This window comes from Pseudomonas fluorescens (assembly GCF_902497855.1).
Taxonomy (GTDB): Bacteria; Pseudomonadota; Gammaproteobacteria; order Pseudomonadales; family Pseudomonadaceae; genus Aquipseudomonas; species Aquipseudomonas fluorescens_BI.
In genome coordinates, this window is sequence record NZ_CABVHU010000001.1 from 380,595 (window position 1) to 438,265 (window position 57,671).

At 61.9% G+C, this 57,671-nt stretch carries 47 protein-coding genes and 2 pseudogenes (1 of these 49 only partly in view); 37 read left to right on the forward strand and 12 right to left on the reverse strand.

The genetic code is table 11. The features are described from left to right. The 5 genes and pseudogenes from F8N96_RS01810 to F8N96_RS01830 form a co-directional block, all read left to right on the forward strand. The coding region (locus tag F8N96_RS01810) for an RHS repeat-associated core domain-containing protein (RefSeq protein WP_191635324.1) at window positions 1–3,024 on the forward strand (3,024 nt) is incomplete at its 5' end. Between the two features lie 19 nt (window positions 3,025–3,043). Beyond that, a complete protein-coding gene (locus F8N96_RS01815) occupies window positions 3,044–3,640 on the forward strand; it encodes a hypothetical protein (RefSeq protein ID WP_150796315.1) in 597 nt (198 codons plus the stop codon). 446 nt (window positions 3,641–4,086) lie between these two features. Continuing rightward, window positions 4,087–4,785 carry a bacteriophage T4 gp5 trimerisation domain-containing protein gene (locus F8N96_RS34985; protein WP_224794067.1) on the forward strand — a complete coding sequence of 233 codons (699 nt, stop codon included), beginning with the start codon at window positions 4,087–4,089 and terminating at the stop codon, window positions 4,783–4,785. A gap of 26 nt (window positions 4,786–4,811) precedes the next feature. Next, window positions 4,812–5,186: pseudogene (locus F8N96_RS01825) on the forward strand (DcrB-related protein); the annotation flags it as partial. 1 nt (window position 5,187) lies between these two features. Then, window positions 5,188–5,373: pseudogene (locus tag F8N96_RS01830) on the forward strand (RHS repeat protein); the annotation flags it as partial. A gap of 356 nt (window positions 5,374–5,729) precedes the next feature. Here the strand turns inward: F8N96_RS01830 and F8N96_RS01835 are convergent. Both F8N96_RS01835 and F8N96_RS01840 read right to left on the reverse strand, forming a co-directional pair. Then, window positions 5,730–6,362 (reverse strand): response regulator, encoded by a 633-nt coding sequence (locus F8N96_RS01835; protein WP_150796316.1) that lies wholly within the window; start codon window positions 6,360–6,362, stop codon window positions 5,730–5,732. 32 nt (window positions 6,363–6,394) lie between these two features. After that, complete coding sequence (locus tag F8N96_RS01840) at window positions 6,395–7,762, reverse strand: cache domain-containing protein (protein ID WP_150796317.1); 1,368 nt, start codon at window positions 7,760–7,762, stop codon at window positions 6,395–6,397. 514 nt (window positions 7,763–8,276) lie between these two features. Here F8N96_RS01840 and F8N96_RS01850 point away from each other — a divergent pair. From F8N96_RS01850 to F8N96_RS01860, 3 genes are all read left to right on the forward strand, one after another. Further along, window positions 8,277–10,334: a carbon starvation CstA family protein gene (locus F8N96_RS01850; protein WP_150796318.1), complete on the forward strand. Its 2,058-nt coding sequence runs from the start codon at window positions 8,277–8,279 to the stop codon at window positions 10,332–10,334. Between the two features lie 14 nt (window positions 10,335–10,348). After that, complete coding sequence (locus F8N96_RS01855) at window positions 10,349–10,546, forward strand: YbdD/YjiX family protein (protein ID WP_064677253.1); 198 nt, start codon at window positions 10,349–10,351, stop codon at window positions 10,544–10,546. 365 nt (window positions 10,547–10,911) lie between these two features. After that, window positions 10,912–11,568 carry a S1 family peptidase gene (locus tag F8N96_RS01860; protein ID WP_150796319.1) on the forward strand — a complete coding sequence of 219 codons (657 nt, stop codon included), beginning with the start codon at window positions 10,912–10,914 and terminating at the stop codon, window positions 11,566–11,568. Window positions 11,569–11,773: 205 nt separating this feature from the next. Here the strand turns inward: F8N96_RS01860 and F8N96_RS01865 are convergent, their stop codons facing one another. From F8N96_RS01865 to F8N96_RS01875, 3 genes are all read right to left on the reverse strand, one after another. Next, complete coding sequence (locus F8N96_RS01865; protein ID WP_150796320.1) at window positions 11,774–12,514, reverse strand: metallophosphoesterase; 741 nt, start codon at window positions 12,512–12,514, stop codon at window positions 11,774–11,776. A 144-nt stretch (window positions 12,515–12,658) separates the two neighbouring features. After that, the gene (locus tag F8N96_RS01870) at window positions 12,659–12,859 is read right to left on the reverse strand and encodes a hypothetical protein (protein ID WP_150764794.1); all 201 of its coding nucleotides are present in this window, start codon (window positions 12,857–12,859) and stop codon (window positions 12,659–12,661) included. Between the two features lie 196 nt (window positions 12,860–13,055). Further along, window positions 13,056–13,961, reverse strand: a complete 906-nt coding sequence (locus F8N96_RS01875) for a LysR substrate-binding domain-containing protein (RefSeq protein ID WP_150796321.1) — start codon at window positions 13,959–13,961, stop codon at window positions 13,056–13,058. Between the two features lie 168 nt (window positions 13,962–14,129). Between F8N96_RS01875 and F8N96_RS01880 the strand changes: the two genes are divergently transcribed. The 5 genes from F8N96_RS01880 to F8N96_RS01900 all read left to right on the forward strand — a co-directional run bounded on the left by F8N96_RS01880 (window position 14,130) and on the right by F8N96_RS01900 (window position 18,258). After that, complete coding sequence (locus F8N96_RS01880) at window positions 14,130–15,254, forward strand: NAD(P)/FAD-dependent oxidoreductase (RefSeq protein WP_150796322.1); 1,125 nt, start codon at window positions 14,130–14,132, stop codon at window positions 15,252–15,254. Beyond that, a complete protein-coding gene (locus tag F8N96_RS01885) occupies window positions 15,244–15,582 on the forward strand; it encodes a (2Fe-2S)-binding protein (protein ID WP_150796323.1) in 339 nt (112 codons plus the stop codon). Before F8N96_RS01880 ends, F8N96_RS01885 begins: the two co-directional genes overlap by 11 nt. Next, complete coding sequence (locus tag F8N96_RS01890; RefSeq protein ID WP_150796324.1) at window positions 15,575–16,975, forward strand: FAD/NAD(P)-binding oxidoreductase; 1,401 nt, start codon at window positions 15,575–15,577, stop codon at window positions 16,973–16,975. The genes F8N96_RS01885 and F8N96_RS01890 overlap by 8 nt, the downstream gene beginning before the upstream one ends. After that, window positions 16,972–17,325 carry a RidA family protein gene (locus F8N96_RS01895; RefSeq protein WP_150796325.1) on the forward strand — a complete coding sequence of 118 codons (354 nt, stop codon included), beginning with the start codon at window positions 16,972–16,974 and terminating at the stop codon, window positions 17,323–17,325. The genes F8N96_RS01890 and F8N96_RS01895 overlap by 4 nt, the downstream gene beginning before the upstream one ends. A 150-nt stretch (window positions 17,326–17,475) precedes the next feature. Continuing rightward, window positions 17,476–18,258, forward strand: a complete 783-nt coding sequence (locus F8N96_RS01900; protein ID WP_150796326.1) for an ABC transporter substrate-binding protein — start codon at window positions 17,476–17,478, stop codon at window positions 18,256–18,258. An 84-nt stretch (window positions 18,259–18,342) separates the two neighbouring features. On the opposite strand, the gene F8N96_RS01905 is transcribed toward F8N96_RS01900, so the two are convergent. The 4 genes from F8N96_RS01905 to F8N96_RS01920 all read right to left on the reverse strand — a co-directional run bounded on the left by F8N96_RS01905 (window position 18,343) and on the right by F8N96_RS01920 (window position 23,000). Continuing rightward, on the reverse strand, window positions 18,343–19,047 hold the full coding sequence (locus F8N96_RS01905; RefSeq protein WP_150796327.1) for an SOS response-associated peptidase family protein: 705 nt from the start codon (window positions 19,045–19,047) through the stop codon (window positions 18,343–18,345). 129 nt (window positions 19,048–19,176) lie between these two features. Continuing rightward, window positions 19,177–20,508 carry an MFS transporter gene (locus F8N96_RS01910; protein ID WP_150796328.1) on the reverse strand — a complete coding sequence of 444 codons (1,332 nt, stop codon included), beginning with the start codon at window positions 20,506–20,508 and terminating at the stop codon, window positions 19,177–19,179. 177 nt (window positions 20,509–20,685) lie between these two features. Next, entirely contained in the window at window positions 20,686–22,020 is a 1,335-nt protein-coding gene (locus tag F8N96_RS01915) for a spinster family MFS transporter (RefSeq protein WP_150796329.1), read from the reverse strand. After that, window positions 22,017–23,000, reverse strand: a complete 984-nt coding sequence (locus F8N96_RS01920) for a flavin reductase family protein (protein WP_150796330.1) — start codon at window positions 22,998–23,000, stop codon at window positions 22,017–22,019. Before F8N96_RS01920 ends, F8N96_RS01915 begins: the two co-directional genes overlap by 4 nt. Before the next feature lie 198 nt (window positions 23,001–23,198). Here F8N96_RS01920 and F8N96_RS01925 point away from each other — a divergent pair, with 198 nt between their 5' ends. The 6 genes from F8N96_RS01925 (at window position 23,199) to F8N96_RS01950 (ending at window position 31,545) form a co-directional block, all read left to right on the forward strand. Further along, the gene (locus F8N96_RS01925; protein ID WP_150796331.1) at window positions 23,199–24,632 is read left to right on the forward strand and encodes a coniferyl aldehyde dehydrogenase; all 1,434 of its coding nucleotides are present in this window, start codon (window positions 23,199–23,201) and stop codon (window positions 24,630–24,632) included. Between the two features lie 52 nt (window positions 24,633–24,684). Further along, window positions 24,685–26,256 (forward strand): amidase, encoded by a 1,572-nt coding sequence (locus F8N96_RS01930; protein WP_224789492.1) that lies wholly within the window; start codon window positions 24,685–24,687, stop codon window positions 26,254–26,256. A gap of 186 nt (window positions 26,257–26,442) precedes the next feature. Then, the gene (locus tag F8N96_RS01935; RefSeq protein WP_150796333.1) at window positions 26,443–28,152 is read left to right on the forward strand and encodes an FAD-binding protein; all 1,710 of its coding nucleotides are present in this window, start codon (window positions 26,443–26,445) and stop codon (window positions 28,150–28,152) included. Window positions 28,153–28,160: 8 nt separating this feature from the next. Continuing rightward, on the forward strand, window positions 28,161–29,858 hold the full coding sequence (locus F8N96_RS01940; protein WP_150796334.1) for an FAD-binding protein: 1,698 nt from the start codon (window positions 28,161–28,163) through the stop codon (window positions 29,856–29,858). Continuing rightward, entirely contained in the window at window positions 29,855–30,637 is a 783-nt protein-coding gene (locus F8N96_RS01945; RefSeq protein WP_150796335.1) for an SDR family oxidoreductase, read from the forward strand. The genes F8N96_RS01940 and F8N96_RS01945 overlap by 4 nt, the downstream gene beginning before the upstream one ends. Window positions 30,638–31,197: 560 nt before the next feature. Next, complete coding sequence (locus F8N96_RS01950; RefSeq protein WP_064677285.1) at window positions 31,198–31,545, forward strand: DUF6124 family protein; 348 nt, start codon at window positions 31,198–31,200, stop codon at window positions 31,543–31,545. 111 nt (window positions 31,546–31,656) lie between these two features. Here F8N96_RS01950 and F8N96_RS01955 read toward each other — a convergent pair whose 3' ends face one another. Then, entirely contained in the window at window positions 31,657–32,442 is a 786-nt protein-coding gene (locus F8N96_RS01955; RefSeq protein WP_128872442.1) for an enoyl-CoA hydratase, read from the reverse strand. A gap of 141 nt (window positions 32,443–32,583) precedes the next feature. Here F8N96_RS01955 and F8N96_RS01960 point away from each other — a divergent pair, with 141 nt between their 5' ends. The 11 genes from F8N96_RS01960 to F8N96_RS02015 all read left to right on the forward strand — a co-directional run bounded on the left by F8N96_RS01960 (window position 32,584) and on the right by F8N96_RS02015 (window position 45,312). Beyond that, the gene (locus F8N96_RS01960) at window positions 32,584–33,369 is read left to right on the forward strand and encodes an SDR family oxidoreductase (RefSeq protein ID WP_150796336.1); all 786 of its coding nucleotides are present in this window, start codon (window positions 32,584–32,586) and stop codon (window positions 33,367–33,369) included. 56 nt (window positions 33,370–33,425) lie between these two features. Further along, a complete protein-coding gene (locus F8N96_RS01965) occupies window positions 33,426–34,409 on the forward strand; it encodes a bifunctional MaoC family dehydratase N-terminal/OB-fold nucleic acid binding domain-containing protein (protein ID WP_150796337.1) in 984 nt (327 codons plus the stop codon). Between the two features lie 12 nt (window positions 34,410–34,421). Then, a complete protein-coding gene (locus F8N96_RS01970; protein ID WP_150796338.1) occupies window positions 34,422–35,555 on the forward strand; it encodes an acyl-CoA dehydrogenase family protein in 1,134 nt (377 codons plus the stop codon). Next, entirely contained in the window at window positions 35,527–35,946 is a 420-nt protein-coding gene (locus F8N96_RS01975) for a MaoC family dehydratase (RefSeq protein ID WP_064677290.1), read from the forward strand. Before F8N96_RS01970 ends, F8N96_RS01975 begins: the two co-directional genes overlap by 29 nt. Before the next feature lie 17 nt (window positions 35,947–35,963). After that, entirely contained in the window at window positions 35,964–37,142 is a 1,179-nt protein-coding gene (locus F8N96_RS01980; protein WP_150764588.1) for a lipid-transfer protein, read from the forward strand. Between the two features lie 10 nt (window positions 37,143–37,152). After that, window positions 37,153–38,322 (forward strand): acyl-CoA dehydrogenase family protein, encoded by a 1,170-nt coding sequence (locus F8N96_RS01985; RefSeq protein WP_150796339.1) that lies wholly within the window; start codon window positions 37,153–37,155, stop codon window positions 38,320–38,322. Window positions 38,323–38,387: 65 nt separating this feature from the next. Further along, window positions 38,388–39,593, forward strand: coding sequence for an acyl-CoA dehydrogenase family protein (locus F8N96_RS01990; protein WP_150796340.1), 1,206 nt, complete (start codon window positions 38,388–38,390; stop codon window positions 39,591–39,593). Next, window positions 39,590–40,732 carry an acyl-CoA dehydrogenase family protein gene (locus F8N96_RS01995; RefSeq protein WP_150796341.1) on the forward strand — a complete coding sequence of 381 codons (1,143 nt, stop codon included), beginning with the start codon at window positions 39,590–39,592 and terminating at the stop codon, window positions 40,730–40,732. The genes F8N96_RS01990 and F8N96_RS01995 overlap by 4 nt, the downstream gene beginning before the upstream one ends. Window positions 40,733–41,270: 538 nt before the next feature. Next, window positions 41,271–42,953, forward strand: a complete 1,683-nt coding sequence (locus F8N96_RS02000; RefSeq protein ID WP_150796342.1) for a class I adenylate-forming enzyme family protein — start codon at window positions 41,271–41,273, stop codon at window positions 42,951–42,953. A gap of 93 nt (window positions 42,954–43,046) precedes the next feature. Next, a complete protein-coding gene (locus tag F8N96_RS02005) occupies window positions 43,047–44,429 on the forward strand; it encodes a DUF1329 domain-containing protein (RefSeq protein ID WP_191630703.1) in 1,383 nt (460 codons plus the stop codon). A gap of 424 nt (window positions 44,430–44,853) precedes the next feature. Then, window positions 44,854–45,312: an REP-associated tyrosine transposase gene (locus tag F8N96_RS02015; protein ID WP_150796343.1), complete on the forward strand. Its 459-nt coding sequence runs from the start codon at window positions 44,854–44,856 to the stop codon at window positions 45,310–45,312. Window positions 45,313–45,829: 517 nt separating this feature from the next. On the opposite strand, the gene F8N96_RS02020 is transcribed toward F8N96_RS02015, so the two are convergent. Next, window positions 45,830–46,264: a nuclear transport factor 2 family protein gene (locus F8N96_RS02020; protein ID WP_150796344.1), complete on the reverse strand. Its 435-nt coding sequence runs from the start codon at window positions 46,262–46,264 to the stop codon at window positions 45,830–45,832. A 69-nt stretch (window positions 46,265–46,333) separates the two neighbouring features. Further along, on the reverse strand, window positions 46,334–47,659 hold the full coding sequence (locus tag F8N96_RS02025; protein WP_150796345.1) for a spinster family MFS transporter: 1,326 nt from the start codon (window positions 47,657–47,659) through the stop codon (window positions 46,334–46,336). Window positions 47,660–48,457: 798 nt separating this feature from the next. Here F8N96_RS02025 and F8N96_RS02035 point away from each other — a divergent pair. The 7 genes from F8N96_RS02035 to F8N96_RS02065 form a co-directional block, all read left to right on the forward strand. Continuing rightward, window positions 48,458–49,543 carry an alkene reductase gene (locus tag F8N96_RS02035; protein ID WP_150796346.1) on the forward strand — a complete coding sequence of 362 codons (1,086 nt, stop codon included), beginning with the start codon at window positions 48,458–48,460 and terminating at the stop codon, window positions 49,541–49,543. Next, complete coding sequence (locus F8N96_RS02040) at window positions 49,540–51,393, forward strand: long-chain-acyl-CoA synthetase (RefSeq protein ID WP_150796347.1); 1,854 nt, start codon at window positions 49,540–49,542, stop codon at window positions 51,391–51,393. The genes F8N96_RS02035 and F8N96_RS02040 overlap by 4 nt, the downstream gene beginning before the upstream one ends. Continuing rightward, window positions 51,386–52,471 (forward strand): MBL fold metallo-hydrolase, encoded by a 1,086-nt coding sequence (locus F8N96_RS02045; RefSeq protein ID WP_150796348.1) that lies wholly within the window; start codon window positions 51,386–51,388, stop codon window positions 52,469–52,471. The genes F8N96_RS02040 and F8N96_RS02045 overlap by 8 nt, the downstream gene beginning before the upstream one ends. A gap of 67 nt (window positions 52,472–52,538) precedes the next feature. Further along, entirely contained in the window at window positions 52,539–54,203 is a 1,665-nt protein-coding gene (locus tag F8N96_RS02050; protein ID WP_412071796.1) for a DUF1302 domain-containing protein, read from the forward strand. Between the two features lie 93 nt (window positions 54,204–54,296). Further along, window positions 54,297–55,508: a thiolase family protein gene (locus F8N96_RS02055; protein WP_150796349.1), complete on the forward strand. Its 1,212-nt coding sequence runs from the start codon at window positions 54,297–54,299 to the stop codon at window positions 55,506–55,508. A gap of 4 nt (window positions 55,509–55,512) precedes the next feature. Then, window positions 55,513–56,463: an OB-fold domain-containing protein gene (locus tag F8N96_RS02060; protein ID WP_150796350.1), complete on the forward strand. Its 951-nt coding sequence runs from the start codon at window positions 55,513–55,515 to the stop codon at window positions 56,461–56,463. 605 nt (window positions 56,464–57,068) lie between these two features. Continuing rightward, a protein-coding gene (locus tag F8N96_RS02065; protein WP_150796351.1) for a WD40/YVTN/BNR-like repeat-containing protein crosses the window boundary here: on the forward strand, window positions 57,069–57,671 show its 5' portion. It continues 384 nt past the right edge of the window; 603 of the gene's 987 nt are visible here — the first part of the coding sequence; the start codon lies at window positions 57,069–57,071; its stop codon lies beyond the right edge, outside the window.

The window sequence follows — 57,671 nt, forward strand, 5'->3', positions numbered from 1 at the left end:
CTGGTGCAGTACCGTTACGACGAAAATGGTCAACTGATCGAAGTGATCAATCGCAACAACGATTCCGTTCGACGTTTCAGCTACGCTGATGGCGTCATGGCCAGTCACAGTAACGCCCTCGGCCTGACCTGCAATTACCGCTGGCAGACCCTCGGCGATCAGCCTCGCGTGGTGGAGCACTGGACCAGCGATGGCGAACATTTTCACTACCGCTACGACTTCAACCAGCGCGTTTCCTGGGCTACTGACGTGCTGGGGCGTGAGTTGGAAATTCAGTACAACGAGGACCGTCGCGTGATTGCCAGTCGTGATTACGGCGGCGAATGCTACGGTATTGCCCTGGACGAAGCCGGCAACATGACGGGTTTGAATCTGCCCGATGGCAACAAGCTCGCGTTCAAATACGACGACTTTTCACGCCTGATCGAAGAGACCGATCCACTGGGTCGCAAAATCAAATACAAATATCACCTCAGTACCACGCTGGTCACTGAGACGACTTTCATGGACGGCAGCACCTGGAAAGCCCGCTACGACGCCAAGGGCAACCTCATCGCCGAAGTCGACGCGCTGGGCCACAAAACCGAATACCTGAACAGCGATGACGGCTTGCCGCACACCATCATCGACGCTACCCACAAGTCCAAATACCTGTGGTGGAACGCGTTGGCCCAGGTCGAGCGGTTTCAGGATTGCTCCGGCAAAAATACGTATTACCGCTATGACGAGCGTCAGCATTTGGTCGCCGTTACGGATGCGCTGAATCAGACGACAACCCTTGAGCGCAAACCCGACGGCGAAGTGCTGCGCATCCAGCACCCGGACGGCAGCGCCGAGTCCTTTACCTACAACGCCCTCGGCCAGGTCCTGACGCATACCGACGGTAAAGGCCAGACCACACGCTTGCTGCGCACCGCCCGCGGTCTGCCGAGCAGCCGTCAGGACGCCAAGGGCCAGCGCATCCGCTACGAATATGACCAGGCCATTCGCCTGACCGCGCTGGTCAACGAAAACAATGCGGCTTACCAGTTCGCCTATGATGCGTCCGACCGCCTGGTCGAAGAAAAACGCATCGACAACCTGACCCGCCAGTTCAGCTACAACCTCGGCGGGCATCTGACACGGGTCAACGAAATCGGCTACGGCGAACGCGCCGAACGACCACAACGACAGACCGAATTCGAACGCGATTCCATCGGCCGACTGCTGGCCAAACTCAATGCCGATGCCCGCCAGGATTATGCCTACGACGACGCCGATCGCTTGCTCTCCATCGCGCGTTTGCCTACCGCCAACGGTAAGAAACTCGGCGTCAGCGAAGAAACACTGGAATTCTCCTACGACTTGCTGGGTCGCCTGATCAAAGAGACCACACCACAAGGCGCCTTGTCCTACGACTACGATCCACTGAGCAACCTGACCACGCTGACCCTGCCCACGGGCCAACACCTGAACCACCTGTATTACGGCAGCGGCCACCTGCACCAACTCAACCTTGACGGCCAGCTCATCAGCGACATGGAGCGCGATGACCTGCACCGCGAGGTGCTGCGCACTCAAGGCAAACTCACCAGTTGTTTCGGCTACGACGCCATGGGCCGTAAGGCTTGGCAATTCGCCTCAACCCTGTCGGCTGAGAAACTCTCGCAAATCCACAATCCAGGTATTCAACCCGAGCTGTTGGTGGGGCACGCCTACAACCCGATTCACCGCCGTCACCAATACGACCCGGCCGGCGAACTCATTCGCACCCTCGACAAACTGCGCGGCGAGATCAAGTACGAGTACGAAGCCAACGGTCAACTGCACAGCCGTGATACCGGCAAGTTGGTGGACAGTGAAGAGTTCCGATACGACGCGGCGGCGAACCGGCTGAACTTCAACACCAGTCAGTTTGATCACGTCAAAGACAACCGGATCAAGCAGTGGCGGGATCAGGAATATACCTACGATGCCTGGGGCAACCTGATTGAAAAGCGTAGTGGGGTGAGCCGGCTGCAGACGTTCAGTTACGACTGTGAAAATCGGCTGGTCAGGGCTGAGACGTTGGTGGGCGGCAAGCTGGAAAGCACCGGGGCTTATCGCTACGACAGTCTCGGGCGCCGTGTGGCCAAGGTGTCGGAGGTCAACGGGGTCACTGAACAGAAGCATTTTCTGTGGCAAGGCTTGCGGATGTTGCGCGAGGAGACGCCGGGGCAGAGTAGCCTCTATATTTACGAGCCAGGAAGTTACGCGCCGTTGGCGCGGGTAGATCAGGAAGAGGGCGGGGAGCAGACGCTTTACTACTTCCATACCGACCAGATTGGTACGCCGCTGGAGATGACTGACCACAAGGGGCAGATTGTCTGGCAGGCGACGTACAAGGCGTGGGGGGCGGTGGAGCGTCTGGACGTCAGTGCAGTCGAACAGAATTTGCGGTTTCAGGGGCAGTATTTCGATGATGAGACGGGGCTGCACTATAATACTTTTCGGTATTACGATCCGGAGGTGGGGCGGTTTATTACGCAGGATCCGATTGGGCTAGTTGGTAGTTTCAACCTGTATGACTATGCTCCAAACTCTATTGGTTGGGTCGATCCAACCGGGCTAAGCTCAGAGGATCTAGTCAGGTATAAACCACGGGCTTCGGTAACTCCGCAACCTGGCTCCCGGGGAACAGCCATCAGCCGAGCCTGGGGTGAAGAGAGAGCGCTGGTTGGAAGAGGAGGAGGTTCTCGCGATTGGACGTCCGCAGAACGTCAGACGATCTTGAACACTCGAAATAATGCTCAGCTTTCGTCAGTTATGTCCGAAGCTGGGTATACAGGTCATCACATAAACAGCGTTGAAGGAAACGGTGGCCTTGGGCCTGCATGGAAAGGCGACCCGCGGAACATCGTATTCTTGCAGAACGCTAAGCACCCAAGTGGTATTGATGAACATCTGAACAGCCCGCAGGGTCATAGGGGCAACTATACAAATGCAGGAAAGGAGCGTTTGATCGATCGTAACAATAGTACTGTGAAATCGGGACCCTGCGGGTAATAAAATATTAGGAGGCGGTATGAATAAAATTGATGATGCAATGGCAGAGCTAACCAAGGCTCACATTAAATATAAACTGGGCGGAAGTTTTCAGCGGCTTAATCAGGTGGTTTCAAAATGGCCGTCAAGTCTTCGTCGTTCTGCGCAGCTAGATGATTTTTTCAATTGCTACGAACCGATCGGCGTTAAAATAGAGACAGGATTTACACCCTTGAAGTTTGTGAGCCTAGACGCGCTTGAAAAGGCGCAGATTGGATATAAATGGATAAATGGAGATGGCGGTAAAAAAATAAATCAAGACTGGAATGAGAACTATGTTGTTTTTATGGATGACTTAGGGGGAGGTAAACCTATAGTCGCGTTAACTGATATCGAGAATACGCCGATATTTGCGAGCTACGGTCCCGTTGCCCCATTCCAAATCGCAGATTCTTTAGCTGAGTTTCTCAGTGCGTTAGCCAAACTCATCGAGGTCGTCTATGGGGAGTTCAATATTTTTGATATCTCAGATGATGACGGAGTTAACCCTTCGTTTGTGGCGCGTCTTGATGTGGAAATCGCTCCAATATTAGGGGAGAGGAACTATCAGAATTTTTTCGACTATTTCTACGGTTGAGCAATGAGTCATTTGTATGCGGTTTAAGGGATTGTGTTAGCAGTAGATGGCAGTGCTCGGGTGTGTGTAATGATTGGGATTATACCTAGGTCTGAAAAATAAATCGCTTTAGTGAGGAGTTCCGATACGACGCGGCGGCAAACCGGCTGAACTTCAATACCAGTCAGTTTGATCACGTCAAAGACAATCGGATCAAGCAGTGGCGGGATCAGGAATATACCTACGATGCGTGGGGCAACCTGATTGAAAAACGCAGCGGGATGAGCCGGCTGCAGACGTTCAGTTACGACTGTGAAAATCGGTTGGTTAAAGCTGAGACCTTGGTGGGCGGCAAGCTGGAAAGTACCGGGGCTTATCGTTATGACAGCTTGGGACGACGTGTTGCCAAGGTGTCGGAGGTCAACGGGGTCACCGAGTAGAAGCATTTCCTGTGGCAGGGCTTGCGCATGTTGCGTGAGGAAACGCCGGGGCAGAGCAGCCTTTATGTGTATGAGCCGGGGAGTTATGCGCCACTTGCTCGGGTGGACCAGGAAGAGGGTGGGGAGCAGACGCTTTATTACTTCCATACCGACCAGATTGGTACGCCGCTGGAGATGACGGACCGTGAGGGGCGGATTGTCTGGCAGGCGACGTATAAGGTTTGGGGGACGGTGGTCTTCCTCGACGGCAACCCTGATCGTCCGCTGATCATGGGCAGTTTGTACAACAGCAAGAACACGCCGCCCTGGTCGTTGCCGGCGAACAAGACGCAGAGTGGATTTTTGACTCGGTCGATTAAAGGGAAGGGCAGCAATGCCAACTTCTTCCGCTTTGAAGACAAGACTGGTGCCGAGCAAATTAGCCTCCACGCCGAACGTAACCTCGACACCGAAATTGAGGCTGACGAAAGCCACATGGTCGGCGGCAATCGCGAAATCAAAGTCGACGGGAAACACACCGAAACGATCAAGCTAGAAACCAGTATCGCGGTTACGGAGGGGTCTTATTACGTCACCGTTGATAGTGGCGAAGTGAAGATCAATGCAGCGACATCGATCACGCTTGAAGTGGGTGCCAGCAAATTGGTCATGAAGGCGGACGGCACGATCACGCTATCTGGCGTGAACATCGACGTTATAGGCAGCACGAAAATCAACCTTAACTGACCAGCCAACGGACAAGGAATTCCCGTATGCGACGGAATATTTACGACCGCCTTTCTGAGCGGCGTATTCGAGAGCAAGAGCAGGCGCGTCTCGAGCAGGAGATTGCTGATGCGGTGCCACCACCGCCAGAGCGCTTTCATACCAATGAGCTGAGTTTTGTTCGACCGACCAACCTCAAAGACAAAACGTTTCACGTATTCACTCTGACGGACATAGGGCCGAGCCCTTTTTCTTTGGTGGTTGGGCGTTCACAAGTTGAATCAGGCTCCGATCTTGAAACCATGGCTCAACAATTACTGGGTGAACTGAAAAAGTCTTTATCGCATGTCGAATGGATCGAGCCGGTCACACCTGTCAAGGTCGCGGGCGTAGATGCGCGGCGTGTCGAATTTCGCTGGCGACCGCTTCGACGAGCGCCACCACCTGATCGCCGTCACCGACGCCCTGAACCAGACCACCACCCTGGAACGCAAACCCGACGGCGAAGTGCTGCGCATCCAGCACCCGGACGGCAGCGCGGAGTCCTTCACCTACAACGCCCTCGGTCAGGTGTTGACGCACACCGGGAATAAGAACCCGGCTAGTGAATGTACGGAGCGGGCTTGCTCGTGAAAGCAATTTTATAGTCAACATTGGTTTTGACTGGTGCACCGCCTTCGCGGGCAAGCCCACAGGGAGTTATGTCGATCACAACATAGTGGCCAGAGGCATTGCCCTGTAGGAGGCCACCCAGCCTGCGAAGTGGCTGCGCTTTCGCGCAGAGAACATGCCGCTAAATCGGCAAATAATTTATCTAAAAAATCAATGAGATAAACTTTGTTCCATAAGAGCCGGCTTGCTGGCGATGGCGGCCGAGAGATCATCGTTAGACTTCCCGCCGCCTTCGCGGGCAAGCCCGCTACTTAAAGTTTTGTGCGTCGAGCCGGATTTTGCGGCGAGATCTTCTAGCGCGAAATGATCCCGTGATCGATCGCGTACTTGACCAGCGCCGCCGGTTTATCGATGTTGAGTTTGCGCCGGATGCTCAGGCGATGGGTTTCCACGGTGCGCACACTGATATCCAGTTCCCGGGCCATTTCCTTGTTGTTCAGCCCTTGGACCATTTTGTACAACACCTGGCTCTCACGGGGCGTCAGTTCGTTGTCGGTGCTTTTGTCGGCAATCAGCCGCTGGGCGATTTCGGCGCTGTAGAAGGTGCCGCCGCTGGCGATGGCTTCGATCGCCGCAATGATTTCCCTGGACGGCGAGTTCTTCAGCACATAGCCGCTGGCCCCGGCGCGCAAGGACTCGCTCACGTATTCGTTGTTGTCGTACATGCTCAGTATCAGCATCTTGAGCGACGGGTACTGGCTGCGCAGCACCCGGGTCAGTTCCAGCCCGTTCATGTCCTGGAGGCTGATGTCGACCAGCAGCAGGTCCGGCTGGCAGCGGCCGACCATTTCTATGGCATCCGCGCCGTTCTCGGCTTCGCCCACCACTTCCAGGGGCGCCATCACTGCCAGCAGCGCCTTGATTCCGTCGCGGACCAGGGCGTGATCGTCGACCAGGGCGACGCGGATGGGGTAGGGCAGGTTCATTGCAGGCATTCACTCTTGTTGTTGGGGACGACTCAGCGTTGGGTGCCGGGCATTTTCATCGGCAGCAGTACATCCAGTTCACTTCTTCCCGGCATCGAGCTCAGGGCGAATTGGCCGCCGAAATGTTCGACGCGTTCGCGGATATTACGCAGGCCGATGCCGGCGTGGCGACGTTCGACCTGGGCGACGTTGAAGCCGATGCCGTCATCGACCACCGTCAGGTGTACGCCGTCTTCGGAGCCGTGCAGGGTAATGGAAACGTTGCGCGCCCGGGCGTGGCGTTCGATGTTGGTCAGGCCTTCCTGGACGATGCGAAACAGCGAGACCGCAGCACCGTCGACCAGGTCGCAGGCGAATTCGTTGTCGTCGTAGGTGACCACCAGGCCGCTGCGCTGCTCGAATTCGGCGGCTAGCTGGCCGATCGCGGCCGGCAGGCCCAGGGTGTCGAGCAAGGATGAGCGCAGGTCGTGGGACAGGCTGCGAACTTCGCCGATCGCATCTCCCAGGCGTTGCGTGGCTTCTCTGAGGATGCCCAGGCCCTTGTCTTGTCCCTGGCCGTTCTCGAGCACATGGCTGGCCAGTTCGAACTGGAACTTGATGGAGACCAGGACCTGGCTGATGCCGTCGTGCAGTTCACGGGACACCCGGGATCGCTCTTCCTCCTGCAGGCTGACGATGCGCTGGGTCAGGCGCTGCAATTTCTTGTCGGCCAGCCGGTGTTCGCTGACGTTGAGGGTCATGCCGCTGGCGAACACCAACAGCACCGCCACCAGGGCCACGGCGGCGATCGCCAGCATGGTCTTGCGGATGCCCATGGCCACTTCGTCGCGGGCCTGTTGGGTGGCGCGTTCGACGTCTTCCAGGTAGATGCCGGTGCCGAGCATCCAGCCCCAGCGATCCAGCATCACCACGTAGGCGAGCTTGTCGGTGACCTGGCCGGAGGAGGGTTTGTTCCAGGCGTAGCGCTGGAAACCTTCGCCGGATTGCGCCGTGGTGAGCAAGGCCTGGATCACCGGCAGACCGTGGGGGTCTTTCATGTCCCACAGGTCTTTGCCGACCAGATCGGACTGGCGCGCGTGCATCAGGCTGCGACCTTCGCGGTCGTAGACGAAGAAATAGCCGTTGACGCCGAAGCTGAGCTTGCGCAGTTCTTCCAGCACTTGTTGCTGGGCGCGCGCGTCACCGTGGCCGTCGTCGTACAGGGGCTCGATCAGGCTTTGCGCCATGTCGACGTAGTTTTTCAGTTCGGCGCGCTTGCTGGCCAGGATGCTGTCTTCGATCAGTTGCGCCTGTTGATCGCCCAGTTGGCGGTTCAGGGAGATGACCAGGGCGCAGATGACGGCGATCGCCAGGACCAGCGGCAGGATGCCGAGCGCGACGATTTTGTGTTTGAGCTGCATCTGGGCTCCTGACCGGGCCGAAGGCGGGCCATGACGCTAATACTGTAGGAGCGAGCTTGCTCGCGATGGTCGTCAACGAAAACGCGTGTTTACCGGGTATACGCGGTGTTCTGAAGTCCATCGCGAGCAAGCTCGCTCCTACAGTTCCTGGGCGGGCATCATATGCCAAGGAGTGGGGGTCCAGTAGCGGTGGTGGACGGAATGACCTGCTGCCGGGATCTGTCGGTTGAATGTAAAACCCCCCTGTAGGAGCTGGCTTGCCAGCGAAGGCGGCGGCACATTCAATATCAATGGCGACTGACACACCGCTTTCGCTGGCAAGCCAGCTCCTACAGGGGATTTGTGTTTCAACCGATAGGTTGGGGTTTCTACGTAGAACTACGTAGAAAGCGCGTACGTAGTAACGCGGATTTATTTGTGGACGGCATGCGCGGATATTGGGCCAGCTCCGCATCGCGGACACAATTATAAAAATTACCGCCGCAGTCCACTGGCTGTCGGCAGGAGACACGCTATGCCCCGTCTGGCTAAACACCTCGCCTGGTTTGCCGTGGCTGTCCTGGGAGCGTTCGCGCTGAGTGTCGTGGCCCTGCGCCGCGGCGAAGCCATCAACGCCCTCTGGATCGTAGTCGCTGCAGTCGCCATCTACCTCGTTGCATACCGCTACTACAGCCTGTTCATCGCCAATAAGGTGATGCAACTCGATCCCAATCGCGCTACGCCCGCCGTGCTCAACAATGACGGCCTGGACTTCGTGCCGACCAACAAACACGTACTTTTCGGTCACCACTTCGCGGCGATTGCCGGCGCGGGGCCCTTGGTCGGACCGGTCCTGGCGGCACAGATGGGCTATCTGCCCGGTACGCTGTGGCTGATTGCCGGGGTAGTGCTGGCGGGCGCGGTGCAGGACTTCATGGTCCTGTTCATGTCCACCCGCCGCAACGGCCGTTCCCTGGGCGACATGGTCCGTGAAGAAATGGGCCGCATCCCCGGCACCATCGCCTTGTTCGGCTGCTTCCTGATCATGATCATCATCCTCGCGGTGCTGGCGCTGATCGTGGTCAAGGCCCTGGCCGAAAGCCCGTGGGGCATGTTCACGGTGATGGCGACCATCCCGATCGCGATGTTCATGGGCATCTACATGCGCTACATCCGCCCGGGCCGCATCGGGGAAATCTCGGTGATCGGCGTGGCGCTGCTGCTCGGTTCGATCTGGCTCGGTGGGCAGATTGCCGCCGACCCGGTGTGGGCCAAGGCGTTCAGCTTCACCGGCGTGCAGATCACCTGGATGCTGATCGGCTACGGTTTCGTCGCGGCGGTGTTGCCGGTGTGGCTGATCCTGGCGCCGCGTGACTACCTGTCGACCTTCTTGAAAATCGGCACTATCGTCGCCCTGGCGATCGGCATCCTGGTCACCATGCCCGAGCTGAAAATGCCGGCATTGACCCAGTTCATCGACGGCACGGGGCCGGTGTGGAAGGGCGGTCTGTTCCCGTTCCTGTTCATCACCATTGCCTGTGGTGCGGTCTCGGGTTTCCATGCGCTGATCGCTTCGGGCACCACGCCCAAGTTGCTGGCCAGTGAAGGCCATGCCCGTTACATCGGGTACGGCGGCATGCTGATGGAGTCCTTCGTGGCGATCATGGCGATGGTGGCCGCTTCGGTGATCGAGCCGGGTGTGTACTTCGCCATGAACAGCCCGGCGGCGATTGTTGGCTCCGATGCTGTCACGGTGGCACAGACCGTCAGCAGCTGGGGTTTTGCGATTACTCCGGAAGCGCTGCAAGCGGTGGCCAAGGACATCGGTGAAACCACCATCCTGGCCCGTGCCGGCGGTGCGCCGACCCTGGCGGTCGGTATCGCGCAGATCCTGCACAGTCTCCTGCCGGGTGAAAACACCATGGCGTTCTGGTACCACTTTGCGATCCTGTTCGAAGCGCTGTTCATCCTCACCGCGGTAGACGCCGGTACCCGTGCCGGGCGCTTCATGCTCCAGGATTTGCTCGGCTCCTTTGTGCCGGCGCTGAAACGCACCGAATCCTGGACCGCCAACCTGATCGCCACCGCCGGTTGCGTGGTCATGTGGGGTTACCTGCTGTACCAGGGGGTGATCGATCCGCTGGGCGGCATCAACACCTTGTGGCCGCTGTTCGGTATCTCCAACCAGATGCTGGCGGGAATCGCGCTGATGCTGGCGACCGTGGTGCTGATCAAGATGAAGCGTCAACGCTACGTCTGGGTCACCATGCTGCCCGCGGTCTGGCTGCTGATCTGCACCACCACTGCCGGCTTCATCAAGCTGTTCGATGCCAACCCGGCGATCGGTTTCCTGGCGCTGGCGAAGAAATACAGCGATGCCCTGGCCAACGGTCAGGTGCTGGCACCGGCCAAGAGCATCGAGCAGATGCAGCACGTGATCTACAACGCCTACACCAACGCCACGCTGACGGCGCTGTTCCTGTTGGTGGTGTTCAGCATCCTGTTCTTTGCGTTGAAAGTCGGCATTGCCGCCTGGGGCACCAAGGAACGTACGGATAAAGAAGCACCGTTCCAGGCCCTGCCCGATGCTTGATCGAGGATTGCAGCATGTTCAATGACCTGAGTCGCCTGGGTAAATACCTCGGTCAGGCCGCACGCCTGATGGTTGGCATGCCCGACTACGACAACTACGTCGAGCATATGCAGAACAAACATCCGGACAAACCGGTGATGGACTACGAAATGTTTTTCCGTGAACGTCAGGAAGCCCGTTATGGCAGTAAGAGTGGGCCGAAGTGTTGTTGATTGTTTTCATTGTTCTTTATTGAACTTGTTTTAAATAGCAAAACCGAAAACGCCGCTCATTCGAGCGGCGTTTTCGTTTGCGTGCGATACAGCAAGTTCGGAACCAAACATATAGCCGCTCTATTTCTCTCCTCATAATCGGCAGCTTGTTGACGCCAGAAATTTGCACTGTCCGGTTGCATCTAAAAGCGATTGGCCTTAGTGCAAAACAGTTGAGCACGGCATTGAAGCGTCAGCCATAAATACAGCTAGATCAGGCAAATCAATCGCTAAGCGGCGCTGTGGGCCAGTGAACAAGAAAGCGACAGAAAACTGACAAAACAAAAAAACAGTCATTTCCTCCCCCCCAAAGTCGGTGATACATCATGATCAAGATCATGGCGTGCTTGCTAATGGGAGCTCTTACTGCAGGATGCAACGGTATCGTTAAACCCGATTTTTCGGGCGCTACCAACGATTCATACTTTCTGGTTTTCTCGGGTTTTCCTCTGGCGTATGTGTATATGGCCTCGGCGGTGCAATGGAACGAGGACTATGCCGTCACCACCCGCCACACTCCGTTGATCCCCAACGTGAAGTACAGCTGCAGCACAGGTTGCGATCTGGTTTTCTTCCAGCACAAGGCTAACGGCCGCTACCCGTCCTGGCGCGCGCCGCGTGTGGGCGAGCGCATCACGGCTGTGGGGGGCAGCCCTTATCTGATAACCACCACCGGCAAGGGCAAGGTGTATCCAACGCCTTTCATCAATACCGATGAACACAGCGGCGATCTGTACGCTATTCATGATGCCCCGTTGGTCAAGGGCATGTCGGGTGGGCCGGTCGTTGCCAGTGACGGCAGTGTGGTCGGTATCAATATCGGTTTCTATTCCACTACATTGAACGATGTAAGCGCCCACCCCGGCGTTAATACTGCAGAGAGGATGAGTATCTTTGTGCCTTACTCGATCATTCTGCGAGAGTGGGGGTTGTTGCAGGCGAAGCTTGATAATCCAAACGGCACGAAATATGTCACGAAGTAGGGGGTAATGCTGTTCATTGTAGGAGCGAGCTTGCTCCGGGCGGCGTTCCGACGATGGATTCCAAAACACCGCGTATTATCCAGCAAACACGCGTTATCGTTGGCGTCCATCGCGAGCAAGCTCGCTCCTGCAAGGGGGCATGCGGTATGTGAGCGCCAGCGGATGGGCGTCGCAAGACATTTGCCACACTTGCCGTCGGGATTTGTTACCAGTGTCGGTCGAGGCCTGGTCGTGTCGCGGGGATGAATTCGAGCGTTTGCAGGTTCAGCAGGGTGAAGTGACCGCGGTCCGGCAGCCAGCCGCCGGTATCGATGTGGTAGACATTGCCCAGGATGACCGGCGCAGGCAAAGGTGTATGACCGACCACCACAGCGCGCACACCCGACACGCCGACCGGGTTGCTGTCCGTGATGCGCTGGCGTGACCACTGCAGGGTCGTGGCTATCTGTTCGACTTCCATCGTTGCGCCGGATAGCGCTTCAGTCATGGCTTGCCAGCTGCCCCGTGGAACATCCGCGTGCACGATGCCGATCAGGCCTTGCGAAGTCTGGACCTCCATCACCAACGGCAAGTCAGCAAGGATGCCCGCATAATAGATCTGCTCGACGCCCGACAGGCTGTAGAACCAGGCGCCACCATTGGCAAAGTGCAGGCTGCGTTCAGCGCTGGTGCGGCCGGCGGCGTGGGAATCGATGGTCATCTGCTCATGGTTGCCCCGCACCGCATGGAACCAGGGCTTGCGTAGCAGCCATTCATCGACGTCCAGGGTTTGCGGCCCGCGGTCGACCAGATCGCCCACGCTGAACAGGCGGTCGATGGAAGGGTTGAATCCGGCAGCATCCAATGCAGCCTGCAGCCGGGCGAAGTGGCCGTGAATGTCGCCCACAGCCAGGTCGCGGCCGGCAGGGTTGGCGGCGAAGCGCTGCACTTCTCGGGTTTCGGCCATGGCAATGCCTTGCCCACCACACACCGGCGGGCTGGTAGTCCGTTGAGTTTAGGCCAGGAAGTGCTGATCCACAGGCAGGGTGTCGGTGCCGGTCTGGCTGGCGACCATCAGGTCATCACGTTACCCGACACCGATCGAGCGGAGTCAGTAGCCGGTAGCTTGTCCGAGATTGTTGTCCTGCGCGCCAGCGATGAGGTGCAGGGGAATGTGTGGCTGTTCATCAATGGATGAGACTTCAAAACCTCCCACCACCTGGGGCTGTCGCTCGCACACTTCGGTCGACTCTCCAGCCAGTATTTTAGCCATTCTTGCGTGATTCGCGGCGATTTCATTGAGAGTTGACATGGTACATCCCCCGGGTGACTGACCAAGCGTATCGCTGGAGTCCTTGAACATTGATTTGAATGCTGCCGCGTCAGAATTACGTCGATCTGGGGCTGCTACGACCGGCCTTTGCAATCCTTGAGCCAGAGAGGGTTGGGTAATTGACGCTACCCCTAGCATAGGCGACGAATGGTGGGTTTGCGTTGAAAAGCGCCTTCTAGAACCGATACTCGGCCGGAACCTGCCGGGCGATGAAGTGCTGCATGTGCTCGAAAAAGCTGATCTGCAATTTTGACGTTGGCCCCTGGACCGGCAACAGCAGGCTGAAATCCATTTCGATCGCCGGCTCGAACGCCCTGAACACCACGCCATTACCGCGGTACTCGACCGCGCTGATGGCGTCGACCAGCGCGACCCCAAGCCCCTGTTCGACGAAGGTGCACATGGGCAGCGACAGTTGGGTTTCCAGGCGCAGTTCGCGCTCAACCCCATACGCGGCAAATATCGAGTCAATGTGTTGGCGCGAGCCGATCGATTGCGGATAGGAGATGAATGCCTCGCCTTGCAGGTCCTCGGGATGGATCGTGGCCTTGCCCTGCAAGCGATGGTTCGCCGGCAGTGCGCACAGCATGCGGGTGGCCAGGAGTTTTTCGGCGCGCGGGCTGGGGTAGGTATTGGGCAGGACGATGAGGCCCAGGTCGCAGCGCTGGCCGACCACCAGGTCCACGACCTCGCGCGATGAATGCACCACCAGCGATATCTGCACGTGCTCATGATCGGCCATGAACGCGGCGATGGCGCGCGGCAGGAATGAAAGCCCCATGGCCGGGGCGCTGGCAATGTGCAGTGAACCTCGTTTCAGGCTGCGGATGTCCTGCGCCGTCCGGGCGATACGTTCGACCCCGAGCAACGAGCGTTGTACTTCCTGGTACAGCGTCATGGCTTCGGCGGTCGGTTGCAGGCGGCCCTTGATCCGGTCGAACAAACTGAAGCCGATGTCCTCCTCAAGGCTGGCAATCAGTCGCGTCGCTGCCGGCTGCGAGATGTGCAGCATCTCGGCGGCACGGGTAACGGTCTGGCCGAGGATGACCGCGCGAAAGGCCTCCAGCTGACGAAGATTCATGGCAGGTATCCTTGGGTAATAATCCATAACAAAAAGACATGACCTTGCCAAAATAAAGCATTTTTCAAGCCGCTGTCAGCTCTCTAGGATCTTTTGCATCAAGATCATTCAGGCGTAAAGCCTGCGCTGCAGGTGATTCGCAGCGTTGAAAGAGCGGCAGTGCAACTCATGCTAAAAACTGATGTGATGATCGTAGGGGGTGGGTTGGTGGGGCTGTCCATTGCCTATGGTCTGGCCCTGCTCGGTCGCCAGGTCAGCGTCCTCGACGAGGGCGATGACGCCTATCGGGCGGCGCGTGGCAACTTCGGCCTGCTGTGGGTACAGGGCAAGGGCTACGGAATGAGTCCCTATGCGCAATGGACTCGCGATTCAGTCGCGCTGTGGCCACGGTTCGCCGCCTCGTTGCAGGCCGACTGCGGCATCGATCTTTATCTGCGTCAGCCCGGCGGATTCCAGCTGTGTTTGAGCGAGCAGGAGATGGCCGAGGAAAGCCGTCGCCTGCTCTGGCTGCGCGACGCCATGCACGGTGATTATCCGTTCGAACTGCTGGATGCGGCGCAATTGCGCGCTCGCTTGCCGGGCGTGGGGCCGACGGTAGTGGGCGGCTGTTACTCGCCCATGGACGGTCAGGTCAATCCGTTGAAATTGTTGCGTTCGCTGTACGCCGCCTGCCAGGCGCGCGGGGTCAGGATCATCAATGGCCAGCGGGTCAGCGCCATCGGCCAGCGCGGCTCGGGCTTCGAACTGGATACCGGTGAGCAGCGCTGGTACGCCAGCCAGCTTGTGTTGGCCGCCGGACTCGGCAATCGGGAGCTGGGTGCGCAATTGGGCATGGAGGTGCCGGTGAGCCCCAATCGTGGGCAGATTCTGGTGACCGAGCGTCTCAAACCCTTCCTGCATTACCCCACCACCTATGTGCGCCAGACCGACGAAGGCACGGTTCAGCTGGGCGACTCCCATGAATCCACGGGGTTCGACGACGATACCAGCAGCGAAGTGATGGCCAGCATCGCCCGTCGCGCGGTGCAGTGCTTTCCCCGGTTGGGGCAGGTCCGTCTGGTTCGGGCCTGGGGCGCGCTGCGGGTGCTGAGCGCCGACGGCTTTCCCATCTACGAAGCTTCGCAGGCCTGCCCAGGGGCGGTGGTGGTCAGTTGCCACAGCGGCGTGACCCTGGCGGCGATCCATGCCTTGCGCCTGGCGCCGTGGATTGGCGGTGAATATGACGAGCCGGCCGTGGCGCCTTTCAGTCTGCAGCGCTTCAGTCGCAAACCCGAGGTGCGCCATGCCGGCTGACAGTTTGTTCCGGGCGTTGGGCCCGGGGGAAAAAACCGTGCAGATCGAATTCGAAGGCGCGTCGTTATCGGTGCCCGCAGGCATTTCCCTGGCCGCCGCCTTGCTGCTCGGCGGAGTCACTCACACCCGCGACAGTGCAGTCAGCGGCAGGCCCGGCGCGCCGTTCTGCATGATGGGCGTGTGCTTCGAGTGTCTGGTCGAGGTGGACGGGCAGGCCAATTGTCAGGCGTGCCTGCTGCCGGTTCGCGCGGGTATGCGTGTTCTGCGCCAGCGCGGGGCGCGGGATCTTCTGGAGAGTGGCCACGATGAGGAGGGCGCTGATGAATAAGCAAACAGTCGACCTGATTGTGCTCGGCGCCGGCCCCGCAGGCATGAGCGCGGCGCTTGAGGCCACGCGCCACGGCCTGTCGGTGGTGGTACTGGATGAGCAGGGCGGTCCCGGTGGGCAAATCTATCGCAACATCCAGCAGGCCGATGCGCACAGCCGCAGGGTTTTGGGCGATGACTATGGGGCGGGTGCGGAACTTGTCGCGAAATTCCTGCGGTGCGGGGCCCGCTACCTGGCCAACGCTGCCATCTGGCAGGTGACGCCACAGCGACAGGTGCATTACCTGATCGATGGCCGCGCCGAGATCCTGCAAGGGCATCATGTATTGATCGCCACCGGTGCGTTCGAACGGGCCATGCCCATTCCGGGCTGGACCTTGCCTGGCGTCATGACCGCCGGCGCCGGCCAGATCCTGCTCAAAAGCGCCGCCTTGGTGCCGCAAGGGCCGGTGATCCTGGCCGGCTGCGGCCCCTTGTTGTACCTGCTGGCGGTGCAATACCTGCGAGCCGGCATCGCCATCGAAGCGCTGGTGGACACCAGTGGCCGGGGCGATCTGCTGCGCGCCTGGCGCAAAGTCCCGGGCGCCTTGCGCGGCTGGCGAGACCTGCTCAAGGGCGTGCAATTGCTAATCGAATTGAAACGCGCCGGGGTCAGGCATTTCCGTGATGCCCGTGATTTGCGGATCGAAGGCCCGGCGCAGGCGAGCGCCCTGAGTTTCGACAGTGGCGGTCGGCGCCGGACCCTTCCGGCCTCGTTGATTCTGCTGCATCAAGGCGTGGTACCCAACACCCAGATCAGTTGGTCGCTGCGCCTCGAACACGACTGGAGCGAGCAGCAACTGTGCTGGATCGCGCGTCGCGACAGCCAGGGCGAGACCAGTCTGCCGGGCATTTTCATCGCCGGTGATGGTGGCGCTATCGGCGGTGCGCACGTGGCGCTGCTCGAAGGCCGCCTGGCCGGGCTGGCGATTGCCGCCCGCTCGAAAAAACTCGACGCACAACAGCTGCAGCAGCTCGCCGCGCCTTACCGAAAAGCCCTGCGTCGCCAGTGTGCTGCGCGGCCTCTGATCGATGTGATGTACCGCCCGCGACAGCAAAACCGCATTCCGGCCGACGAGGTCATTGTCTGTCGCTGTGAAGAAGTCAGCGCCGGCGCAATTCGCCAACACGTCGCCCTCGGTTGCCTGGGGCCCAATCAGGCCAAGGCGTTCGGTCGCTGCGGCATGGGGCCTTGCCAGGGTCGCCTGTGTGGCTTGAGCGTCACCGAAATCATTGCCGAACAGCGCAACGTCCCGGCCGCCGAGGTCGGGTACTACCGAATTAGATCGCCACTCAAACCCATCACCCTTGCCCAATTATCCACTGAGACACCTCTCACCCAGGAGCCTGTATGAGCCTTATTCAACGCATCGAAAGCAATCCACGCCTGACCCGCAGCGTCGTGCATAACGGCGTGGCCTGGCTCAGCGGCATCGTCGCCGCCGACTGCAGCCAGGACATCCGTGGCCAGACGCGCCAGGTGCTGCAACGGCTCGACGAACTGCTGGAAATTTCCGGCAGTGACAAAAGCCGACTGCTCAGCGTGCAGATCTGGATGAAAGACATGGGTGCCGATTTCGCCGGCATGAACGAAACCTGGAGCGCCTGGGTCGATGCCGGGCAAACGCCGGCACGGGCCACCGCGCAAGTGATGTTCGATGATCCGCAGATCCTGTTGGAGTTGATCGTCACCGCTGCCGTCTGAGGTACCCGTTGCGCCGGGTGGATGCCTGGCGCTACGACGGAGCAGGCGGCCGACAGAGCCGTCATCTCCTTGTTCACATTGCCGCTGCCATAACGGTCGCCTTCCTTTGCGGAGCGCCCGACATAAACAACATCGCATCTGGAGCCATGAATGAACGTAAAAAACTCGCTACTGAAGGTTGGCCTGATCTCGTTGCTGGCGTTCGGCGCCCACCTGCAGGCGGCGGAGCAACCGCTGCGCCTGGGCATCGAAGCGGCTTACCCGCCGTTCGCTTCGAAAACCCCGGATAACGCCATCGTCGGCTTCGACTACGACATCGGACAGGCACTGTGCGCCGAGATGAAAGTCCAGTGCGTGTGGCAGGAACAGGAGTTCGACGGGCTGATTCCCGCGCTCAAGGTGAAGAAAGTCGACGCGGTGATTTCGTCGATGTCCATGACCCCGGAGCGGATGAAGTCGGTCGATTTCAGCAATCGCTATTACCGCATTCCGGCGCGCCTGGTGTTCAAGAAAGGCAGCGGTATCAGCGAGATCCCGGCCCAGCTCAAAGGCAAGCGGATCGGGGTGCAGCGCGCCACCAACTTCGATCGCTACGTCACAGAGAAATTCGCCCCGGCCGGTGCCGAAGTGGTGCGCTACGGCTCGCAGAATGAAATCTTCCTCGACCTGCTTGGCGGACGCCTCGATGCCACCATGGCCAGTTCGGTGGTGATCGATGAAAGCCTGTTGAAGCGGCTGGAAGGGCAGGACTTCGAGTTCGTCGGCCCGAATTTCACCGAAGAGCAGTTCTTCGGTAGCGGCATCGGCATTGCCGTGCGCAAGAACGATCCCCTGGCGGGTCGCTTCAATCAGGCGCTGGTGACCATTCGGGCCAACGGCACCTACGACACCATTCGCCAGAAGTATTTCGATTTCGATATCTACGGCGAGTAAGCAGCGGGCGTCGTTACGGCACGCATGCTGGTGCATGCGCCGTTGTTTTAGTCGCGGGAAGTCGAACTGCATATCAGAGACGGGTCATGTGCAGCCATCACCATCGATCTCACCCATAGGGTCGATCAACTGGGCACCCTGGTTGCGAACGTTGCCGATCGCGCGGTCGACCTTGAACCACTCGAAGGCCTCGGTCGGTTCACCCTGAAACAGCGCCAGGTGCTCGGCGCGTTGCATGGGCGTGGTGGGCTCCAGCCACTCCCGGGCCAGTTCCGGCGATAAGGTCACTGGCCGCCGGTCATGGATGTCCACCATGCCACCGGCGCTGTCGGCGGTAATGATGACGAAGCCGTCATGTTCGCCCGGTCCGTGCTCGGCGCTGGGGTACTGGCCGATCGCGGCACAGAGGATCGGCGTTCGGTCACGGTGACGAATCAGGTAGGGCTGTTTCTTCGGTCCGCGATCGTCGACCCATTCAAACCAGTTGTCGATGGCAATGATTGCCCGGCGCGGCCAGATCGTCTTGAAGAACGGGCCATGGGCGACTTTTTCGACCCTGGCGTTGATCGGCGCGGCACGGTCCTTGGCCCAGAGCGGACGCCAGCCCCAGCGCACCAGGTCGGCGCGCAAAAACTGGCCCTCCTGGTGAAAGAGGGCGAGCTGAGTGGTCGGCGCGGCGTTGTAGCGCGCCAACGGCTGGTCGCCGGCATAGTTGATCAGGGCGTTTGGAATGGCGAGCGCCGCGACGAAATCGTGAATGCCCCGATACTGGGAAAGGCGTCCGCACATGGTGTGTTCTCCGGCTATGTCTTCAGCGTAGCCGAGGCGAGAGACTTCGAGGCGTGACGATCAGGCGAGGATGGGGCGACGGGCTGAAGATTCGGGAAATGAAGCTTCGCCCGCCTTGCGTTGAAACCCTCAGACCGCGGCGTCTGCCCCGACGCCATTCTCCCTCGTCGGCACATCATGCAGGGAAATCCTTGAAGTCTCCGGCAACGCCAATCCACCCGCCAGCGCGAGCAACGCAACCGCCATCAGATAAAACGCCGGCGACAGGTTGCTGCCGCTGGTGCTGATCAGCCATGTCGCCACCAGTGGCGCAGTACCGCCGAACAGGGTGTAGGCCATGTTGTAGGTGATCGCCGACGCGGTATAGCGGGTACGGGTGGGGAAAGTTTCCGAGAGCAGGGCCGCAGTGACCACGCCACACAACACCGCGCCGATCGCCAACAGCATGACGCCGACGATGGAGGCGGCGAACGATCCGGAACTGGCCATCAGGAACGAGGGATACACCGCCACGATCAACAGCGCGCAAGCGGTCATCACCGTGACCCGGCGCCCGACCCGGTCCGAATACAGCCCGGCCAGCGGGCAGATCGCCGCGGCGAAGATCAAGGCAATCAGCGACACCAGCAACGCCGTCGCGCGACTCAGGCCGCCCGCGACTTGCAGGTAGGTCGCGAAGTAGGTGGTGAACATATAGAACGACAGCGCCGTCAGCGACACGAAGGCACCCAGGCAGCAGATCGCCGCGCCATGGTTGCGCAAGGTCTCCTTGAGCGGGGAGTGTGCCACCGCATGCTCCTCGGTCACTGCCTGGAATGCCGGGGTTTCATCCAGCTTCCAGCGCAGGTAAAGCCCCACCAGTCCCAGTGGCGCGGCAATCAGGAACGGCAGGCGCCAGCCCCAGCTGCCCATGGCTTCGGCCGATAATGAGGCCTCGAGTGCGTAGGCGACCACGGCGGCCGCGGCGAAGGCGGAAAAGGTCGAGACCGGAATGAAGCTGCCATACCAGGCTCTTTTGTCGTTGGGTGCATGCTCCATCAGGTAGGCACAGGCACCGGCGTATTCACCCCCGGCGGAAAAGCCCTGGGCGCAACGGATGACGGTCAGCAGGATCGGCGCCATGACCCCGATGGCGGCATAAGTGGGCAACACCCCGATCAAGGTCGTCGCACCCGCCATCAGCAGGATGGTCATGGCCAGGGTTCTCTTGCGGCCGATCCTGTCACCGAGCATGCCGAAGAAAATCCCGCCCAGAGGCCGGAAGGCAAAGGCCACGGCGAACACCGCGAAGGTTTTCAGCAAGGCCACGCTGGCATCGCCGCTGGGGAAAAATTGCTGGGCGATGGTGGTCGCCAGAAAACCGTAGACGGCGAAGTCGAACCACTCGACGAAATTGCCGATGCCGGCAGCGACAATTACTTTTCTCAGTGTTTGCGGGCTGACCTGAGCTGCGCTTGTCATGCTGAACCCTCGACATTCCATTAGTAGGCTTTCGATTATCGGGGCACCGACTGGAACGGCTCACTTCAAAAGTGTCATCCGCATAGTCATGACCGACTCATGGCGATTGAGGTACGCATGATTCGTGCCGAATGGAGTCTCGATTGCGCGGTCGACTTCGTGTCCTCGCAGGGGCCGCTAGACGGTCGCGGCATGACGATAGGCCGTTCTGGACGCATGGTGCGCGGTGCGCACCAGCAGCAGCACAGCGCCAATCACCGGCAGGCTCACCAGCATCAGTGCGTAACGCAACGACTCCTGGCCAAACAGCGGCAGTAGCATGTCGCTGAACAACCCGGTTATCAGTGGCCCGATGCCGACCCCGAGCAGGGTACTGACGATGGTCTGCAGGGCCATGGCGGTGCCGCGCCGATTTGCCGGCACCAGTTGGGTGACGAGGTTGTAGGACGGGGCGATCCACCAAACGGCAAAGAAGGAATAGAGCGCGGCCCAGAGCATTGCGGTCGGAACAGGTACATCGCCCAGGCGCACCAGCAGGGCATCGGACCAGAGCAGATAAGGGGTCAGCGCGGCGAGGGCCGCCAGATGGCCCAACACCGGAATGGAAATCTGCCAGTGTGGGTGACGGCGGCACAGGCGGTCACTTAACCAACCGCTCAACAGGCCACCGATCCCGGCCGAGATACCGCAGATCACCCCGACCAACAGCCCGGCGTGTTGCAGTGACAGGCCGTGGGAGCGCACCAGGAAGCTGGTGTTCCACATGCCGATGGCGTAGGAGCTGAGCGTGACCAGGCCGCCCGCGAGGATCAGGCACCGGTAGGCCGGCAACGCCCACAGCTTGCGGGCTTCGGCACCCATACCCAGCAGTGGAGAGGGCGAGTGGGCGTGGGGCGCGAGATCCCAACGGCCACGCTGCGGTTCACGCACGAAAAAGGTCAGGACAGCGCAAAACACCAGGGCCGGCATGCCAATGGCGATAAACCCGCTGCGCCAGCCATAGTGTTCCACCACCCAGGCCCCGAGACTCAAACCGATGATCGAGGAAAACGTCGGTGCCGCGGTAAAACAACTGATTGCGAATGAGCGTCGTTGTGGGGGATACAGGTCAGCGATCAACGACAGCGAGGCCGAGGTCGTCGGCGATTCACTGACCGCCACCAGCATTCGTGCGATGGCCAGCGCAATGAAGCTGCCGGCCAGTCCGCAGGCCATTGTCGCCACGGCCCAGAGCAGGCACGACATGGCCAGCAGACGGGTGCGCGGCATGCGGTCCACCAGCCTTCCCGCCGGCAGGCCCAAGAGGGCGTACACCGCCGCGAACGCCAGGCCGGAGATCAACCCGATGGCGGTATCGCTGACCCCGAATTCGGCTTTGATCGGTTCGATCATCACCGCGAGTATCTGTCGTCCGACGAAGTTGTCGGCAAACACCATGGCCAGCAGCATCAGCAAACCGTGGCTCCCCCAACCAACCCTGGCGGGGGGCAGCATACCCGAGGCCACATTCATCGCGGTGCCCAGAGATCCGGCAAGCCGGGATCACTCACGACAATCAGGCGCTTGAGCAATACCTTCAAGGCTTGTGCATCGGCGGTGCCGAGCTTGGCCGAGAGGTCCTCTTCCACCGCCTTGGCCAGCGCCAGCTGATGCAACGAAACCTCGCGCCCCTGGGCGGTGAGGACGAAACGCAGTGACTCTGCCGAGCCCTCGAACGCCACCAGGCGCTGGTTTTCGAGAAAACGCATGCTGGCCAGCGTGACTTCACGACCGGTGTAGGTCACGAAGGTATTGATTTCCTCAAGGTTCAGGTTGTCGCGAATACACAAAATCGACAGGATAAAAAACGCCTGTTCGTCCAGGTGCTGATTACTCAGCATCTGTCGCAGGGCATTGAGGACCTGGTAGTGTCCACGCCCCAAAAGGTAACCGAGCAGATCCTCGGTGTAACTGCACTCGGGGGGCGGCGGCGTGGTGGCCAGGCGCAGTTCGCTGCGTGGCTTGCGGGTCGCCAATGCATATTGGCCACTCTGGAACGCCAGCGGCGCGCGGTCGCTGTGATCGAAGGCGAGGACTTCACCGACAAAAATCACGTGGTCGCCGCCTTCATACTGGAATGCGGTGCGGCATTGAAAACGTGCCGTGCAATCTTGCAGCAGCGGCGCCCCGCTGACGCCATTGTCCAGCTTGATTTCAGAAAACTTGTCCTCGCCCTGGGTGGCGAAACGTCCCGACAGTGCTTCCTGTTCGGTGGACAACACGTGGACGTTCCAGTGTTTTCCACTGGTGAAGACTGGCAAGCTGCGGGCCTGCTTGGACAGGCTCCAGAGCACCATCGGCGGATTGAGCGACACCGAGTTGAAACTGTTGGCCGTGATACCCACGGGTGAGCCGTCTTCGGTCTGGGTGGTGATGATGGTGACCCCGGTGGTAAAGGTGCCGAGTGCGGCACGAAAAGCCTGGGGATCGAAACTGACGTTTTGCATTGCCATGACTGGCCTCATGGGGTGGGATTTTCGTAGGGCCAGTATTGGTCGCATCACGCGGTTCAACATCGTCTCAACGGACTAACAGATTTGCTCGCTACTCGTCCGATCGGACGAGGCGTCGCGCGGGGTGTACGGCTAGGGTGGCGGCAAGCGCATCGGGCGCTTCCCGGCCATGGGGCCAGTTCCAGCAAGGGGACACGAATGAGTTCATTCACATCATCCGTCCAAGGGCTCACCAGTCTGTTATCCCGGCAAAAAAGCGCATTCGCCAGCGCCGGTTTGGTGAGCGCCGACACCCGCCGACGCCGACTCCAGCAAGTCATCGATCTGTTGGTCCGCCACCATGGCGCGTTGACCGAGGCGATCGACCTGGATTTCGGCGGTCGGCCTGCCGGTTTCTCGTTGATGAATGACGTGCTGGGCGCCCTGGCCTCGCTCAAATATGCGCGTGACCATCTGCAGGACTGGATGCAGGATGATCCGCGTGCGCCTTTTGCGCCTTACGATCAGCTCGGCGCCAAGGCGTGGGTGATGCACCAACCCAAGGGCACGGTGGGCATTCTCGGTACCTGGAACGCGCCTTTGTTTACCCTGTTCAGCCCCTTGGCCTCGGTGCTGGCCGCGGGCAACCGGGCCATCCTCAAACCGTCGGACGTGGTACCACGGACGGCCGAGTTGGTGGCGCGGCTGTTCGCTGAACACCTCGACCCGCTGGAGGTCGGCGTCGTCACCGGCGACGTGGAGCTGGCCGAAGCCTTCAGCGCCCAACCGTTTGACCACCTGGTGTACACCGGCAGTACCGCGACGGGGCGGCTGGTCATGCGCAACGCCGCACAGAACCTGGTACCGGTGACGCTGGAGCTGGGAGGCAAGTCGCCGGTCATCGTCTCCGGCAGCGCCGACCTCAAAAAAGCCGCTTTCAGCATCGCCGTGGGGAAAGCCTGCAATGGCGGGCAAATCTGCATCAATCCGGATCTGGTGTATGTGCCCAAGGCACTGCTTGAACCCTTCCTTGAAGCCCTGCGCGCCACCTACAGCGAACTCAATCCATCGGTGGCCGGCAACCCGGACGTGGTGGCGGTGGTCAACCAGCGGCACCTGGACCGGGTCGAAGGTTACGTGCTGGACGCCCAGGCCCGCGGCGCACGCGTCGAGTGCCTGCCCGAACCCCTGGCGCCGAATGCCGAGGACCGGCGCCGGCCCCTGCGCGTGGTGGTCGACCCGGCGCCGGACAGTGTGATCATGCGTGAAGAAATCTTCGGCCCCGCCATGGTCGTGCTCACCTATGAACACCTCGACCAGGTCATTGACGATATCAATGGTCGTCCACGCCCGCTGGCGCTGTATTACTTCGGCAAAGACCCCGAACAGCAGCGCTACGTGCTCGAGCGCACCGTGTCCGGCGGGGTGACCGTCAACGATGTGATGATGCACGCGGCGATGCACGATGCGCCGTTTGGCGGTGTCGGCGCCTCGGGCATGGGCCATTACCATGGTCACGAAGGGTTTCTCGAGTTCAGCCACCAGCGCACGGTGTTCAAGGCGCCGGAGCATGACCCGCGCCGCGAATGGGGGCTCTTGCCGCCGTATGGCGAACACTTTTTGGCGGCCATGCTGGCCAGCGTGACCTCATGACAATAATCGACAGGGCGCGACAATCGCTATGAAAACCAACGAACACCAACCGATGACTGCCTCGACAACCACCTTGTCCAACGAGCCGCCGACCGGCTGGCCGCGGCGCAGTGTGCTCAAGGCGGGCGCCCTGGTCGCGGGTATAGGATTGCTGGGACGTTTTGCCGATGCCCGTGCGGCGGGTCTGTCGGCCAGTGACTACCAAGGGCTGGACGCCTGGGCCATGGGTCAGGCAATTCGCAGCGGCGAGCTGCAGTCCGAAGACCTGCTGGCGGCGGCGCTAGCTCGCTGCCAGGCGGTGAATCCCCGGGTCAAGGCGGTGAACATGCTGCACGAGGCCTACGCCCGCACGCTGTTGGCCCAGCGCCGTTCCGCCGGTACCGAAACCCAAGGGGCACTGGCCGGCGTGCCGGTGTTGATCAAAGACCTCAATACTTACCTGGAGGGCACCTCGACCAGCAATGGTTGCCGGCTGTTCAAGGACGCGCCGCCAGCGGCCCGGACCAGCACCCTGATCAGCCGTTACGAGCGAGCTGGCGCCGTGCCCTTCGGCAAGACGACCTGTCCCGAGTTTGGCTTGACCACCACCACTGAATCCATGCTGTGGGGGCAGACGTGCAACCCGTGGAACCTGGCCATGAGCGCGGGTGGTTCCTCTGGCGGCGCGGCAGCGGCCGTGGCCGCCGGGATCGTGCCTGTGGCCCATGCCACCGACGGTGGCGGCTCGATCCGCATTCCTGCCTCGTATTGCGGCCTGGTGGGGCTCAAGCCCAGCCGTTATCGCACGCCGAGCGGGCCGGCGCATTTCGAGGGCTGGTTTGGCGCCAGCGTCGGCAATGTGGTCTCGCGCACCGTGCGCGATACCGCGCTGTTTCTCGATGCCGGCCAGGGCCATGAAGCGGGCAGTGCGTACTGGATCCCGCCGTTGGTACGGCCGTATGTTGAAGAATTGCAGCGCGAGCCGGGCAAGTTGCGTGTCGCCGTGGTACGCCAGTCATTGACCGGCGCGGCGCTGGAGCCGGCGATTGCCGCCACGCTGGAGCAGACCATCAAGCAATTGATGGGACTGGGGCATGAAGTCGAAGAACTGACGCTGAACATCGATCCACGCCAACTGTTCGGGGCTCATGGCACGGTGATCGGCACCGCCTTGCGCACCGCGATTCGCGACCGCGAACAGGTGTTGGGGCGCGCTGCCACGGCGCAGGACTTGGAGAAAATCACCCTGGTCAACCTGGAACGCGCCCAGGCCACCACGGGTGAAGGCCTGTATCGCGCCCGTCAGTCATTCGAAAGTATTGGCGCAACCATGGAGCAGCCGTTCGAACGCTTCGACGTGATCCTGTCGCCGGTCACCGCCAACCTGACACCGCAACTGGGCCTGCTGACGCTGGATCAATCCTGGGACAGCTATGCCCACCACGCCATGGGCAGCGCCGGCTTCACCGTGCTGGCCAACGTCAGCGGCCAACCGGCGATCTCGCTGCCGTTGGGCCAGAGTGATAGCGGCCTGCCGGTGGGCATGATGTTCACCGCCCGCCTGGGAGGTGAAGACGGTCTGCTGCGCCTGGCCAGTCAACTGGAGCAGGATCGGCCCTGGGCCGCCAGACGCGCCGTCCTCTGACAGCACTTGCCTGGCCCTTTCGGCCGGTTGTTCCAGCTTTTATGAGCAACTGGCATCGGGCCGGGTTTCTAGTCCGCTTTGACGATGAGCCCGGCCAGTGCAGCCCCGATCATGGGATGCACTCCGCCAGCGTTCCCACAGCGTCGTCGGCGGTTATCTCTGACCTCAGCTAATGGCATAACAACAATGACGGCTCAAGTTCAGTCTCAGACCCACTACGATGTGATTGTCGTTGGTTCGGGCGCAGGTGCAATGACGTCGGCGGTGTTCCTCGCCGATCACGGTTTCAGTGTGCTGATCGTGGAAAAAAGCGACAAGTACGGCGGCACCTCGGCGATCTCCGGCGGCGGTATCTGGATCCCCAACAACCACTATTTCGCCAAGCTGAACGGCAACGACACGTACGAAACAGCCTTGCGTTATCTGCAAGCCGCGGCGGGCGAACATGTCGATGAAACCCGGCTGCGCACCTATCTGGACAATGCGCCGAAGATGATCGAAGAGCTTACCCAGACCAGTCGGGTACGCTACGCGGTGGCCGCCAAATACCCCGACTATTACCCGCACCTGCCGGGCGCGCTGCCCGGCGGCAGAACCCTGGATCCGGAGTTCTTCGATACCAGCCTGTTGGGCGACGAACTGGACAACCTGCGTAAACCTTCGCCGTCGACCTTGCTCATGGGCTGCATCGCCTGGACCGCCCGCGATGCGCACAAGGTCATGGCGCGTGGTTTTGGCTGGCGCCTGCTGATCATGGGCCTGATGCTGCGTTACAAACTCGATTTCAAATGGCGCCGCAAAAGCAAGATCGACCGCCGGGCGTCCCTGGGCAGCTCGCTGGTGGCATCGCTGCGGCGCTCGCTGATGGACCGCAACGTGCCGCTCTGGCTCAACACCGATTTTGCCGGCTTGCTCACCAAGGACGGCCGGGTCAGCGGCGTCAGCGTGCGGCGTAACGGAGCCGAGGTGCAACTGCACGCGCGCCACGGGGTGATCCTGGCGTCCGGTGGTTTTGAACAGAACCAGGCCCTGCGTGAAAAATACTTGCCGCAACCGACCCGCATGGCCTGGAGTGCGACCCCTCCGGGGAACAATACCGGTGCTGCGCTGGAGGCCGGGCTGGCTCAGGGGGCGGCCACCGCATTGATGGATTGGGCCTGGTGGGCGCCGACCATCGCCGTGCCGGGCGAGGAAAAACCCCGGGGGATCTTCGCCGAGCGCGCGTTCCCTGGCGCCATCGTGGTCAACAGCCTGGGCCGGCGCTTCGTCAACGAGGCCGCGCCGTATCTGGAGTTCGTCGATGCGATGTACCGTGACAACGGGCTCACGGGGGGCAAGTCGGTGCCGGCCTGGGTGATTTTCGATGGCCATTTCCGTTTCAACTACGCGATGGGGCCGTTGATGCCGGGCCAGATCATGCCCGACAGCCGCTTGCGCAAGGAATGGCTGAACACCCTGTACTGGAAGGACGACACCCTGGCCGGGCTGGCCAGACAGATCGGCGTCGATGCCGCCGGTCTCGAAGCCACCGTGGTCAAGGTCAACGAGTATGCGCGCACGGGCAAGGATCCGGACTTCGGGCGCGGCGGCAACGTATTCGACCGTTATTACGGCGACAGCAATATCAAGCCCAACCCGTGCCTGGCGCCATTGCGCAAAGGCTCGTACTACGCCATGCGTCTTGATGCCGGGGACATCGGCACCAAGGGCGGCCTGCTGACCAACGAACATGCGCAAGTGGTCCGCGAGGACGGCGCCGCCATCGCTGGCCTGTACGCGATCGGCAACTGCTCGGCATCGGTGATGGGCACCAGCTATCCAGGCGCGGGCGGCACCCTGGGGCCGGCGATGACCTTCGCCTATGTCGCCGCCAACCACTTGGCCAGCCAGCGATAGGAGGGTGTATGGCGACGTTCGATGACAGTTTCTGCACGCCGATCCAGACACCTTTGCAAGTCGCCGACAGCAGCGCGTTGCTGTGGGACGAGCACTGCGATGTATTGATTATCGGGTGGGGCGCGGCCGGTGCCTGCTCGGCGCTGGAGGCCCGCGCCCTGGGTGCCGATGTCTTGATTGCCGACCGATTCACCGGTGGCGGTGCCAGTGCCAAGAGTGGCGGGGTGGTCTACGCCGGTGGCGGTACCCGCCATCAGCAGGCGGCAGGGTTCAGCGACACGCCCGAAGCCATGTTTGACTACCTCAAGCACGAAACACAAAACGTGATCAGCGACGACACCCTGCGGCGCTTCTGCGCCGACAGCGTCAGCAACCTCGACTGGCTGGAAAGCCACGGTGCGCCCTATGGCCACCAGATGCCACCGGGCGGCAAGACTTCGTACCCGCCTGACGGTTATTTTCTCTATTACTCCGGCAACGAACTGGTGCCGCAGCATGGCGGGCCACTGCCGCCGGCACCACGGGGCCATCGCACCGTGGGCAAAGGCCAGTGCGGCGCGGTGCTGTATGCACATCTCAAGGACGCGTGCCTGCGCGCCGGGGCCCGGCCGTTGCTACAGGCGGCAGCCAAACGCCTGGTGGTTGATGCGCAGGGGCGGGTGGTGGGTGCCGAGATGTGGTGCATCACGCCCGGCACCCCGCAAGCGCAGTTGCATGCGCGCCTGGCCGCTCGCGCCGAGCGTTTGCAGAATTTCGCCGCGGGTTACTGCAACAAGCTGCGTCAGCGGATCGGCCAGCTCGAACGGGACTTCGCCCGGCCACGGCTCGTTCACGCCCGCAACGGCGTCATCCTCAGTACCGGCGGTTTCATTTTCAATCGCGAACTGATCAAACGGCACGCGCCGAAATTCGAGCGTAACTTCAAAGTCGGTGCCACAGGCTGTGACGGCAGCGGCCTGCGCCTGGGGACCAGCGTCGGTGGTCAGGGCGCTGCACTGGAGCGTGTTTCGGCCTGGCGCTTTATCAACCCGCCGTACAGTTGGCACAAGGGCATCGTCGTCAATCGCGAAGGTCGGCGTTTCTGCAACGAAGAAGTCTATGGCGCCACCCTGGGCCAACCCTTGATGGAAGAGCAGGGTGGCAAAGCCTGGCTGGTGCTGGATGCGCCGTTGCGCAAGAAAGCCATCCGCGAGGCATTGTTTGGCGGTTATTGGTGGTTTCAAAGCTTGCCCGCCCTGGTGCTGATGCTGTTCAAGGTGCGCAAGGGCCAGCACCTGAGCCAATTGGCCACAAACACCGGGATGAATCCGGCGGCGCTGCGCGAATCGGTACTGGCGGCCAACGCAGCAGCCCGTGGCGAGGCGCCCGAGCCTTTCGGCAAGTCGCCGGGCGGGCGTCAAGTGCTCGATCAGGGGCCGTTTTATGCCTGCGACATTTCCGTGACCAATCCGGTCTTCCCACTGGGTGCCTTGACCCTCGGCGGGTTGCGCGTGGACGAGGGCAACGGCGCCGTGCTCGACGGGCAGGGCCAGGCGATACCCGGCCTGTATGCCGCGGGGCGCACCGCGCTGGGCATTCCTTCGCACCTCTACATCAGCGGTTTATCCCTGGCGGACTGCGTGTTCTCCGGGCGTCGTGCCGGAGCGGCCGCGGCCCGGTTCATGGATCAACAGTTGCAGCCGACCCTCGCACAAGAGACGACATGATGACGAGCAACCACAACAACAAAGCCGGCCGGGTTCACGGCAAGATCGCGCTGGTCACCGGCGGCGCCAAGGGGATCGGCGCTGCCAGCGTGCGGGTGCTGGCGGCCGAAGGGGCCCAGGTGCTGATCAGCGACCTGGACGTCGAGGCAGGCCAGGCACTGGCGGCTGAAATCGGGCCGGCTGCAGCCTTTATCCGCCACGACGTCAGCAGTGAAGACGCATGGCGCCAGGTCATCGACCATGTGCGCGAGCGCTACGGTCGTCTGGATATCCTGGTCAACAATGCCGGCATCCTGATCGCCGGCTCGATTGAAGAAACCAGTCTGCAGGCGTGGCAAAAGGTGATGCGGGTGAATGCCGACAGTGTGTTTCTGGGCTGTCGCGAAGGCATCGCGCTGATGAAGGGCAGCGGTGGTTCGATCATCAACCTGTCGTCCGTCGCGGCCCTGGCCGGGCGTGACGACTACCTGGCTTACAGCGCCTCCAAGGGCGCGGTGGCGGCATTGTCGCGTTCGGTGGCGGCGCTTTGCCGGCGGCGCAGATACCGCATCCGCTGCAACACGCTGCACCCGGATGGCGTGCTCACCGACATGACCCGTGGCAGCCTCCCCGAAGGCGTCGACCCGGACCGCATGACCATCGACAGCGACCCGATGAACCGCATGTGCCGGCCCGAGGACGTGGCGGCCAGCGTACTGTTCCTGGCCAGCGATGAAGCCCGGGCGATCAATGGTGTCGAGTTGCGCATTGATAGCGGGCAGATGGTGATGAGTATCTAGCGGCCGTTGCCACCCAATCCACCGCGCCCCGCCCTGTAGGAGCCAGGCTTGCCGGCGAAGAACGATAGGACGCGTCCGTAGGAGCGAGGCTTGCCCGCGAAGAACGATAACGCGGTCACACAGACAGACCGCAGCGTGCAAACGCTCGCAAGCTTTACGAAGTCGGTCGAGGTGGAAATAGGGCGTTTCTGATGGATGTGTAGGACGCTTCCGGGTGTTTGTAAGAAAGCCCTCACGTCACTTCCCGAAGGCCACAGCACCTTGCGTCGTTGCCTACGGTTACGCCAGAATCCGCCGGCTTGTGCGCCCAGGGGCTACTCGGTAACTTGATTCGCGTCACTGATGGTCAGTGATCGGGTTTAGTAGCCCGGCCAAGGTTAAAGCGGTCGCATGAGCATCATCAGTCAGGTAACTGCCTGCACTTGATGGCAGCTGTGCGCATGGCGTCCTCGGGCGCGCCGGTTTTTGCTTTCCCTTGCCGGTCTACTAACTTGCGCACAGCTGCCACCCTTTCGTGTAGTAGCGAGATGGTGCGGCCCAGCTAATTAAGGGAAGCACTCATGATTAAGCCAACACCAAACCCGCCGGACACCGATCCGGCAACGCCCTCAGAAACCATCGACTCCAACAATTCCCACCCACCATCCGAACGCATTCCCTCTGCCGCCGACATCCAGGCCACTCCGCGCAAGCTTTGCACCATGTTCATCGTCAACCCGGAACTCGATACCGAAACCCTGCTGGCCCACGCCTGTGAGTCGCTGGCTTCGGCCAATGTCATGGCGCTGGATCTGGCGGATCATATGGCAGGGACGAGTCGCAACGCCCTGTTGGGGATTGCCCAGGTCATCATGCTGGGTGAGCTGGCGGTGAACCGGGCGCTGGATCGGATTGATCGGGCTGAATAGGAGATCAAAAGATCCCCGTAGGAGCCAGGCTTGCCGGCGAAGGCGATTTCAAATACGCCTTCGCCGGCAAGCCTGGCTCCTTCGGGGATCAACGTTTTCGTTCGGGAGATGTTAATACCCCTCGAACTGCGCCGGGCGTTTGTCGATGAACGCCTGCATGCCTTCCTTCTGATCCCGTGAGGCGAACAACAATGCATTGGCCTTGCGCTCCAGGGCCAGGCCGGCTTCCAGTGGCGCGTCCATGCCCGCCAGGATCACTTCCTTGATCTGCTCGGCGGCCAGGGCTGGCATGGCGGCGATGACGCGCGCCAGCTCCAGGGCGTGGGCTTGCACCTGGTCATCGTCGACCAGGTCGCTGATCAGTCCGGCGACCCAGGCTTCCTCGGCGCTGATCGGTTGGCCGGTGAGCGCCATGCGCATCGCCTTGACCTTGCCCACCGCGCGCACCAGCCGCTGGGTGCCACCGATGCCGGGCATGATGCCGATGCGGATTTCCGGTTGGCAGAAGCGCGCGCTGCGCCCGGCGACGATCAGGTCGGCGTGCATCGCCAGTTCACAGCCTCCGCCATAGGCATAACCGCAAATTGCCGCAATCACCGGTTTCGGACAGTGCTGGATCGGCCCCCAGACCCGCTCGGTGTGGCGCTTGTAGATATCGATGGCGCCGACCCCGGCCATGCTGTTGATGTCGCCACCGGCGGCGAACACCTTGTCTCCCCCTGTCAGCACGATGCAACGCACCTCGGGGTCGATCGCAAGCTCACTGAAATAACGCGACAGCAGCGCCTGCAATTCCAGGCTCAAGGCGTTGGTCGCCTGGGGGCGGTTGAGCCGCAGCAGGGCCACGCCGGGCAGTGGACGTTCGAGCAGAACCGGTGCAGCGGATGAGTCGGACATGAGCATTCTCGAAGACCTGACAACGTGTAAATGGCCACCAGTGTCCTGTTCAGGCGGTTGGATTTTCATCGTCCGTTCAGACGTAGTTTGGCCCGCGGTTCGCCCCTAGAGTGACCCTTGTCAGTAGAAAAGGAGCACATGATGGAGCTGCATTCGGGTCTTGATTACAGCGGCAAGGTGGTGCTGGTCACCGGTGGCACCAAGGGCATCGGCGCCGGTATCGCACTGGGGTTCCTGGCCGCGAACGCACGGGTGATCGTCTGTGCCCGGCGCGAACCTGAACAGGTGCCGGCGCAGGGTGGCAAGCGCGCGACCTTTATCGCCGCCGATGTGCGTGACCACGATTCCCTGCAACGCCTGTTCGCCACCATCGAGCGCGACTTCGGGCGCCTCGACGTGGTGGTCAACAACGCCGGCGGCAGCCCTTCCGCCGACGCCGCCACGGCGTCGCCCAGGTTTCATGAAAGCATCATCGGTCTGAACCTGATCGCGCCGCTCAACGTCGCCCAGCACGCCAACCGGCTGATGCAGGCACAGGCGCAGGGCGGTTGCATCGTCTTTATCGGCAGCATCAGTGCGCTGCGCTCCTCGCCAGGCACCGCCGCTTACGGCGCGGCCAAGGCCGGGGTGCTGGCGCTGGTGCAATCGCTGGCGGTGGAGTGGGGGCCCAAGGTGCGGGTGGTCACGGTCAGCCCGGGGCTGGTACAGACCGAGCAGTCGCATCTGCACTACGGCTCCGAGGCCGGGATCGCCGCCGTCGCGGCCGGCATTCCGGCCGCACGCATGGCGGTGGCCGAAGACATCGCCAACGCCTGTCTCTACATCGCATCGCCGCTGGCCAGTTACGCCAGCGGTTGCAACCTGTTGCTGCATGGCGGTGGTGAACGCCCGGCATTTCTCGGTGCCGCGCAGGTTCTGCCCACCTGATCGACCTATTGCGGCGACCGGGTTCGGTGGCCGCCTTCAATGTGAAGGAGACGACTTTGGCTGATCCACAATTGCTATCCAATGTGCGCGCCCTGGTGGGGCGCCAGTACGGCCGCGTGTATGCCTGGGACGAGGTCAATGCCCCGATGATTCGCCAGTGGTGCGAAGTCATGGGCGTGGACAACCCGCTATACACCGACGCGGGCTTTGCCTTGGGCACCGTCCATGAGGGCCTGATCGCTCCGCCTGCGATGTTGCAGGTGTGGACCATGGAAGGCCTGCACGCCAACAACTATCCGCCTGGCTCCACCGACGAGAACCCTTACGAGGTGCTCAAGGAAATGGAAGCCTACGGCTATGCCTCCACCGTGGCGGTGAACTCCGAGCTGAGCTTCACCCGCCCGGTGCGCCTGGGCGAAAAGCTCTACTACACCACGCGCCTGGACTCGGTTGGCGATGAAAAAACCACCGCCCTGGGCACTGGTTTCTTCGTCACCCTGGTCATGAGCCATTTCGTCGAAAAGCCAGGAGGAAAAGAGCCCGGCGACGACGAGCCGGTGGGCCAGTTGCTGTTTCGCGTGTTCAAGTTCCGCGCGGCCAATGCCCAGGCGCCTGCCAAAGTCGAGTCGGCACCGGTCAAGCCCAAGCGTCCGTTGCCGGGCATCAGCGACGACACGCGGTTCTTCTGGGAAGGCTGCGAGAAGGGCCAGTTGCTGATCCAGCGCTGCACCGCGTGCCAAACCCTGCGCCATCCACCGGCCCCGGTGTGCATCCAGTGCCACAGCTTCGACTGGGACACCTTGCAGGCCAGCGGCCGCGCCAGCCTGTACTCGTTCGTGGTGATGCACTACCCCGAGGTGCCGCCGTTCGATTACCCCAACCCGATCGGCCTGATCGAGCTGGAGGAGGGCGTACGCCTGATTGCCGGCCTGGTCGGTATCGAGCGCGAGCAACTGCAGATCGGCCAGCGCTTGCAGGTCGAGTTCCAGACCTTCGATGACCAGTTGACGCTGCCTTTGTTTCGGCCGGTAGACGCGTAGGAGCCATTCACCATGGATTTCGAATTAAGTGAAGACCAGCGCGCCATTGCGCAAATGGCCGACAGCCTGTTTGTCGACCATTGCCATGACGACTACATGCGCCAATGGGACACCAGTGGCGAACCGATGATGGCGCCGCTGTGGAAGCTATGCATCGAGACCGGGCTGCAGGCCTTGGCCATTCCCGAAGAACACGGCGGCAGCGGCCTGGGCATGACCGAGCTGATGCTGGTGTTGCAGGCTCAGGGCAAGGCCCTGGCCCAGGTGCCGTTGTGGCGCCATCAACTGGCGGCCGCGACCCTGGCCCGTTTTGACGCCAGCGACAGTGCGGGATGGGTCGCCAAGGCGGCGTCCGGCGAGGCGCTGTTGAGCCTGTCCGTCGATGCGTTGAGCAGTGCGCTGGGCATTGAGCTGCAAGCGCAGGCGACTGATGGGGGCTGGTCGATCAATGGCCGGGTCGCGGCCCTGTCCCTGGGTGATCAAGCCCAGGCCGCACTGGTATTGGCGCAGGTCGACGGCCAACCGCGCTTGCTGCTGTTGGACCTGTCAGCGCCCGAAATCCAACGGGTGTCGGCGGTATTGACCCACGGTGAAGCGGTGGCCGACCTGTACATCGAAGGCTTGACCGTGAGCGGCGCAGCGCTGCTGCCGGCCGAGGCCGTCGCCTGGCTGGAGCTGCGCAGCATGGCGGCGCTGGCTGCCCTGCAACTGGGGGTCAGCGAAGAGCAGATCCGCCGCACCGTGGCCTATGTCAGCGAGCGCCGGCAGTTCGAGCGCAGCATCGGCAGCTTTCAGGCGGTGCAGATGAGCATGGCCGACACCCATATCGCCGTCGAAGCCTTGCGCACAGTGCTGTGGCAACTGGCCTACCGCATCGATGCCGGCTTGCTGGCGCCCTCCGAAGCCCTGGCCACCGCGTGGATGGCCTGTGAAGCGGGGCACCGCATCGGCCATGTCGCGCAACACGTGCATGGCGGCATCGGCGTCGACCTGACGTACCCGATCCACCGTTTTCTCTACTGGAGCCGCGGCCTCTGCCTTGCCCTGGGTGGTTCGGCGGCAAACCTGGAACGCCTGGGCGACTGGCTCAACGATAACGACAAGCTGGGATGGAAATATGACCTCGAAGAACACCAAGCGCTTTGAAGACGTGCGCCCCGGCGAAGTACTGCCGGAGCTTGCCGTCCCAATCACGGTGACCCTGATCAACGGTGGCGCGATTGCCACCCGTGATTACTTCCCCGGCCACCACGACGCAGAGGCGGCCCGTGCCTTGGGTTCGCCCCACGTGTTCATGAACATCCTCACCACCAATGGGTTGGTGCAGCGGTTCATCGAGCAGTGGGCCGGGCCGCTGGCGCAATTCACCGCGCTGAAAATCAAGCTCGGCGCACCGAACTACCCCGGCGACTGCATGACCTTCAGCGGCAGCGTCACCGGCGTCGATGCGCACACCCGCTCGGTGGAAATCACCTTGAGCGGCAAAAATTCCATGGGCAACCACGTGACCGGCACGGTCGCGCTGGTCCTGCCCTGACAGCCGGAGAGACACAGATGACTGATTCATCGATTTCCGGGCGTGCCGCGATCGTTGGTCTAGGCGCAACCGAATTTTCCAAGAACTCCGGACGCACCGAATTGCGCCTGGCCCTGGAGGCCACCTTGAGTGCCCTCAAGGATGCCGGCATCGACCCGAGCGAGGTCGAGGGTTTCAGTTCCTATTCCGTGGACAAGGTCCCGGAATACGAAATTGCCCGTTTGCTCGGTTGCAAGGACGTGAAGTTTTTTTCGCAAGTACCCCACGGTGGCGGCGCGGCTTGCGGGCCGGTGATGCACGCGGCCATGGCCGTGGCGACCGGGATGGCGAAAGTGGTGGTGGTCTATCGCGCCATGAACGAACGCTCCTGGTATCGCTTCGGTACCGGTAACTACGGCTTCGCTTCGGCGCCGACCTTCGACAACGTCAACTACGGCTGGTACATGCCCCACGGCTTCCATACGCCGGCAGCCTGGGTCGGCATGTTCGCCCAGCGCTACATGCACACCTATGGCGCCACCAGCGAAGACTTCGGCCGGATCGCAGTGGCGGCGCGGGATTTTGCCGCCACCAACCCCCAGGCGTTTTTCCACGGTAAGCCGATCACCCTGGAAGAACACCAGGCCTCGCGCTGGATCTGCGAACCGCTGCACCTGCTCGATTGCTGCCAGGAATCCGATGGCGCCGTGGCGATGGTCATCACCTCGGCCGAGCGCGCCCGTGACCTGCGGCAGAAACCGGTGACGATCAAGGCCGGCTCCCAAGGCATCAGTCATGGTCAGCAGAGCATGACCTCGTTCTACCGCGACGACATCACCGGGTTGCCGGAGATGGGTGTGGTCGCCCGCGAGCTGTATCGCCAGTCGGGCCTGGGCCCGGAGTCTTTCCAGACTGCCGTGATCTACGACCACTTCACCCCCTTCGTATTACCGCAGCTTGAAGAGTTCGGTTTTGCCAAGCGCGGCGAAGCCAAGGAATTCATCCGCGCCGGGCACCACGCCCGTGGCGGCAAACTGCCGATCAACACCCATGGCGGGCAATTGGGCGAAGCCTACATCCACGGCATGAACGGCATCGCCGAAGCGGTTCGCCAGGTGCGTGGCACCGCGGTCAATCAGGTGGCGGATGTGCAGAACGTGCTGGTCACCGCCGGCACCGGCGTACCCACCAGCGGCCTGATTCTCGGCACAGCCTAAGGAGCAGCAGATGTTCGTCGACCTCACTCCCGAACAACATGCCCTGCGCCACAAGGTGCGGGACTATTTCCAGGCCCTGATGACCCCGGACTTGCGCGAGCAGTTGCGCGGCAAGGAAGGCGGCGAGCTGTTTCGCCAGACCATCCGCCAGATGGGGCGCGACGGCTGGCTGGCGGTCGGCTGGCCCAAGGCCCATGGCGGTCAGGGCTATGCGGCCACCGAACAGTTGATCTTCTTCGAAGAAGCCAACATTGCCGGAGCACCGCTGCCGTTCGTGACCATCAGCACCGTCGGCCCGGCCTTGATGGCCCATGGCAGCGAGCTGCAGAAAGAGCGTTTTCTGCCAGGGATCGCCGCGGGCGAAATCATGTTCGCCATCGGTTATTCCGAACCCGACGCCGGCAGCGATCTGGCGGTGTTGAAAACCAGTGCCCGCCAGGACGATGAAGGCTTCGTGGTCAATGGCAACAAGCTGTGGACGTCGGGTGCCGAATCGGCCGACTTCGTCTGGCTGGCGGCCCGCACCGATCCGACCCAGGCGCGGCATAAGGGCATTTCGCTGCTGATCGTCGACACCACGACGCCGGGCTTCTCCCACACCCTGATTCCTACTACCAGCATTCCCACCACGGCCACCTACTACGACAACGTGCGGGTGCCCAGCGAGATGCTGGTGGGTCAGTTGCACGGCGGCTGGAAGCTGATCACCTCGCAACTGAACCACGAACGCCTCGGCCTGGGCACCTGGTCGGACAAGGTGGTGGCGCTGTTTCGCCGGGTTTACCTGTGGGCGCGGGCCCGCGACGAGCAGGGCCGTCGGGCGATGGACAAGGCCTGGGTGCGCAGTTCGCTGGCCGAGTGTTATGCACGCCTGGAAGCGATGCGCCTGATCAACATGCGCATCGCCGCCGACCTGGAGCACGAGCGCATGAACGTCGCGCTGAGTTCGACCACCAAGGTCTTCGGCTCCGAGTCGGCGATCGAGATCCTGCGCAAGCTGGCGGCGATCGTCGGCGCCAATGGTTCGATGCGCAGCGGCTCGGCGGCGACGCTGTTGCAGGGTGAACTGGAATTTGAATTGCGCTCTGCCCCGACCCTGACCTTTGGTGGCGGCACCAATGAAATCCAGCGCGAGCTGATCGCCCAGTTTGGCCTCGGCATGCCGCGTACCCAACGCTGAAGCTCGTCCATCAACAACAAAAACCGTACTCGCCCCGAATCCGGGGCGAGTCGAAGGGGACTTTCATGAGCACTATCGAGCAATTTCGGCAGGACACCCGTGCCTGGCTGGAGGCCAATTGCCCGCTGTCGATGCGCACCGGCATGGCAGAAGGCGATGTGGTGTGGGGCAGTCAGAACCCGCAATTTCCCTGTGAAGACGCACGCCTGTGGTTCGAACGCATGCGCGACAAGCGCTGGTTCTGTCCCGAGTGGCCGGAGGAATATGGCGGCGCGGGCCTGAGTGACGAACAACTGTCGGTGCTGGAAAGCGAGATGCGTCGCATCAAGTGCCGCCCACCGCAAATCAACCTGGGCATCTGGATGCTCGGGCCAGTGTTGCTGGCGTTCGGCAGCGATGCGCAGAAACGCGATCTGTTGCCGCCGATCGCCCACGGTGAAGTGCGCTGGTGCCAGGGCTTTTCCGAGCCGAACGCCGGTTCGGACCTGGCCAGCCTGAAGATGGCCGCGCGTGATGCCGGCGATCACTTCGTGGTGGATGGCAGCAAGATCTGGACCTCCTACGGCGACAAATCCGACTGGATGTATGCCCTGGTGCGCACCGACTTCAGCGCGCCTAAACACGAAGGCATCAGCCTGATCGTGCTGGACATGCGTAGCCCTGGCGTCACGCCGAAGCCGATCGATCTGATCAGCGGCAAATCGGCGTTCTGCCAGGTGTTCTTCGATGGGGTGAAGGTGCCCAAGAGCCAGTTGATCGGGCCATTGAACGGCGGCTGGAACCTGGCCAAGTACCTGTTGCAGCACGAGCGCAAGGCGATGTCGAAATTCGGCGAGTTCAGCCTGCCGTCGCACTTCGATCTTCTGGCCTTGATGCGTGAATACGTGCCGGCGCCACAGACCATGAGTGAACACGCATTGCAGGCGCGGGCCACGGCCTGTGCGATGAACGAGCATGCCTACAACCTGACCGTGCAGCGCATGGGTGAAGAGGCGCGGGCCGGTGATGACATCGGCGGCCTGATGTCGATCATGAAGCTGGTGCACACCGAACAGGAGCGCGACAAGTTCGAAGTGCTGCTCGACGCCATGGCCGGGCATGCCTTCGGCTGGGAGAGCGCGGCATTCAGCGAGCAGCAACTGGCGGTGACCCGTTCCTGGTTGAACAGCTATGCGCTGACCATTTCCGGCGGGGCCTCGGAGATCCAACTGAATGTCATCGCCAAGCGCGTACTGGGCTTGCCCGACGCTAAAAAAGGAGTCACCCCATGAGCCTGCGTTATAGCGATGAACAGCGTTTGCTGGCCGACAGCGCACGGGACTTTCTCGCCGCCCGCAGCCCGGTCAGCGCCCAGCGTCGACTGCGTGATGACGCAGTGGACCTGGGCTTCGATGCACCGCTGTGGCGGGACGCGGTCGAGCTGGGCTGGAGCGCGATTCCGTTTCCCGAAGACTTCGGCGGCCTGGATTTCGGCTGCATGGGCCTGGGACCGATCTTCGAAGCCATGGGCCGCAACCTGTCGGCCTCGCCGCTGTTATCCAGCGTAGTGCTCGGCGGTTCGCTGTTGCATCTGGCGGGCAATTCGGCGCAACAGACGCACTGGTTGCAAGCGGTGATCGGCGGCGAACAGCGCCTGGTCCTGGCCGTGGATGAACGCTCGCGCCATGACCCGAGCCGCATTGCCCTTGAGGCGAGAGCCGAGGGCCAGGGCTATCGCTTGCATGGCGATAAGTACTGGGTCGTCGATGGGCTGGGCGCCGATGCCTATGTGGTGGCGGCGCGCACGTCCGGGCAGCCGGGCGACACGCAAGGCATCAGCCTGTTCCTGGTACCCGCCAATACGCAGGGTTTGACCGTCAGTGCCTTGGCGCTGATCGATTCGCGCAACAGCGCACGCCTGCAACTGGATCAGGTGCAATTGGGCAGCGACGCGCTGCTGGGCACCCTGGACGAGGGCTGGACGGCGCTGGAAACCGCACTGGACCGGGGCCGCACCTGCCTGGCCGCGGAGCTGTTGGGGATGGCCGAGCAACTGTTCGAGACCACCCTGGAGTACCTCAAGACCCGTGTGCAGTTCGACACGCCGATTGGCACCTTCCAGGTCCTGCAACATCGCGCCGCGCAGATGTACATCGACCTGGCGCTGAGCCGCAGCGCCCTGATGGCCGCGCTGGCGACCCTGGATGATGCCAGCCACGATGCCCGCGCGCGCGCTCGCCTGGTCAGCCTGGCGAAATGGAAGGCCGGCGATACGGCAATCAAGGTGGCCAACGAGGCGGTGCAGATGCACGGCGGCATTGGTGTCACCGATGAGCTGGATGTCGGCCTGTATCTCAAGCGTGTTCGCGTTGCACAGGGCTGCCTGGGTGACCGGGATTTCCATTGTGAACGCTATTTGGCCCACCCGTAGGAGCCAGGCTTGCCGGCGAACGGGACGCCACGGTGTGTCTGTTGAACCGCGTCATCGTTCTTCGCTGTAGGAGCCAGGCTTGCCGGCGAACCAGGCGACGCGGTGTAACTGTTGCACCGCGTCATCGTTCTTCGCCTGTAGGAGCCAGGCTTGCCGGCGAACCAGGCGACGCGGTGTAACTGTTGCACCGCGTCATCGTTCTTCGCGGGCAAGCCTCGCTCCTACAGGTGAACGGGACGCCACGGTGTAACTGCCGCACCGCGTCATCGTTCTTCGCCTGTAGGAGCCAGGCTTGCCGGCGAACCAGGCGACGCGGTGTAACTGTTGCACCGCGTCATCGTTCTTCGCGGGCAAGCCTCGCTCCTACAGGTGAACGGGACGCCACGGTGTAACTGCCGCACCGCGTCATCGTTCTTCGCCTGTAGGAGCCAGGCTTGCCGGCGAACCAGGCGACGCGGTGTAACTGTTGCACCGCGTCATCATTCTTCGCGGGCAAGCCTCGCTCCTACAGGTTTTTCGCTGTTCTGGAGATACACAAATGAGCATTGAACGCTGGCAAACCGCGTGGCGACAATTGATCGCCCCCGGTGCGCCGTTTGAAGTGGTGACGCCCGATGACGGCGCGCCACGCTATTTCCGTCACGCTGCGCACAACCTGCTGCAGGTGCTCGACGCGGGTCGTGTCCACGGCGATCGTGAGTTCCTGGTCTGGCAATCGCAGCGCCTGACCTTCAATCAATATTACGATCAGGTTGACCGCCTCGCCGAGCAGATGGTCGCTCGTTTTGGCCTGCAACCGGGCGAGCGGGTGGCGATTGCCATGCGCAACCAGCCGGCGTGGCTGGTGGCCTTCGCCGCGATCCTGCGTTGTGGCGCGGTGTGTGTACCGCTCAACAGTTGGGGGCTGCGCGACGAGTTGCAGTACGCGCTGCAGGACAGCGGTTCGCGCCTGCTGCTGTGCGACGAAGCGCGCCTCGATACCTTGCGCGCAGATCTGGCCCGTGAGCAGCACGCCACGATTGTCGTCGGGAGCCAGGAAGAAACGTTGCCCGAGTACTGCCTGCGTTTCGAAGACTTGATCAGCGCGCCGGCATTACCGTTGCCTGCGCTGCAAATCGACCCCGACGCACCAGCACTGATCCTCTACACCTCCGGCACCACCAGTCGCGCCAAGGGTGCAGTGTCCACTCACCGGGCCATCTGCCAGGCACTGTTCGCACTGGATTTCCAGGGCGCGTTTTGCGCCATGAGTTCACCGGAACGCATCGGCGTAGTGATCAACAGCGGCTTCGCGCCAACCACGCTGGCGGCTGTTCCGCTGTTCCATGTCAGCGGCTTGCATGCGCAGTTCCTGTCGGCATTGCGCGGCGGTCGGCGCTTGATGCTGATGTACAAGTGGGATGTCGAACGGGCCATCGACCTGATTCGCGATGAGCGCTGCACCCAGTTCAACGGGGCACCGGTGATGATGCAGCAACTGCTCGCTTCGCCACGCTTTGGCAGTGAGCAGACCGCCAGCCTGTTTGGCTTGGGGTTGGGCGGTGGAGCTTCGTCCGCCGGGGTGCTCGACAACATGCTCAAGCTCAAGCCCGACGCCATTGGCGGCGCCGGCTACGGCCTGACCGAAAGCAACGGCATCGGTGCGGCGATTGGTGGCGATCAGTTTGTGTACAAGCCGGCAACGGCGGGCTGGGCGCTGCCGATCGTCGACATTCGCATCGGTGACAGCCCTGACCAGCCGCAGTTGGCGAACACCCGCGGGGTGATCTGGCTGCGTTCGCCGACCCTGATGAGCGCCTATTGGAACCTGCCCGAGGCTACCTCGCAAAGCCTGCGCGACGGTTGGCTCGACACCGGCGATATCGGCTACCTCGACGACGAGGGCTTCCTCAGCATCACCGGGCGGGTCAAGGAGTTGATCAACCGCGGTGGCGAGAAGATTTCTGCGGCTGAAATCGAAACCTGCATCCTCGATATGCCCGGCGTTCTGGAGGCCGCGGCATTCGCCATCGCCGACCCGTTGCTGGGTGAGACGGTGGGGCTGGCCGTGCATGGCCAGGCTTCGACGTTGCCTCAGGAGGCGCAAGTCTGCGCATTCATCGCCGAGCGCCTGGCCGCCTACAAGGTGCCGACGCAGGTCTATCGGGCACTCGAGCCCTTGCCCCGCAATGCCACCGGCAAGGTGCTCAAGGCACAACTGCAAGAAAAGTTGGGCGCATAACGCCTGCTTAGTCTTTCCGGACGATGTCGGGGCCGGCAGAACAGGGACAAATGGGTCCATACCACACAGCCTTATCAGCGAAGGAGGCAACACATGAAAATAACAAGAACAGGTCTCATGCTCGCGGTCGCAGTCACAGCCAATAGCGGGTTGATGGGTTATGCGCACGCCGAGGTGTCAGCTCAGGAAGCAGCCAGACTTGGCAAGGAACTGACCTGTGTCGGCGCCGAGAAAGCCGGGAACGCCGAGGGCACCATTCCGCCGTATACCGGCAAATACCTGGGCGAAGTGCCAGGCTGGAATCATGTGAAGTTCTCCGGCGACCAACCGGTTGATCCCTATGCGGCGGAGAAGCCGATCCTGGTGATCACGGCACAGAACATGAGCCAGTACGAGTCGCACCTGACCGAAGGGCAGAAGACCCTGCTGAAGAAGTATCCGACCACCTACAAAATGAACATCTACCCCGGCCACCGGGATTTCCGCTACCCCGATTACGTTTGCCGCCGCGCGATGGACAATGCGCTGCACGCCAAGCTGGTCAACGACGGTGCAGGTTTCACCGGGATCGGCCAGATACCGTTCCCGATCCCCAAAAACGGCATGGAATTGTTGTGGAATCACCAATTGCCGGCACGTGCCTACACCGAGGAAAAAACCTCCGACCTGGCGTCGGTCCTGCCCAACGGCAGCATTGGCTGGGGGCGTGCCTACGCGCGTAACCTGTCACCGACCAACTCGCCGACCGTTGATTCAAGGGACGGCGATATTATTGCGTCCTTCAGCAACAACATGACCCTGAAGCCGGCTCGCGACAACGGTACCCTCAGCATTGCCCATGAACCCTACAATTTCGGCACCGGTACGCGTCAGGCCTGGTCCTATAGCCCGTCGACGCGCCGCGTCAGGCAGCTGCCAGGCTACGGTTTCGATCAGCCGATGATCGGTACCAACGGCACCATGACTGTCGACGAAGACCGCTTGTACAACGGCTCACCGGAGCGCTTCACCTGGAAACTGATCGGCAAGCGCGAAATCTACAGCCCGGCCAACGCGTTCAAGCCCAACACCGGGACCGTCAAGTACGCCGACATCCTGACGCCCAACCATCCCAACCCGGACTTCATGCGTTATGAGTTGCGTCGGGTGTGGGTGCTGGAGGCCGACTTGAAGGAAGGCTATCGCCATGTCTACGGCAAACGCGTGCTGTTCATCGACGAGGACACCTGGCACTCGGTCATGGCCGACAACTACGATGCCCGTGGGCAGCTGTGGAAACACGCCATGATCAACTACTACTACCACCCCGACATGAGCAGCTGGCAGGCCGGTTCGCAGTTCTTCATGGACCTGAACTCTGGCCAGTACACCGGCTACGGCATGACCAACGAATCGAAGAAAGGGCCGATCCTCAACGAAGGCAAATTCACCGCCGACCAGTACACCGCGGATGCGGCGCGGGCTATCGGGCGCTAAGACCAAGGTAGTTGCAATAACAAAAAGCCCCATCGGTATCCGGTGGGGCTTTTTGTCGTGAAGGGACTGACATCTGTACCAGCCACGAACCTGTAGGAGCCAGGCTTGCCGGCGAACGGGACGCCGCGGTCTATCTGTCACACCGCCTGTAGGAGCCAGGCTTGCCGGCGAACCATGCGCTGCGGTGCATCTGTTGCACCGCGTTATCGTTCTTCGCCTGTAGGAGCCAGGCTTGCCGGCGACCCATGCGCTGCGGTGCATCTGTTGCACCGCGTTATCGTTCTTCGCGGGCAAGCCTCGCTCCTACAGGCGAACCGCTCGCTCCAGTGGTCTCGGCAGACACATCGGGAACCACAATTCACCCACCTTCTTCCTCCTGGGATCTAGCCTGAACTGACAGGCTCATGATCAAGGAGGATTACCCATGCCAACCATTCGCCATGCACATCGACTGCGCACCGGTCGCTATTCAGTGTCGGGTCAGGTCTACCTGGTTACATCCATTGTTCAGAACCGGGACCCCGTATTCACAGACTTTGAACAGGGTCGCCTGGTAGTTGATGCGTTGAGAAAAGCTCAGCAAGAAGAGCTGGCCCTTTCGCTGGCCTGGGTTGTCATGCCGGATCATCTTCATTGGTTGATCGAGCTCAAGGACAGCCCGCTCACTTTCGTGATGGCGAGGACAAAATCTCGCATTACGTTCGCGTTGAATCGCTCGATCGGGCGTGATGGACCACTCTGGCAGCATGGCTTTCATGACCGGGCCATCCGCAGGGAGGAAGACCTGCAGGCCGTGGCGCGCTATATCGTCGCCAATCCGTTGAGGGCAGGGTTGGTCGAGAGAATCGGAGATTATCCGTTGTGGGATGCCGTGTGGCTGTAGGAGCCAGGCTTGCCGGCGAACCGGGCGCCGGGGTGTATCTGTTGCACCGCGTTATCGATCTTCGCTGTAGGAGCCAGGCTTGCCGGCGAACCGGGCGCAGGGGTGTATCTGTCGTACCGCGTTATCGTTCTTCGCTGTAGGAGCCAGGCTTGCCGGCGAACCGGGCGCTGGGGGTGTATCTGTTGCTCCGCGTTATCGTTCTTCGCGGGCAAGCCTCGCTCCTACAGGCGAACCGGGCGCTGGGGGTGTATCTGTTGCACCGCGTTATCGATCTTCGCGGGCAAGCCTCGCTCCTACAGGCGAACCGGGCGCTGGGGGTGTATCTGTTGCTCCGCGTTATCGTTCTTCGCGGGCAAGCCTCGCTCCTACAGGCGAACCGGGCGCTGGGGGTGTATCTGTTGCTCCGCGTTATCGTTCTTCGCGGGCAAGCCTCGCTCCTACAGGCGAACCGGGCGCTGCGGTGTATCTGTCGCGCCGCGTTATCGTTCTTCTCGGGCGGAACGCCGCTCGCTCGCTCCTACATCAACAAATGTCCCGTCAGGTCCCCCATCATTTCCAGCTGCGAATAATCACGAAAGCTGAACCGCCACACCCCGTCGACACGCTCGAATTCATCAAAATAGCGCCCGGCGGCGATGGGTTGCAGGGGCAGGGTGTCGGTGGCCTGGAGCACGGTGTAGCAAGAGCGAACCGTCGCGGTTCCCGCGGCTTCGTCGATGTCGATGATGGGGTTGCTGATCACGTGTCTGGTGCGAGGCGTGCCGCAGGAGTAGAGCTTGATTCGCCGTTGCCAGATGTCCAGCAGGGCGGTGTGATCAAGCAAGTCGCCCTGGCTTTGCACCTTGATGCGGGCATGACGAAACAGCTCGGCGGCCTCGACCAGTTGGCCGCTGTCCAGGCCTTCGGCGTAACGGTAGAGCAGGTTGCTGATCTGTACAGCGCTGGTACTCATGGTGATCCTCATAAAAAAGCCGCTGGAACCTGACAGGTTTCCAGCGGCGCGGTGGTATGGGGAGGAGGGTCAGGCAGTCACGGCCTGGTTCGGTGAGGGCCGCGGGGCGGGGCTCTTCATGTGTTGGCGGTAACGTGGCAGTGCCAGGGTCAGGAACACGCTGGCCAGCACCAGCATTGATACCGACGAAGCCAGGGCATAGCGCAGGGATTCACTGCCCAGGGTCGGCACGAAGAAGTCGCTGAGCATGCCTACAAACAGCGGCCCGACACCGACACCCAGCAGGGTCATGGACATGACGAAAATCGCCGTGGCCTGGGCCAGTCGCGTGGACGGAAACAGGTGGGTAATGGCGCTCAGGCACGGCGTTGCCCACCACACCCCGAAGAAGGCGAAGGCGCTGTAGAACAGGAACGCTTGTGGCACCGCGATGCTGCCGATATGGAACGCCGTGCCCTGGGGCCAGAGGAAGTACGCCAGGGCGAAGGGAATGCTGATCAACGTGCCCAGTAGTGGCACGCCGATTTGCCAGCCGACATCGCGCCGCGTCATGCGGTCGGTGAGCATGCCGCATATCAGGGTGCCGACGGTCGCACCGGTGCCGCCCACCACGCCCACCAGGAACCCGGCCTCTTGCAGGTTGAGGCCGTGGGAACGGATCAGGAAGCTCGGGCTCCAGGTGCCGATGGCGTAGCCGGCAATCGCCGCCGAGCCGCCGGTGAGTACCAGGCACAGGAACGAGGGCATGCGAAACAGCTCGACGAGGGTCTTGAGCCAGCCATCCTGTTGTGCCGCGATGTTGCCCAGCGGCACTGCGCGCTTGGGCGCCCGCACGGTCAGCAGCAGAAGCAGGCCAAGGAAGATGCCGGGCGCGCCGATCAGCAAGAAGGCGTAGCGCCAGCCGTGGTGCTGGGCGATCCAGCCGCCCAGGCCCAGGCCAACTATCGCCCCCAGGCTGGAACCGAGCATCAGCACCGACAGGGCAGTGGAACGGCGGTTCGCCGGGTACAAATCCGAGACCATGGCCACCGACGGCGCCGTACCGCCGGCCTCACCAACGGCCACGCCGACCCGCGCCAGAACCAGGGTCAAAAAGCTGCCGGCCATGCCGCAGAGCATGGTCATCAGGCTCCAGGCGATGCAGCTGAAGGCGATCACCGGCTTGCGCCCGATGCGGTCCGACAGGCGCCCCAACGGGAAGCCGAACACGGTGTAGAACACTGCGAAGGTCACCCCCGACAGCAGGCCGATGCCGGTGTCGGAAATGCCGAATTCGAGCTTCACCGGCTCGATCAGGATCGCCATCAACTGGCGGTCGATGTAGTTGAACACATAGATGCTGGCGAGCACGAACAGCGCGTAGTGCGTTCGCCATGTCACGGGGGGTTGGTTCACTGCGGGTGCTCCCGGTTTTGTTCTGGTTGCCGCGATGCTCGGCTGGTCGCGGTTTTTTTTCATCGTCCGTTCAGACCATCTTTTTCGTCCCCGGCTGGTCTCCTGTAGGAGCCAGGCTTGCCGGCGAAGAACGATAACGCGGTATTACAGAGACACCGCGGCGCCTGGTTCGCGGGCAAGCCTCGCTCCTACAGGCGAAGAACGATAACGCGGTATTACAGAGACACCGCGGCGCCTGGTTCGCGGGCAAGCCTCGCTCCTACAGGCGAAGAACGATAACGCGGTATTACAGAGACACCGCGGCGCCTGGTTCGCGGGCAAGCCTCGCTCCTACAGGCGAAGAACGATAACGCGGTATTACAGAGACACCGCGGCGCCTGGTTCGCGGGCAAGCCTCGCTCCTACAGGCGAAGAACGATAACGCGGTATTACAGAGACACCGCGGCGCCTGGTTCGCGGGCAAGCCTCGCTCCTACAGGCGAAGAACGATAACGCGGTATTACAGAGACACCGCGGCGCCTGGTTCGCGGGCAAGCCTCGCTCCTACAGGCGAAGAATGATGACGCGGTGTTTCAGTGGCACCGCGTCGTCCCGTTCGCCGGCAAGCCTGGCTCCTACGTGCGTACAAACGATGCGGTATCGGGATCGCCTTGTCGATAGCGAACCTAGTCTTGTCGGACGATGTTTCGCTCGCGTTCAACGTCAATCATTCAGCCCATATTCGCTGGCGTGTCAGTGCTTGCCCAAGCTGCGGCAAGCGATCCGACAGCCTGAAAACAAAAAAGCTGAGGAATTGAAATGAGCGTCTTGTTCGAGCCGGTCACCCTGGGCGAGCTGCAACTGGCCAATCGCATTGTCATGGCGCCCATGACCCGCAGCCGCGCCCTTGCCGATGCAGTACCCGGCAGCGAGATGGTCGAGTACTACCGTCAGCGTGCCAGTGCCGGGTTGATCGTGGCCGAGGGCACCGCGCCGTCCGCCAGTGGCCTGGGCTATTGCCGGACCCCGGCCATTTACAGCAGCGAACAGATCGCCGGCTGGCAGCGGGTCACCGAGGCCGTGCATGCCGAGGGCGGGTGCATCGTCCTGCAACTGATGCACGTCGGCCGCGCGGCCAGCCAGCACAACAAACCGGCAGGCGCTGCGACGGTGGCACCTTCGGCGCTGCGTGCGCGGACCCAGGTGTTCAGTGACGCCGCGGGCCTGGTCGATACCGACGAGCCACAGGCGCTGACGCTTCAGGGTATTGACGAGGCCATCGAAGACTATCGCCAGGCCGCATTGAATGCGCGCCTGGCAGGCTTCGACGGTGTTGAGCTGCACTGCACCAGCGGTTATCTGCCGATGCAATTCATGGCCTCTGGCAGCAATCAGCGCAACGATGCCTACGGCGGCGATGTGACCGGGCGGGTGCGTTTTGCCAAGGAAGTGATCGAGGCCATGGCCAGCGCGATCGGCGCCGGACGCGTCGGCTTTCGCCTGTGTCCCGGTAACCCCTACAACGACATCGACGACCAGGATCCGGCTGCCACGGCGGCCGCCTTGTGTGAGGCCGTGGCGCCGTTGGGCCTGGCTTACCTGCACATCATGCGCTCGCCACTGGCAGACCTCAACGCCTTCGCCCTGGCGCGTCAACACAGCCCTCATGCGTTGATTCTCAACGATGGTTTCGACGGTCCTTCGGCCAGTGCCGCTCTCGCGTCGGGCGAGGGGGCCGCCGTGTCGTTTGCTCGTCATTTTATTGCCAACCCCGATCTGGTGGATCGCTTGAAGCGTGGCCTGGCGCTGAGTCGCTTTGATCGCAAGACGCTTTATACGCCGGGTTCGGCTGGTTACTCGGATTACCCCGCCTATCAAGCCAATGCCCAGGAGGTGGCGCAATGAACCTGAACGACTTGCCCAACGTCCTGCCGGCCCATCCGGTACCACGGGAGCAGACACAGGCGCTGCTCGACCGGCGCTCGATCGCCGCCGGGCAGATCAAGCCGAAAGACCTCTACACCTTGGCTGACCGTCTGGAGCAAAGGGTGGCTGAGCAGGGTGAACGCACGTTTCTGATCTATGGCGAGCAGACCCTGAGCTACTTTGAGGTCGATGCGCGGGCCAATCAGATGGCTCACACGTTTTATGCCAATGGTCTGCGCGCCGGCGATGTCTGCGCCCTGGCCATGGAGAACCGCCCGGCGTTTTTCTGCACCTGGTTCGGCCTGGTCAAGCTCGGGGTCGTGGTGGCATTCATCAACACTCAGGTCAGCGGTCGCCCGCTGCTGCATGCGTTGCAAACCACCGAAGCCAAGGCGTTGGTGACAGGCGAAGAATGCCTGGCCAATGTGCAGGCCACCGAAGGCTTTCCGGACCTGCCATGCTGGCTGATACGCGACGCGGAAAATCCCTGGACCGGACCGCTGCCCAAGAGCGTCGACGGGCATTTCGATGCGCGTCTGGAGAAAGCCCCGCGCACGCCGTTTCCCCGCGATATCCGCGCGCGCATCGAAGCGCAGACGCCAACCCTGCTGATCTTCACCTCGGGCACTACGGGCTTGCCCAAGGCGGCGCGCTACAGCCACATGCGCTGGATGTCCTCGGGCGATGTGATGGAAACCACTCTGCAAGCCACTTGCGAGGATGTGTTCTATTGCTGTCTGCCGCTGTACCACGGCGCCGCTGCCACGTCGGTGACCTCCACCGCCCTGCGGGTGGGTGCCGCCATCGTGGTGCGCCGCAAGTTCAGCGTGCGAGAGTTCTGGAAGGACGTCGCGCGTCATCAGATCAGCATCTTCCAGTATATCGGTGAGATCTGCCGCTACCTGCTCAATCAGCCGGTGCAAACGGGTGAGCGCGAGCACAGCCTGCGCTGCATGCTCGGTGCCGGCCTGTCGCCGGACTCCTGGCAGCGCTGGCTGGAGCGCTTCGGTCCGATCCAGGTGTTCGAGGGTTGGGGCGCCACCGAGGCCAATACCACGGTGATCAACGTCGACAACTATTTCGGTTCCTGCGGCCGGGTGCCGGACTGGAGCAAAACCAACCTGCGGCTGGTGCGTTACGACATCGAAAACGACTGCCACCCACGGGACGAAAACGGTTTCTATCAAGTCTGCAAAGTGGGTGAGATTGGCGAGGCCATGGGTTTTATCGTCGATCACCCTGAGATCGGTGGCGGACGTTTCGAGGGCTACACCTCAAGCGAGGCCACCGAGAGCAAAATCCGCCGCAATGTGTTTCGCGAGGGCGATGCTTACTGGAGCTCCGGCGACTTGCTGCGCGAGGACGCCGACGGTTACTGCTACTTCGTCGACCGCATCGGCGATACCTATCGCTGGAAGAGCGAGAACGTTTCGACCCTGGAAGTGGCGGACGCGCTGAGCGATCTGTCGGGCCTGGAGCTGATCAACGTCTATGGCGTCCAGGTGCCGGGCCATGAAGGACGCGCCGGCATGGCCGCGGTGCTGATGCAGGAGGGCCAGGCGTTCGATCCGGACGCTCTGTACCGCCTGACCGAAACGCGCCTGCCGCGCTATGCGGCCCCGGTGTTCGTGCGAGTCACCCAGTCGGCGGACCTGACGGCCAGCTTCAAGCTGCGCAAGGTCGATCTGCAGCGCCAGGGCTACTGCCCGACCCGTTGCAACGAACCGCTGTTCATCCGCGACGAGCAAGCCCGCACCTATGTGCCCTATTCGGTAGAGGCCCTGACGCGGGCCGGCCTGACGCCTTTCGCGGTGGCCGACCATGGCTGATCTCGACGACAACGGTCACGAACTGCGCGGCGGCCTGCGGTATCCATGGCCTCAGGCGCCTGATTCCGGGCAGGTGCGCGAAGTGGCGCCAGGCGTGTGGTGGTTGCGTATGCCGCTGCCGTTTCGCCTCGATCACATCAACCTCTACCTGCTGCGTCACACCGATGGCTGGGTGGTGGTGGACACCGGCATGAACACCGAGCAGACCCGCGAAGTCTGGGACCGGGTGCTGAATGAAGTGTGTGCTGGCCTGCCGCTGCTGGCAGTGGTCTGCACCCACTTTCACTCCGACCATGCCGGGGTGGCCGCATGGCTCTCGGAGCGCTTTCAATGCCCGGTGTACATGACCGCCAGCGAGTTCCAGTCGCTGCACCTCAAGCTTCCCGCTGGCCAACCACCGGGCTGGGACTTCCTCGACTTCTACCGCAAGGCCGGCGTGGCTGACGAGCAAAGCAGCGAGATGTTCGCGGTGATGAGCAATGCCCATTTTCTGCCCGCGCCGCTGAACCATTACCGCCGTTTGCGCGAGGGCAGCCTCCTGAATATCGGTGGCCGCACCTGGCAGGTGGTCATCGGCCGCGGTCACTCGCCGGAGCATGCCTGTCTGTATGCCGCCGATGACGGCTTGCTGATCTCCGGCGATCAGGTGTTGCCGCGCATCACTTCCACCGTCGGCGTACATGCCACGGAGCCGTTGGCCAACCCGCTGCTCGACTGGCTCGACTCCATCGAGCACCTGCGCAGCTTGCCCGACAGCGTGCTGGTGCTGCCGGCGCACGAGCGACCGTTTTTCAATTTGCATCAGCGCCTGGATCAGCTGGACGCCCATCACCGCAGGCATCTGGCGCAGATGCTGGCCAACTGTGACGAGCCGCGCACCGTGCTCGAACTGATGGCCGTGTTGTTTCCCAAGTTGTCGGGTCGTTTCGACGAACTGATGGCGCTGGGCGAAACGTTGGCCCATGCCAACTACCTGGTGGCCGAAGGGTCGCTTGCGCGGGAAGAGGACCGGGGGTGTTTTCGCTACCGGCGTGCTGTAAGGGGAGCGTGCGCTGTTACACCGCTCAACGTGTTTTGAGCGGATGGCACGGCAGCAGTGTTGAACATTCCAGGCAGCCAACCGGTTGCCCTTGAGGAGAATCAGTGTGATCAACAACAAAAATAACTCTACGGTCATGGTTTCGAGCGCATTTCAGGTCAGCAGCCTGGCGGCGGCGATTGCGCTGGTGTCCACGCCGGTATGGGCCGGTGAAACCTTCGAGTTCGACAACGGCGCGACCATCGACTGGTCGGTGACTACCAGTTACGGCATTGGTGTGCGCACCGGCAGCCAGAGCGATCGCTTGCTGACGGTCAACGCCGACGATGCCAACCGCAACTTCGATAGTGGCAGCCTGACCACCAACCGCGTGGGCGCGCTTGCGGAAATGATCCTGCGCAAGGACAACTACGGCGCCGTGGTGCGCGGCAGTACCTTTTACGACGACGTCTACCACAGCGGGAACGATAACGACTCGCCCGCCACCGTGAACAAAACCGGCAGCAATGACGAGTTCACCAGTGACACCCGTTACTACAGCGGAGGGCGCAGCAAACTGCTGGATGCCTATGTGTTCAGCGGCTGGCGCTTTGACAACGACACCATGCTGGACGTCAAGGCCGGGCGGCATATCGAGTCCTGGGGCGAAAGTTTGTTCTACCCGGGTGTGAACGGCGTGCAAAACCCCTCCGATGCAGTAAAAGCGTCCCAGCCGGGTGTTGAAGTCAAGGAAATACTCTTGCCGGTGGGCCAGTTCTCCGGCTCGTTTCGCCTGAACCCCCAGCTGACTTTCGGTGCATACGTGCAATACGAATGGAAGGGCACCGAACTGCCGCCGGTGGGCAGCTACCTGTCGAGCAGTGATGTGGTTGGCCCCGGTCGCGAGTTCATCTACGCCAACGGCCAGAAGATCGCTTACCGCGGCACCGACGAACCGCGCGATAGCGGCCAGTGGGGCGTGCAGGTGCGCTACCGCCCGGTACCGGCCATCGAGCTGTCGTTGTTCCACGTCAACTACCACGACAAGAACCCGGCCACCGCTCTGGTCGGCTACGACCCGCTGCCGGTGGGCGGTGGCCTCAACGCCTTCGTCAGCAATGGTTACCGGATCAAGTACTTCGAAGACATCAAGCTGACCGGCATCGCCGCCTCGACCAAGATTGGCGACACCCAGGTCGGCGCCGAATGGTCGTACCGCGACGGTGCGCCAGTGATGGTCAATACCGGCCTTGGCGCGGTGCCGTCCAAGGGCAAGGGCCAGCAAATGCAGCTGTCGGCGCTCCGTATCCTGGGGAACCGCCCCTGGGCCAGCCAGACCACCCTGACTGCCGAAATCATCCGTGTGCAGGTCGACAGCGTCGAATCCACTTCGGCGGCGCCCAACCTGCAAGGCGTGAACCTGCTGCCCTCCCTGACACCTCTAGTGGCGTCTTCCGATGACTATACCTACAGCACAGCCGCGGGCTTCCGCACCAAGTCGTCCAGTGCCTACACCGTGGGCGCATCGTTCAGTTATCCGGGCGTTTTCCAAGGCTGGGATCTGGAAGTGCCCTTCAGCTTCTCCAACGTATTCAGCGGCTCTACCCCCATGTCCGGCAGCATCTCCGGGGTGCGAGGCGACCGACGCCTAAGCGCGGGCACCACCTTCAAGTACCTGGGCAATCTTGAACTCGGCTTGAGGTACATCAGCTACCTGGGTGAAGCGGACCCGGTCAACCGTCCGTTCGCCGACCGCGACTACGCCACGTTCTCGATGAAGTACACCTTCTGATCGACCACACAAGGATCGGGTCGCTTTCACGTGCCCGGACCTTCAACACAACCTGGAATTGGCCGCAGCGTAACGCTTCGGCATGGAGGCACTATGGGGCTCAAAGGGCATGCGGCCATTGTTGGCACCGCACAATACAAACCGGAAAAATACACGACCGCGCCCAAGATGTTTCACCTTGAGCAAGTCGCCGACCTGGCGGCCCAGGCCCTGCGTGATGCCGGGCTCAAGGCCTCGGACCTCGACGGGCTGGTGATCAACGGCCCGCATTTTCATGAAGCCTCGGTGTTCGTACCGGCGATGGCCGCCGAGTACCTGGGCCTGCGCCTGAACTTCGCCGAAGTGGTCGACCTGGGCGGCTGCACGTCGGTGGGCATGGTCTGGCGCGCCGCCGCGGCCATCGAACTGGGACTGTGCCAGGCTGTGCTGTGCGTCATCCCGGCACGCATGGCGCCGTTGGGCCCTGACGAGGACCCCGGCTGGATGGCCCGGTCCATGCGTTTCGGTGGACACAGCACAGCGTTCGGCGCGCCCGAAGCCGAGTTCGACCTGCCTTACGGGCACATGGGCCAGAACACCGGCTACGCGATGATTGCCCAGCGTTATGCCGCACAGTACGACTACGACCAGCGGGCGATGGCCAAGATCGCCGTCGACCAGCGCACCAACGCCCTGGCCAATCCGCAGGCGATGTTCTACGGCCAGCCGTTGACCATCGAACAGGTACTGGCCAGCAAAATGGTCGCCGACCCGTTGCACGTCCTGGAAATCGTCATGCCGGTGGCCGGTGGCGCCGCGATGATCATCACCAACAAGGAAGTGGCGGCACGCTCGCGCAAGCGTCCGGCCTTCATTACCGGGTTTGGCGAACACCTGGCGTTCAAGTCGCCGTCCTATGCCGAAGACATGCTGAACACGCCGATTGGCCCGGCTTCCCAGCGGGCCTTTGCCATGGCCGGGCTCAAACCCAAGGACGTCGATGCCGCGCAGATCTACGACTGCTACACCATCACCACCTTGCTGACCCTGGAAGATGCCGGTTTCTGCGGCAAGGGCGAGGGCATGGCGTTCGTGCGCGAACACGACCTGACCTGGCGTGGCGATTTCCCGATGAACACCCATGGCGGGCAACTCAGTTTCGGTCAGTCGGCCTCGGCTGGTGGCATGAGCCAGGTGATCGAGGCGGTGACGCAGATCGCCGGCACTGCCGGTGAGCGCCAACTGGGGCGTTGCGACAGCGTCTACGTCTCCGGCACCGGCGGCGTGATGAGCGAGCAGGGCGCATTGATACTTCAGGGAGCATAAGCACATGTCCAATAACAAACCGATGCCGGTGGCGACGCAAATCTCCGCACCGTTCTGGGAGGGCCTGAAGGCTCGCCGCCTGTTGATTCAGCAATGCAACGCCTGTGCGCACTGGAACTTCTACCCGCGCCGGCATTGCACGGTGTGCCTGGAACATGACCTGGCCTGGCGCGAAGTCGACGGCACCGCGACGCTGTACAGCTACACCGTGACGCGCATTGCCACCTTGCCTGACTTTATGGATGAAATGCCGCAGAAACTGGCGGTGGTCGAGTTGGCCCAAGGGGTGCGCATCAATACCAACCTGGTGGGCCTTGAGGAAGATGAAATCCGCATCGGTATGCCATTGCAGCCGGTGTTCGCCGAAGTTGACGCCAAGGGCAACCGCCTATTGCGTTTTACCGGGGTGGACAAGGATGCGGCGGGCCTTGAATCGCTGCCCGCGCTGGACAGCGAACCGGCGCCTGTCGCGTCGCAGCAACCATCCGTCCGGCAGATCGACCTCAACGATGGGCCGGCCTTGCAGGCCCTGGTCAGCGAGCAGTACAGCGACTGGAGCAACGTGGTGCTGGTTGACCAGGCACTGATCGACGCCTTTGCCCTGTTGTCGGGCGACGATTACTGGATCCATACCGATCCGGAGCGGGCACGCCTGCAAAGCCCGTTCGGCGGCACCATCGCCCATGGCGCGCTGGTCCAGGTGCTGCAGTCGCGGATGAAACTGGCGCTGGGCTTCGAGGTCAGCGGCTACACCACCCAGATCAACTACGGCTCCGATCGCCTGCGCTTCCCGGCACCTGTGCCGGCCGGCTCGCGCATCCATGCGCGGGCCCGGGTGAAAAAAGTCGAACTGTCGGCCCGTGGCACCCAGATGACCCTGGAACTGACCACCCATGTGGTGGGCCAGGACCGGCCGTCGGTAATCAACGACCTTGTGATCCTGTACATCGCCTGATCGCCCCACCCCTGTTCGCTGTAGGAGCCAGGCTTGCCGGCGAAGAACGATGACGCGGTGTGTCAGATAAACCGCAGTGCCTGGTTCGCGGGCAAGCCTCGCTCCTACAGGCGAAGAACGATGACGCGGTGCAATAGACACACCGCGGCGTCTGGTTCGCCTGTAGGAGCCAGGCTTGCCGGCGAAGAACGATAACGCGGTGTGTCAGATAAACCGCAGTGCCTGGTTCGCGGGCAAGCCTCGCTCCTACAGGCGAAGAACGATGACGCGGTGTGTCAGATAAACCGCAGTACCTGGTTCGCGGGCAAGCCTCGCTCCTACAGGCGAAGAACGATGACGCGGTGTGTCAGATAAACCGCAGTGCCTGGTTCGCGGGCAAGCCTCGCTCCTACACATCTTTGCGTCGCACACACATCCCCCCGTCCTGTGCCATTTGCGCCATTGCATAAGCCATTTGGACGATGTGTCACCCAGGCCTTGCGCCGACTATTCCCTCAGAGGCAAGCCATCTCGATTGCCTCGCATGCCCTGGCGCCTGACAAGAACAAGAGGATCGGCCCTATGACTTGCCCTATGCACACGTGCCTTAGACAGGAGCATTACTCATGCGCTCTGTGATCGGCTACGCAGTTTGCCTGGTGGTTGCCTTGACCATCGGCTACACCTTTTCCCCCAAATCCCCACCGCAAGCGGAACTGTTGGCCACACGCCCCGACCGGGTGCAGATCAATGGCCTGCTCAATCTGGGCTCGCGCGTGGTAGCCGTGGGTGAGCGCGGTAGCATTCTGCTCAGTGACGATCAGGGCGTCAGCTGGCAACCAGCCAGCGTCGCCACGCAGCGCAATGCCACCCTGACTGCCGTAGTGGCACTGGACGACAAGCGCTTGCTCGCCGTCGGGCATGACAGCTGGATCCTGCGTTCGATGGACGCCGGCAGCAGTTGGCAGGAAATACGCTACGACGCCGATCTGGGCGAACCGCTGCTCGGCATCTGGACCGGCGGTGGCGACAACGTCATGGCGTTCGGCAGCTTCGGCAAGTTCTATCAATCCGTCGATGCCGGGCAGACCTGGACGCCGCAGTCCCTGGACATCGACAGCGCGCACCTCAACAGCATGGCCGGTGGCGAAGATGGCCGGCGCATGCTGGTGGGTGAGCAGGGCCTGGTGCTGCGCACGGCCGACGCTGGCCAGCACTGGCAGACCCTG

Excerpts from the sequence above, each read along its gene's own strand:
- F8N96_RS01875 (WP_150796321.1), bottom strand. The coding sequence starts at position 13,961 with ATGAATCTTCGTCAGCTGGAGGCCTTTCGCGCGGTCATCCTCGGCCAG.
- F8N96_RS02015 (WP_150796343.1), top strand. The coding sequence starts at position 44,854 with ATGCCAACCATTCGCCATGCACATCGACTGCGCACCGGTCGCTATTCA.
- F8N96_RS02060 (WP_150796350.1), top strand. The coding sequence starts at position 55,513 with ATGTCCAATAACAAACCGATGCCGGTGGCGACGCAAATCTCCGCACCG.
- F8N96_RS02045 (WP_150796348.1), top strand. The coding sequence starts at position 51,386 with ATGGCTGATCTCGACGACAACGGTCACGAACTGCGCGGCGGCCTGCGG.
- F8N96_RS01895 (WP_150796325.1), top strand. The coding sequence starts at position 16,972 with ATGAGCCTTATTCAACGCATCGAAAGCAATCCACGCCTGACCCGCAGC.
- F8N96_RS01990 (WP_150796340.1), top strand. The coding sequence starts at position 38,388 with ATGAGCACTATCGAGCAATTTCGGCAGGACACCCGTGCCTGGCTGGAG.
- F8N96_RS02040 (WP_150796347.1), top strand. The coding sequence starts at position 49,540 with ATGAACCTGAACGACTTGCCCAACGTCCTGCCGGCCCATCCGGTACCA.
- F8N96_RS01930 (WP_224789492.1), top strand. The coding sequence starts at position 24,685 with ATGACTGCCTCGACAACCACCTTGTCCAACGAGCCGCCGACCGGCTGG.
- F8N96_RS01975 (WP_064677290.1), top strand. The coding sequence starts at position 35,527 with ATGACCTCGAAGAACACCAAGCGCTTTGAAGACGTGCGCCCCGGCGAA.
- F8N96_RS02000 (WP_150796342.1), top strand. The coding sequence starts at position 41,271 with ATGAGCATTGAACGCTGGCAAACCGCGTGGCGACAATTGATCGCCCCC.
- F8N96_RS01950 (WP_064677285.1), top strand. The coding sequence starts at position 31,198 with ATGATTAAGCCAACACCAAACCCGCCGGACACCGATCCGGCAACGCCC.
- F8N96_RS01925 (WP_150796331.1), top strand. The coding sequence starts at position 23,199 with ATGAGTTCATTCACATCATCCGTCCAAGGGCTCACCAGTCTGTTATCC.
- F8N96_RS01915 (WP_150796329.1), bottom strand. The coding sequence starts at position 22,020 with ATGAATGTGGCCTCGGGTATGCTGCCCCCCGCCAGGGTTGGTTGGGGG.
- F8N96_RS01885 (WP_150796323.1), top strand. The coding sequence starts at position 15,244 with ATGCCGGCTGACAGTTTGTTCCGGGCGTTGGGCCCGGGGGAAAAAACC.
- F8N96_RS01995 (WP_150796341.1), top strand. The coding sequence starts at position 39,590 with ATGAGCCTGCGTTATAGCGATGAACAGCGTTTGCTGGCCGACAGCGCA.
- F8N96_RS01910 (WP_150796328.1), bottom strand. The coding sequence starts at position 20,508 with ATGACAAGCGCAGCTCAGGTCAGCCCGCAAACACTGAGAAAAGTAATT.
- F8N96_RS02005 (WP_191630703.1), top strand. The coding sequence starts at position 43,047 with ATGAAAATAACAAGAACAGGTCTCATGCTCGCGGTCGCAGTCACAGCC.
- F8N96_RS01850 (WP_150796318.1), top strand. The coding sequence starts at position 8,277 with ATGCCCCGTCTGGCTAAACACCTCGCCTGGTTTGCCGTGGCTGTCCTG.
- F8N96_RS01855 (WP_064677253.1), top strand. The coding sequence starts at position 10,349 with ATGTTCAATGACCTGAGTCGCCTGGGTAAATACCTCGGTCAGGCCGCA.
- F8N96_RS01900 (WP_150796326.1), top strand. The coding sequence starts at position 17,476 with ATGAACGTAAAAAACTCGCTACTGAAGGTTGGCCTGATCTCGTTGCTG.
- F8N96_RS01890 (WP_150796324.1), top strand. The coding sequence starts at position 15,575 with ATGAATAAGCAAACAGTCGACCTGATTGTGCTCGGCGCCGGCCCCGCA.
- F8N96_RS01960 (WP_150796336.1), top strand. The coding sequence starts at position 32,584 with ATGGAGCTGCATTCGGGTCTTGATTACAGCGGCAAGGTGGTGCTGGTC.
- F8N96_RS01840 (WP_150796317.1), bottom strand. The coding sequence starts at position 7,762 with ATGCAGCTCAAACACAAAATCGTCGCGCTCGGCATCCTGCCGCTGGTC.
- F8N96_RS01835 (WP_150796316.1), bottom strand. The coding sequence starts at position 6,362 with ATGAACCTGCCCTACCCCATCCGCGTCGCCCTGGTCGACGATCACGCC.
- F8N96_RS01935 (WP_150796333.1), top strand. The coding sequence starts at position 26,443 with ATGACGGCTCAAGTTCAGTCTCAGACCCACTACGATGTGATTGTCGTT.
- F8N96_RS01870 (WP_150764794.1), bottom strand. The coding sequence starts at position 12,859 with ATGTCAACTCTCAATGAAATCGCCGCGAATCACGCAAGAATGGCTAAA.
- F8N96_RS01980 (WP_150764588.1), top strand. The coding sequence starts at position 35,964 with ATGACTGATTCATCGATTTCCGGGCGTGCCGCGATCGTTGGTCTAGGC.
- F8N96_RS01970 (WP_150796338.1), top strand. The coding sequence starts at position 34,422 with ATGGATTTCGAATTAAGTGAAGACCAGCGCGCCATTGCGCAAATGGCC.
- F8N96_RS02035 (WP_150796346.1), top strand. The coding sequence starts at position 48,458 with ATGAGCGTCTTGTTCGAGCCGGTCACCCTGGGCGAGCTGCAACTGGCC.
- F8N96_RS01815 (WP_150796315.1), top strand. The coding sequence starts at position 3,044 with ATGAATAAAATTGATGATGCAATGGCAGAGCTAACCAAGGCTCACATT.
- F8N96_RS01880 (WP_150796322.1), top strand. The coding sequence starts at position 14,130 with ATGCTAAAAACTGATGTGATGATCGTAGGGGGTGGGTTGGTGGGGCTG.
- F8N96_RS01905 (WP_150796327.1), bottom strand. The coding sequence starts at position 19,047 with ATGTGCGGACGCCTTTCCCAGTATCGGGGCATTCACGATTTCGTCGCG.
- F8N96_RS02020 (WP_150796344.1), bottom strand. The coding sequence starts at position 46,264 with ATGAGTACCAGCGCTGTACAGATCAGCAACCTGCTCTACCGTTACGCC.
- F8N96_RS01985 (WP_150796339.1), top strand. The coding sequence starts at position 37,153 with ATGTTCGTCGACCTCACTCCCGAACAACATGCCCTGCGCCACAAGGTG.
- F8N96_RS02055 (WP_150796349.1), top strand. The coding sequence starts at position 54,297 with ATGGGGCTCAAAGGGCATGCGGCCATTGTTGGCACCGCACAATACAAA.
- F8N96_RS01920 (WP_150796330.1), bottom strand. The coding sequence starts at position 23,000 with ATGGCAATGCAAAACGTCAGTTTCGATCCCCAGGCTTTTCGTGCCGCA.
- F8N96_RS01865 (WP_150796320.1), bottom strand. The coding sequence starts at position 12,514 with ATGGCCGAAACCCGAGAAGTGCAGCGCTTCGCCGCCAACCCTGCCGGC.
- F8N96_RS01940 (WP_150796334.1), top strand. The coding sequence starts at position 28,161 with ATGGCGACGTTCGATGACAGTTTCTGCACGCCGATCCAGACACCTTTG.
- F8N96_RS34985 (WP_224794067.1), top strand. The coding sequence starts at position 4,087 with ATGTTGCGTGAGGAAACGCCGGGGCAGAGCAGCCTTTATGTGTATGAG.
- F8N96_RS01860 (WP_150796319.1), top strand. The coding sequence starts at position 10,912 with ATGATCAAGATCATGGCGTGCTTGCTAATGGGAGCTCTTACTGCAGGA.
- F8N96_RS01945 (WP_150796335.1), top strand. The coding sequence starts at position 29,855 with ATGATGACGAGCAACCACAACAACAAAGCCGGCCGGGTTCACGGCAAG.
- F8N96_RS01955 (WP_128872442.1), bottom strand. The coding sequence starts at position 32,442 with ATGTCCGACTCATCCGCTGCACCGGTTCTGCTCGAACGTCCACTGCCC.